Consider the following 45,300-nt stretch of genomic DNA (forward strand, 5'->3'; position numbering starts at 1 on the left):
CGCCATTCGCGGCGTCGCCGGGTTTGGCTTGTGGCGCAAGCCCGACGTCTGCTCTGTTCGACATCGTTCCATACGCCCGCGCGCCGCAGCCCACATTAGGAATTATATCCTATGAACGTTCGACCTGCCTTTTGTCGGACTTCCGAGACAAAGAAACAAAAATCGCGCAATACGATGGTGTTACTGGGAAATTCGAAGATTTCGGTATCCGCAAGATAATAGGCTTATATTCCTATAATCGGTGACCCGTGAGCTCAGCCCAACTCGCAGCGCTGAGAGAATAGGAACATATTCCTATGAAACTACGACACCTAGCCGACCGCTCGCCCGGGCTTAGCGAGGCCACGGGATATGGAGAGCTCAACGCGGCCGACGATCTTTACCGCGCCCAGGAACGCCTCCAAGAAGCGCCAGGTCGCCGCGTCGTGGTCCAGATGGTGTGTCAGCAGGCCTAGCGGCTCGTCCCACCGCCCCTGCTCGCGCTGAGCAGCCAGCAGACGCCGGGCGCGCAGGAGGAACTTCGCAGTCCCTCTAAAGCGCGGACTGGGCTTCCAGCGCATGACGTCCAGATGGGCGTCCAGCCGCGCCGGCGGGCCGTCCTGGCGCGTCCCGTCATAGCAGGACAGGCCCAGCCCCCTCAGCTCCAGGGCCTTGACCAGGGTCGGATGGGCGTTGTTCCAGGGCGGCACGAAGAGATCGGGCCTCGCGCCCGCGCGTCGGAACGCATCCAGCGCCGTCCCCAGTTCCGACAGGACATCGGCCAGACGGTCGTCGTCATTGACCTCGCCGGACGGACGCCCCTCGGGCGTCCGGTCTTCGTGGCGGAAGCCATGGATCGCCAGTTCGACGCCCTCGACGGTCTTGCAGGCCGAGACCAGGGCCGCAAGGTCGCCGTCCGGCACCGCCGCGATGGTGATCGGCGCCGCATGCCGGCGCGACAGGTCCAGCAGCCGGTCCAGGGCCTGTGACGGCGCGCGGGCGTCGTCGTCGCGCCACCAGAACACCGGCGCATGGCCGGCCGCCCGCCAGAGCCGCAGCTCGGGTCCCAGGACGACGGCGATCAGCAGGCGGTCCAGCGACACGCGGCGGTCTCCCTAGGCCGAGTGGCCCAGCCGGGCGTCCTCGGCGTCCAGGCCCAGCACGGCGGCGCGGCCCGCCCGCACGGTCTGTACGTTCTGGCCGTTCAAGGCGCGGATTTCGCGGGCCTTGAGGTTGGAGAGCAGCGGATAGAGCCCGGCCATGACGGCGATCAGGAAGCCCATGTCGCCTTCCTTGTAGCCCTTGCGCGAAACGTAGCACTTGTAGAAGCGCCGCACGCCCCGGAACAGGTCGTCCCACAGGCTCTTGATCTTGCCGTTGTCGGCCAGGTCCTGGCCGCGCAGGGCGGTGTAGCGGTTCAGGCGCTGGACCATGTCGGCGATGTCGTCGTCGACCTTGTGCAGGATCGCATTGTCCAGCCGGCCGCCATAGACGCCGGTGAAGGTGGTGCCGGGATGCACGCGCTCGCTCTTCCAGCTCTTGACGCCCTTGCGGAACAGACGCGCTACCGAGGACGCGCCGAACGAGCCGCCCCAGCCATGGCGCACCAGCTGTTCGCCCACAAAGTTATCCACAGGCACCTGGTACCAGTCGGCGGCGGCGGTGTTCACGGTTTCGCGGATTTCCTGGGCCAAGGCGGGCGGGATCGCCTCGTCGGCGTCCAGCTCGATGATCCATTCGCCGCGACAGGCCGCGACGCCGGCTTCCTTGCGCAGCCCCTCCACGGGGAACGTGCCCGAGACCACCCGCGCGCCCATCTTCCGGGCGATCGCCTCGGTGCGATCCGTGCAGCGGTCGGCCACGACCACGATCTCGTCGCAGAACGACAAACGCGCCAAGCATTCCGCGATCCGCGCTTCCTCGTTATGAGCGCAGACCAGTCCCGACAGCACAGACATGAAACTTCCCCGACTTGGGAGCCGCTCCGAAGAGCGACCCCATCAGGAAGGAGACGGCGCCGCCCCAGCGGCCCCTCAGGCGTTTTTGAAGCTCGACGCGGAAAAGCCGTCAGAAGGCGTGCGAGACGTCCAGGCTCCAGGTGCGCGGCCGCAACGGCGTGACCTGACGGACCTGACCGAAGCTGAAGGGGTTGCCGTAGGAGAAGGTGTCGCTGGAGGCGTTGGCGGGATTGGTGACCGCGAAGGCCAGGTTCCAGCGCGCGGTCGAGATCTCGGCCGACATCCGCCCGGTGACATAGCCGCCCATGGTCGGCGAAAGCCGGCGGTCGAAGGTCAGGCGCGAGCGGCCGACATATTCCAGCTCGGCCGTCAGGACCAGGCGCCGGTCGCCCGACAGGTCCCGCTGGTAGCGCGCCATGGCCCCGGCCGAGACGTCCGGCACGCCCGGCAGTTCGCTCTGGGCGGCGGAGGCGAAGTTGAGGTCCAGCTTGGTCAGGCGCGGCCGGTTGAACAGCGCATTGGCTTCCAGGGTCAACCGCGGCGTGGCCTGCAGCGTGCCCTCCAGCTCCAGCCCCGTGTTGCGGCCGTCGCCGACATTGGCCGTGTAGGACAGGCCCGAGGTCAGATACTGGTCGGTCTGGATGTCGGTCCACACGTCGTGGAACAGCGCCGAGCGCAGGATCAGCCGCCCGTCCAGCGGACGGATGCTGGCGCCGATCTCGTAGTTGCGCAGACGGTCCGGCTTGAACGAGCCGCGCAGGGCCGACGGCGCGACCAGCCCTCCGGAGTTGAAACCGCCGGACCGGTAGCCTTCCGAGGCCAGGAGGTAGAGCAGCCCCCCTGCCCCCCAGGTCCGCTGCAGCGAGGCCTTCGGCGAGAAGCCGGTAAACCGCGCCTGGCGGTCCAGCGTCCGCGACTGGCCGGGCGCCGGGGCCTCGACCATGGAGGTGGTGTGGATCTGGCTGCGGAAGCCGCGCCCGCCCAGACTGGCCACCCAGCCGCCGCCCAGGTCGTAGGAGACCTCGCCATAGAGGGCCATCTCCCGCCGCCGGTCGCGCCGGGCCTCCAGATAAATCAGGCGCGATGGATTGGTGGCTGTGCGGGCCCGAAGCTCGCCGTCGCTGTCTTCCAGGCTGGCCAGGCCGTAGAGGCCGACCAGCCAGCGCACGCGATCGCTGTCGGGCGAGGACAGCACCGCGTCCTCCACCAGCAGGCGCACCTTGCTGGCCTCGTCGAACAGGCCGACGTCCAGCGCCATGGCCCCTGCCCCGTTCAGCGCGGCGGTGGCGTCGAACCGGCTGGCGAAGCGGTGGCGGACATAGCCGGTGGAGGACTCGAAGCGGCCCCAGTCGCCGGTGCCCGTGACGGTCACCGCCGCTTCCTGCAGGACGTTGTCGTGGGTCTCGCGAACCTGGTTGGCGCGCTTCTGCCCGCCCAGGCCCGGCGTCGTGTACTGGCTGTCTGTGGCGTGCAGATCCTGGCGGGCGCCGGAGACCAGGACCGACCAGTTCTCGTTCATGACGAACGACAGCGCCGCGCGTCCGCCAGCCCGCGTGGTGCGGTCCACATTGGACAGGCGCAGGTTCACGTCGTCGACATAGCCCCCGTCCGCGTCGTCATAGGCCGCCAGCCGCAGCGCCGCGCGGTCGGAAACCAGGGGCAGGTTCAGGACGCCCTCGACCCGGCTGCTGGGCGAGCCGGATTCGGTGGCCGCCGCCCCCACCAGCACCGAGGCCGAGGTCTCGTCCAGCACCGGCTTGCGCGATACGATCCGGTAGACGCCGCTCAGCGAGCCGCCGCCATAGAGCGCGCCTTGCGGACCGCGCAGAATCTCGACCCGGTCGACGTCGATCAGCCGCAGGTCGGGATCGGGCGCGTTGTAGGTCAGGCGGATGTTGTCGAGATAGGTGCCGACGGTCTGCTGGGTGCGACCGGTGAAGGTGCCGTCCGACAGGCCGCGCAGCATGATCTTGTTGCGCGCCGCGCCCAGGTTGGTGGTGATGAAGCCGGCCGTCTGCTGCGAGATGCTGGTGGTGTCGATGACGCCGGTGTCGTCCAGGCGCTGAGCCCCGATCACGCTGACGCCGCCCGCCGCCGCGCCCAGCCGCATGGGGCGCTTGTTGGCGGTGATGACGACGCTCTCGAGCGGCGGGGCCGGCTCGGCCACCGCCGCGGCGGGCTGGGGCGAGACGAAGCGCGAGGCGGGCCGCACCGGATGGACGACGACGGTGGCGTTGTCGAGGATCTCGAACCGGCACGGCGCGCCCACGGTCAGGGCGTCCAGCGCCTGGCGTAGCGTGAGGTTGCCGACCACCGCCGGACTGCGTCCCGGACAGGCCGTGGCGCCGCCCAGGGTGACCCGGGCCTGAACGCCCAGGTCGATCAGGGCTTCGGAGCGCGGCTTGGCGGGGATCTTGAAGGCGAAGCGGGAAGCCGCCCGCCCCTCCCCGGCCAGGGTCAGTCCAGCGGCCAGGACCAGGGCGAAGACGGATATGGAAGTCGACGGACGCGCGATGGCGCGCGCTCCGGAGCGGGCCGAAGCGCTAGGTCGAAGGCGAAACGGAAAATCCGCGTCCGAGGTCATCGCGCTCCAGCTCTATCCGACTAGAGCTCAAGCTTCGCGCTTCGAACGATTCCAGGCCCTACATCAAGGCCTTAGCGCGCCCGGATAACGATGGCGTCGTCGGTCGTCGTCGTTCGGACGGGAAGCAGGTGGGACAGTCTGTCGACCATCGCATCCTGCCCATCGACGATCAACACGCCGGAAAGTCGCATATCCCCGGCCTTGGCGTCGCCCAACTTCACCGGACGGGGGAAAAGCCGGTTCATGTCGCCGACGATCTGGGACAGCGGCTGATCGCGATAGATCAGCCGTCCTTCGCGCCACCCGGCCACCTCGTCCAGGGCGACGCTGGCCACGGTGGCGTCGTCGTCCTGGCCCTCGTGATGCGACAGCCCCTCGCCCGGATGCAGGCGGTACGGCGACGCGCCGGCGCGGGAATGGGGACGCACCTCGACCAGGCCGCGCTGGACGTTCACCGCCACTAGGCCGTCGCGGCGGCGCACGTCGAACGCCGTGCCGACCACCCGCACCTGGGTGTCGCCGGCCTCGATCAGGAACGGCCGCGCCGGATCCTTGGCCACGTCGAAGAAGGCCTGGGCGTCGCCCAGCCGGACATGGCGGCCGTGGCGGTCGAACCGGACATCCAGCCGCGAGCTGGCGTTGAGCTCGATGCGCGTGCCGTCTTCCAGCGCGATGGTGCGGCGCTCGCCCACGCCGGTCGAATAGGTGGTCTCGCGCCCGCCCAGCAGATCGCTATTGGGCAGGATGACGGCGCCGGCCACGAAGGCGGCCGCCAGGGCCGCGCCGGCCGACCACAGCCAGGTCCGTCGGGCAGGACGCATCGGAATGACCCGGGCCACCACGGGCTCGGCTTCCGGCTGGCGCTCCGCCAGGCCGGCGTCCTGAGCCAGGCGCTGATCGAAGGCCAGGGCGGCGTCGTAGGCCTCGGCGTTGGCGGGCGAAGCCGACAGCCAGGCGTCGAACGCTCGCCAGTCGCCCTCGGTGACCTCATCGCCCTGCAGGCGAACCAGCCAGTCGACGGCGGCTTCGATGTTCATCTGGGACTGCGTCATTTCGCTCCGTCCTGACGCCAAGCCGCGTCCTCGCAAGGGTAAGACGTCGCCGAAGGTCCAGAACCTCCAAAACGCACTTTCGGGTGAAGAATCCGGTTCATGGCAGCTTCGCCATCAAAGCCTTGAGGGCGGCGCTGACATGTTTCTCGACCGAGCTGCGACTGACGCCCATGGCCTGGGCGGTTTCGGCATGGCTGAGCCCGTCCAGCTTGTGCAGCCGGAAGGCCCTGGCCACCTGCGGCGGCAGGGTCTCCAGCGTCGCCATCATCACGTTCAGGCGCTGGCGACCGGCCACGACGTCCTCGGCCGACGGGATGTCGGCCACCTGCTGGTCGCCCAGGTTGACGCCTTGCAGACTGCGCCAGCCCTCGTCGCGGGCGCTGGCGCGGTTCTGGCTGCGCAGGCGGTCCAGCATCAGGTTGTTGGCCATCCGGAACAGCAGGGCCGAGCCGTCGCCCTCGACCTCCAGGTCGCCCACGGCCTGGACCTTCAAGAACAGGTCCTGGATCAGGTCCTCGGCCTCGCTCACCGACCGCAGCCGGGCGGCGAAGACACGCACGAGGTTGGCCCGCTTCTCGCCGTACAGCCGGGTCATCGGCGTGATCGATCGAGGTGGGGCGGACAGAACGGCGACTCCAGGGACAGTAAGGATCACGGAGTCGGACGCTCCGTTTGGTCGCAACCTATGCCGCCCGTGCGCGCGGGTCCAGCGGCGGCGAAAACGGTCAGCGGCCGCGCGTTTCGGCGCTTAGTTGCGATTGACTCGCAACAATGATGAGGCCTAGATATTGAGAATGGATCGCAACAATGCGACTCCTCCTCCCATCCTCGAGGCGCCCATGACCCCCTCTTCCGACACCGCCGCCTGCTGGTCGTCCGGGCCGACCCTGGGCGAAAGGCTGCTGCTGGGCGCCATGCGGCAATGGGCGACGCTCAGGTCGGCGGGCGAGGCGCCCAACCGCCTGGTCGCCCAGGGCCTGACCTTCCGTGCGTCCAACCGCGTGGGCGGGCTGTTCGTCGCCTGGATGCAATCGGTGGAATCGATGCTTCGCCGGCCGATCCAGGTGCAGTGCCCCGTCTGCGGCGGCATCTCCACCGACGAGCAGCGCCTGGTGGTGTCGTGCGGTCTGGCCGGAACCGCGACCTCCGTCGGCGAGGACCTGCTGGCGCCGCTGCTGGTCGACCCGCAGCCGGTGATGGTGCTGGCCCGGGCGCTGAACGCAGCCTTGAGGGCCGACGGCTATCCCCTGCCCGTTCGGCTGGCCGAGGCCCCGAGCACGCCCCACGCGCCCGAGGTCCGCACGCTGCACTAGCCCGTCGGCGTCCCCACCTTGGCCAGGACGTCGATCAGCAGGGTCTTGCCCCTATTCGACGGCGAGGACGACGTTGGACGGCTCGATCATCGCCACGACGGCGTCGCCGACAGTGGGGACCGCGCCGGCGACCGTGGCGACCAGGGTCTTGCCGGCGACCAGGGCCAGGCGGACCTCGCTGGCGGCCGCGCCGTCCTCGCGGTCGACCACAACGCCGGCCAGGTGATTGACACCGTCGCGGGTCGAAGCCGCGTCGGCCAGGGTCACGAAGCTGGACTTGATCAGGGCGATGGCCGGCTTGCCGACCTCCAGGCCCAGTTCGTCGCGGCTGCGGCGGGTGACGACCGACACGATCTCGACCCCGTCGCCCAGGGCCAGGACCACCCGGGCAGTCACCTCGTCGTCCTCGATACGGGCCACCGTCCCGCGCAAGGCGTTGCGGGCGCTGGTGCGCAGGCCCAGGCTCCAGAACAGGTCGCCGAGGTCTTGGCCCGGAGAGGCCAGGCCGGCCTCCAGCCGTGACAGGGCCGCCCCGATCTCGCGCTCCACCTCGCGGAAGGCCTTGATCACCGCGTGGCCGCGCGCGGTGACGACGGCCGCCCCGCCCGTCTTGCCGCCCGGAGCGGCGACCACCAACGGCGCGTCGAACAGGTTGTTGAGCGCCTGCACGCCGTCCCAGGCGCCCTTGTAGCTGAGCCCCAGGCGCTTGGCGGCGGCGCTGATCGAGCCCAGCTCGCCCACCGCCTCCAGCAGGGCGATGCGCTCCAGCCCCACGCGGGCCAGGGCGCCGCGCTTGAGGATCAGGGAGCCGCTCAGATCGCCGTCGACCGACATGAAATTCTCCGGGCGGTCTCAGAAAAAGCTTCTGAACGAACGGCCAAACATCGTTATGTAGTCGCGCTACATATCCCCTTGCCGAGGACGTCGTCCATGTTGAACCGCCGCCCCCTTCTCGCCGCCGCCGTCGCCGGCGTGGTGTCGCTGCTGACGGGCGCCGCCGCTCTGGCGGCCGAGACCAAGGTCGCCGTGGCCGCCAACTTCACCGAGCCCGCCAAGGAGATCGCCGCCAAGTTCGAGGCCAAGACCGGCGACAAGGTCGTGCTCAGCTTCGGCTCGTCGGGCCAGTTCTACACCCAGATCGCCAACGGCGCGCCCTACGAAGTCTTCCTGTCGGCCGACAGCGAGCGCCCGACCAAGGCCGAGGCCGACGGCCTGGCGGTGGCCGGCACGCGCTTCACCTACGCCACCGGCCGGCTGGTGCTGTGGAGCAAGACCCCGGGTCTGGTCGACGCCAAGGGCGCGGTGCTGGCCAAGGGCGGCTTCGAAAAGCTGTCGATCGCCGATCCCAAGGCCGCCCCCTACGGCCTGGCGGCGGTCGAGACCCTGACCAAGCTGAAGCTCTACGACACCCTCAAGCCCAAGATCGTCCAGGGCTCGTCGATCACCCAGGCCTTCCAGTACGTCCAGACCGGCGCGGCCGAGCTGGGCTTCGTGGCCCTGTCCCAGGTGATCAACGAGCAAGGCGGCTCGCGCTGGGTCGTGCCGGCCGGCAACCACACCCCCATCGACCAGCAGGCGGTGCTGCTGAAGACCGGCGCCGGCAGCGCCACCGCCAAGGCCTTCCTGGCGTACCTCAAGAGCAAGGACGCCAAGGCGATCATCAAGCGCTACGGCTACGAGGTGAAATGACCATGGTCGAGGTGGCGTGGCTGACGATCAAGCTGGCTGGGATCACCACGATCCTGCTGCTGATCGTGTCCACGCCCCTGGCCTGGTGGCTGGCGCGGGGCCGCTCGCGCTGGAAGGCGCCGGTCGGGGCCCTGGTGGCCCTGCCCATCGTCCTGCCGCCCACCGTGCTGGGCTTCTACCTGCTGATCGCCCTGGGGCCGCACAGCCCGCTGATGGCGCTGCTGCATCCGTTCGGCGTGCGCACCCTGGCCTTCACCTTCGAGGGGCTGGTGATCGGCTCTCTGATCTATTCCCTGCCCTTCGCGGTGCAGCCGCTGCGCAACGCCTTCATCGCCGTGGGCGAAGAGCCCCTGGAAGCGGCCGCCACCCTGGGCGCTTCGGGCTGGAGCGCCTTCACCCGCGTGGCCCTGCCCCTGGCCCTCCCCGGCTACGCCGTGGCCGCCATCCTGGCCTTCGCCCATACGGTCGGCGAGTTCGGCGTGGTGATGATGCTGGGCGGCGGCATACCGGGCGAGACCGAGGTGCTGTCGATCGAGATCTACCGCCTGGTCGAGGCCCTGGAATGGGACAAGGCCCACCAGCTTTCGGCCGCCCTGCTGGCCTTCGCCTTCGTGGTGATGCTGACCCTGCTCCTGATGGAACGGCGGGTCTCGGCGAGGGACTCCCGCGCCTAGGTCAGAACGGCGCGTCGCCCTGGATGGTCACGCGCTCGACGATCCGCTCCTGCGGCCAGTAGTCGAGGATGGCGTAGTGCTGGGTGGCGCGGTTGTCCCAGAAGACGATGGCGTTGGGCGTCCAGCGGAAGCGCACCTGGTATTCGGGCGCCTTCACGCGGTCCAGCAGCTCGGCCAGCAGCTTGGCCGCCTCGTCCTCGGGCAGGCCCAGGATCCGCGTCGTGAAAACCTTGTTGACGAACAGGTGCTTGTCGCCGGTCTCCGGGTGGGTGCGGATCACCGGGTGGACCATCGGCGGATAGGCCGCCCGCAGTTCCTGTCGCTTGGCCTCGTCGACGCGATAGCCGTAGCTCTGGATGATGTCGTGCTCGGCGGTCAGGGTCGCCAGCTGATCCTTCAGCTTCTGCGGCAGGTCGTTGTAGATGGCGGACGTGTCGGCGAACAGGGTGTCGCCGCCCAGCGGCGGCATGTGCCGCATGCGCAGGACCCCGCCCATCGAGGGCGCGGCGCGGAAGGTGACGTCGGTGTGCCACTTGTTGGCCACGCGGACGATCGGCACGATCTCCTCGCGCAGCTTCATGCCGTCGGCGGCCTCGATGTGCAGGATCTCGGGAAATCCAGGCACGTGGGCGGTGACAGGATGGCCCTCCAAGTCCCCGAAATAGCGGCCGAAACGGACGTGATCCTCGTGGCTGATGTCCTGGTCACGGAAGAACACCACCTTGTGCCGCAACAGCGCCGCGCGGATCGCCGCGACGATCTCCGGCGCCAGCGGCTGGCCCAGGTCCACGCCCGAGATCTCGGCGCCCAGCACGGGGCCGGCGGGGGTGACGGTCAGGCCCGCATAGTCGGGCGCATCGGTGGCTTCGATGGGGGCAAAGGCGTTCATGGCGACCTCCCGGTCCGCCACCCATCCCTGTAGGCGGCTGATCTTATCCACACCTTAGACGTGGGATTTCATCGCTCAACGCAGTTTTTCTCACTTCAGGCGCAGGGTGAGCCCGGCCACGACCAGGGTCACCGCGTCGGCAGACCGGGCCAGGGCCTGGTGCAGCCGCCCGGCCTCGTCGCGGAACCGCCGGGCCAGGGCGTTGTCGGGCACGATGCCGGACCCGACCTCGTTGGAGACCAGCCACAGTTCGCCCTCGAACCGTTCGGCCGCCGCCGCCAGCTCCGCCGAGGCCGCCGCCAGGTCGCGCTCGGCCAGCATCAGGTTCGACAGCCACAGCGTCAGGCAATCGACCACCACGACATCGCCCGCTCCCAGGCCGCGCAACGCGCCAGCGATATCGAAGGGCGCTTCGAGCGTGATCCAGGCCCCGCCCCGGTCCGCGCGGTGGCGGGCGATGCGGTCGGCCATCTCGTCGTCGAAAGCCTGGGCGGTGGCGATCATCGCCAGTCGGCCGCCGGTTTCAGCCGCCTTGGCCTCCGCCGCGCCTTGCGCGAAGGCGCTCTTGCCGGAACGGGCTCCGCCCAGGACGAGGGTGAACGACAAGGCGGGCTCCAGATTGCCGGTCCGATTGACCGTGTGCGGCGCAACATATAGTGCAGCTCCCGCGACAGGTTCCTCGAAAGAGGATGAAAAGGGAACTCGGGTGCGAAACCCGGGCTGCCCCCGCAACTGTAAGCGGCGAGCCCGCGCGTCATACGCCACTGGAAGCTTCCCTCGGGAAGCGGCTGGGAAGGCGACGCGCACCGGCCTTGACCCGCGAGCCAGGAGACCTGCCCGTCGCGGTCGTCCTTCGTCCGGCCGGGGTGCGCCGTACGATGGGGTTCTACCCCCGAGGCGACATCGTCAGGCAGGTCCGAATCCTCGGATCCGCCTTCGTTGCTGCGCACGGAGGACTAGAACATGCGCTCGATTTCCGTCCTGGCCCTGATGGCCGCCCTTCCCGCTCTCGGCCTGCCGAGCCAAGTGCTCGCCGCCGAAACCCTGGACGCCGCCGACGCGGTCGACCAGGTGGTGATCACCGCCGGCCGCGCCGCCGACAAGCTGTCGGAAACCCCCGTCAGCACCACGGTCATCACCGCCGACGACCTGCGCCAGCGCCAGGTCGTGGTCGTCTCCGACATCCTGGCCCGCACTCCCGGCGTCAGCGTCACCCGCAACGGCGGCGTCGGCGCCTCGACCCAAGTGCGCATCCGCGGCGCCGAAAGCGACCAGACCGCCGTGCTGATCGACGGCGTCAAGCTGACCGACCCGTCCTCGACCGGCGGCGGCTACAACTTCGCCACCCTGCTTGCCGGCGACGTCAGCCGCATCGAGGTGCTGCGCGGCCCGCAATCCACCCTGTGGGGCAGTCAGGCCATCGGCGGCGTGGTCAGCATGATCACCACCACCCCGAACGGCCCGCTGGCCGGCGACGCCACCGTCGAAGGCGGCTCGCACGCCACGGCCTATGCCCGCGTGGGCGTGGGCGCCGGCGGCGACTGGGGCGGCTGGCGGCTGTCGGCGGGATCCTACACCACCGCCGGGGTCTCCAACTTCGACGAAGCCATGGGCGGCAAGGAGAAGGACGGCTACCGCAACACCGCCGTCAGCGGCCGCCTGGACCTGAACCTGGCCGACTGGGCCGCCCTGGACGCCCGCCTGTCCTACGCCGCCGGCCGCAACGAGTTCGACGGCTATTCCAACCCGACCTTCTCGTTCGGCGACGATCCGGAATACGGCAAGACCCGCGACCTGGTCGGCTATCTGGGCACGCGCCTGACCAGCTTCGGCGGCGCTCTGGAAAGCCGCATCGGCTACGCCTACACCCAGACCGACCGCGACAACTACGATCCCACCCTGGGCGCCGACACCAAGTCGTTCGACGCGCGCGGCACCGACAACAGCCTGGAATACCAGGGCACCTGGACCATCAATCCGGTCTGGCGCGCGGTGTTCGGGGCCGAGACCAAACGCAGCTGGTTCCGCACCGCCTCGTTCCCCTACGATCCCACCGGCAGCCGTCACGCGGTCGGCATGGACAGCGTCTACGGCCAGCTGCAGGCCAAGCCGGTCGAAGGCGTGACCCTGACCGGTGGCGTGCGCCACGACGACCACGACACCTTCGGCGGCGCCACCACCTATCAGGCCGGGGCCACCTGGACTCCGAACGGCGGCGCCACGGTGTTCCGCGCCAACTACGGCGAAGGCTTCAAGGCCCCGTCGCTGTACCAGGTCTACAGCCCCTACGGCGACATCAACCTCAAGCCGGAAGAGGCCAAGAGCTGGGACCTGAGCGTCGAGCACAGCCTGCTGGACGGCCGCCTGCGCGGGTCGATCACCTATTTCAACCGCGACACCAAGAACCAGATCGACTTCCTGTCCAACAACACCCCGCCCAACTACGGCGGCTACGCCAACACGGCCAAGACCAAGGCCGACGGCGTCGAGGTCGAGGCCAGCTACGAGGTCAGTTCGCTGCTGACCCTGTCGGCCAACTACACCAACATGGACGCGGTCAATAAGTCGCCTGGCGCCAACTACGGCAAGGACCTGGCCCGCCGGGCCGGCGAAAGCGCCTCGGCCGACGCCGAGCTGACCCTGCCGAACGGTCTGACCGGCGGCGTGACGATGCAGTATGTCGGTCACAGCTTCGACAACGTCACCAACACCCGTCGCCTGAAGAGCTACGTGCTGACCGACGTGCGGATCGCCTATCCGATCAACGACACGTTCGAGATCTACGGCCGGGTCGAGAACCTGTTCGACCAGCAGTACGAGACGATCTACCGCTATGGATCGCTGGGTCGGAGCGCCTACGCCGGCGTGCGGGCCAAGTTCTAGTCATGGCGACGCCGGCGGCCCTTCTGGGCCACGGCGGTCGCCTGGGCGCGGCGCGGACGGCCTGGCCGGACGCGCCGACGCCTTGGCTAGACCTGTCGACGGGCATCAATCCCTGTCCCTATCCGGCTCCGGTGCTCGCGCCGGAGATCTGGTCGCGCCTGCCCGATCCATCGGCCCTCCAGGCCCTGGAGCGGACGGCGGCCACGGCCTTCGGCGTCGAGGATCCGGCGCGGGTCGTCGCGGCGGCCGGCAGCGAGGCGCTGATCCGCCTGCTGCCGCGCCTGCTGGACGCCCGGCGGATCGCGGTCTCGACGCGGACTTATGGCGGCCACGCCGAGGCCTGGTCGCTCGCGGGCGCCCAGGTCGTGATCGCCAGCGACCGCGACGCAAACCTTCGGGTGCTGGTCAATCCCAACAACCCGACCGGCCGAGCGCTGTCGCCCGACCAGGTGCTGGACCTGACCGACGGACCCCTGCTGGTCGACGAGGCCTTCGTCGAGGTCGATCCGGCCTTGTCGGTCGCCCCGCTGGCCGGTGCGAAGGGACATGAGCGCCTGATCGTCCTGCGCTCGTTCGGCAAGTTCCACGGCCTGGCCGGGGCGCGTCTGGGCTTCCTGGTCGCCGAACCGAAACTGGCCGCTCGGGTCCGCGGCGCGCTGGGCGACTGGCCCGTCTCGGGTCCGGCCATCGCCGCCGGCCTGGCGGCCTATGCCGACACCGCCTGGGCCGACCAGACCCGCCGACGGCTGGCCGAGGACGCCGCCCGTCTGGACGCCCTGCTGCGCTCGGCCGGTTTCGACATCGCCGGCGGAACCTGCCTGTTCCGCCTGACCCGCGCGGCCGACGCGCCGCGCCGCTTCGAGGTCCTGGCCCGCGCCGGGATCCTGACACGCCCCTTTTCCTGGGACGAGACGCTGCTCCGCTTCGGGCTTTCAGGCCCCGAGCAGGACTGGCTCCGTCTCGCAGACGCCCTGGAGACAATGTGATGAGCGAAGATCTCAACGCCAAACACGCCGAAGCCATGCGCGCCCTCAAGGCCGAGCGCGACGCGATGATGGAGACCAAGACCCTCGAGAAGGGCCTGCTGCTGGTCCACACCGGCGACGGCAAGGGCAAGTCCTCGGCCGGCTTCGGCATGGTGGCCCGCCACCTGGGCTGGGGCCTGAAAGTCGGGGTCGTTCAATATATCAAGGGCAAGTGGAAGACCGGCGAGCGACTGTTCTTCAAGAAGTTTCCCGACCAGGTCCGCTACGAAGTCATGGGCGAGGGCTTCACCTGGGACACCCAGGACCGCGAGCGCGATATCGCCGCCGCCCGCGCCGCTTGGCTGGTCTCGCAGGAGATGATCGCCGATCCCAAGCTCGACTTCGTGCTGCTGGACGAGATCAACATCGCCCTGCGCTACGACTATCTCGACATCGACGAGGTGGTGGCGGTGCTGAAGGCCCGTCCCAATGACAAGCACGTCTGCCTGACCGGTCGCAACGCCAAGCCGCAATTGCTGGAGATCGCCGACCTGGTCACCGAGATGACCCTGGTCAAGCATCCCTTCGAACAGGGTTTCAAGGCCCAGCGCGGGGTCGAGTTTTGAGCGGCCTGACCCGACGGACGGCGGTCGGGACGGGGTTCGCGGCGGGTCTGGCCGGTGGTTCGGCGCACGCCCGCGCCCTGCCCCGCGTGATCTCGCTGAACCCGTGCCTCGACGCCGTGCTCGTCCACGTCGCCGACCGCTCACAGATCGTGGCCCTCAGCCACTATGCCCGCGATCCGCAGCAATCGAGCATCGCCAGGATCGCCCTCACCTATCCGATCACATACGAGAGCGCCGAGGAGGTGATCGCCCTGCGGCCCGACGTGGTGCTGACCGCCGCCCACTCCTCGCCCGCCACCCGCGCCGCGCTGAAGCGGCTGGGCATCCGCACCGAGCTCTTCAAGGTGCCCAACAGCTGGGAGGAGAACCAGGAGCAGATCCGGCGCATCGCCGAGGCCTGTGGCCATCCCGATCGCGGCGAGGCCCTGATCGCCCGGGTCGAGGCGGCGATGGCCAAGGGTGCGCCGCGCCCCGGAACGCGCCCGATCACCGCCCTGGTCTTCCAGCCCAACGGCTTCGCGGCCGGCAGCGGCACCCTGGTCGACGAGATGATGCGTCGGGCGGGCTTCGTGAACGTCGCCAAGCGCTATGGCCTGAAGAAGTGGGGCAATGTCTCGCTGGAGCGGCTGCTGGCCGATCCTCCCGAGGTGCTGCTGGCCGGACAGGCCTCGCCCGACGCCACCACCTTCGCCGAACGCATCCTCAACCACCCCGCCCTGGCCACCGTCTCGTCCCGCATGACCCGGGCGGTGTTCCCCGAGCGCCTGCTCTATTGCGGCGGCCCGGGCCTGATGGACACCGCCGCCGTGCTGGCCACCGCGCGCAAACAGATCCTGGGAGCCGCCGCATGACCGGTAAGCGCCTTCTCTTGCTGGGCGGGCTGGTCCTGCTCGTCCTGGTCCTGAGCGGACTGTCGCTGATGGCCGGACGGGTCTGGGCGCCCTGGAGCGCCTGGACAGATCCGACCGACCCGCGCTGGGCGATCATCTTCGAACTGCGCCTGCCCCGGACGGCCCTGGCCGTGGCCCTGGGCGCGGCTCTCGGCCTGTCGGGCGCGGCCATGCAGGGCTACACTCGCAATCCGCTGGCCGATCCGGGCGTGCTGGGCGTCTCGGCCATGGCCGCCCTCGGCGCGGTGATGACCATGTACCTGGGCATGGGCCTGGCCACGCCGTGGGTGCTGTTCGTGGCCGCCATGATCGGCGCGGTCGTCGGGGTGGCCGTGATGCTGGTGCTGGCCGGCGGGACCGGCGGCACCATCACCTTCATCCTGGCCGGGGTGATCCTGAACACCGTGGCCGGCGCCGGCGTGGCCTTGGCGCTCAGCCTGGCCCCCAGCCCCTGGGCGGCGCAGGAGATCATCAACTGGTTGCTGGGTTCGCTGGCCGACCGCAGCGCCGACGACGTCTGGCGCGCCGTGCCGTTCATCGCCGTGGGCTCGGGCCTGCTACTGTTCCTGGGCCGGGCGCTGGACGCCCTGACCCTGGGCGAGACCGGGGCCCAGGCCCTGGGCGTGGACCTGCGGCTGACCCGCGTGCTGCTGGCCGTCGGCGTCGGCCTGGCCTCGGGGGCCAGCGTGGCGGTGACCGGCATGATCGGCTTCGTCGGCCTGATCGTCCCGCACCTGATGCGTCCGCTGGTCGGCCACCGGCCCGGCGCCTTGCTGCTGCCCAGCGCCATCGCGGGCGCGGCCCTGGTCCTGGCCGCCGACATCCTGGTGCGGCTGACGCCCTCGGCGGCCGAGGTCCGCATGGGCGTGGCGACGTCCGCCGTGGGCGGGCCGTTCTTCCTGGCCCTTCTGATCTCGATGCGCCGGAGGCTGGCATGACCGCGACCCACACCTACGACCTGGTCGCCGAGACCCTGACCGTCGTGCTGGGCGGCCGGACCGTGCTGGACGGCGTCGACACCCGGTTCCGGCCGGGCGAGGTCACCGCCATCGTCGGTCCGAACGGCACGGGCAAGTCGACCCTGCTGGCCTGTCTGGCCGGACTGCGAAAGCCCGACACCGGCGAGGTCCGGCTGGGCGAGACGCCGATCCTGGCCCTGCCCCACCGCGACCGCGCCCGGCGCGTCGGCTTCCTGCCCCAGACGCCGGAGGTGGCCTGGGCGGTGGACGTCGAGACCCTGGTGGGCCTGGGCCGCACTCCGCACTGCGGCGCGCGGGGCCTGGGCGACACCGACCGCGCGGCGGTCCAGGAGGCCCTGATCCGCACCCGCCTGACCGGCCTGGCGCGGCGCGACGTCACCACCCTGTCCGGCGGCGAGCGCGCCCGCGCCCTGCTGGCCCGGGTTCTGGCCGGCGAGCCCTCGTGGCTGCTGGCCGACGAGCCGCTGGCGGGGCTGGATCCCGGCCACCAGCTGGACGCCGTCGAGCTGATGCGCGACTTCGCCGGCCAGCCCGGCCAGGGCGTTGTCATGACCCTGCACGACCTGGGCGTGGCTCTGCGCCTGGCCGACCGGGTGTTGGTTCTGCAAGGCGGCGGGGTGATCGCCGACGCTGCGCCCATGGAGGCCCTGACCCCCGAGGTGCTGGCCAAGGCCTATGGCGTGGAGGCGGCCATCGTTCCGGGACTGTCCGGCCCCTTGATCGAACTGATCGGCCAGGTTCTTGGTTGAGAACCCGCCCTGGGCATGGGTGGTGGTCCTGGCGCTGGTCCTTGAGGCGGCGCTGGGCTACCCGCCCATCCTGCTCCATCCAGTGGCTTGGCCGGCCGCCTTGATCGAGACCCTGGAGCGGCGGTGGAACGACCCGGCCCGCCCGGACGGCCGACGCCGCCTGCTAGGTGTAGTGCTGGTCCTGCTCCTGATCGCATGCGCCGCAGCGCTGGGCGTTCTTCTTCACTTTGCCTTGGGCCGCCATGTCGTGGGCCTGGCGGTGGTCGCCCTGATCGCGACCGTGGGCCTGGCGCAGCGCAGCCTGCACGACCACGTCGCCGCCGTGCTCGCGCCACTGGAGGCCGGCGACCTGCCGCAAGCCCGCGCGGCGGTAGCGATGATCGTCGGGCGCGACACCGAAAACCTCGACGCCGGGCAGGTCGCCGCCGCGGCCCTTGAGAGCTTGGCCGAAAGCTTCAACGACGGCGTCGTCGCCCCGGCCCTCTGGCTGCTGGTCGGCGGCCTGCCGGGCCTGTTCGCCTACAAGGCCGTCAACACCGCCGACAGCCTGGTGGGCCACAGGGAACCGCGCTGGCGGATGTTCGGCTGGGCTTCGGCGCGGACCGACGACCTGATGAACCTGATCCCCGCCCGCCTCGCCGGCGCCCTGATCGCCCTGGCTGGGGGGCGAGGCTGGAAGACCATGCTGCGCGACGCCCGCAAGCACGCCTCGCCCAACGCCGGCTGGCCCGAGGCCGCCATGGCCGGGGCGCTGGGGGTCCGTCTGGGCGGCGCGGCCGCCTATGACGGCGTGCCGACCGAGCGGCCGATCTTCGGCGACGGCCCCGTCCCCACGTCCGACGATCTGGCGCGCGGCCTGCGCCTCTACCGCCGGGCCTGCCTGCTGCTGTGGTCCATACCGGCCGCGATCGGCCTGATCGTCGCCCTCGCCCGATGACCTTCGCTCGTCTATCCAGGAGCCCGCCATGACCACCCTCTCCGCCATCGCGGCCGCCGTCCAGCCCGTCAACGCCGCGCTCGAGCCGCTGCTGCGCGCTCAGCTGGACGGCAAGGCCAAGCCGCCCGGCTCGCTGGGCCGGATGGAGGACCTGGCCGTGCGCATCGGCCTGATCCAGAACCGCCTGGACCCGCGCATCGCCCACACCGACCTCTATGTCTTCGCCGGCGACCACGGCCTGACGGGCGAAGGTGTCTCGGCCTATCCGTCCAGTGTCACCGCCGCCATGGTGAGCCTGTTCCTGTCCGGTCGCTCCAGCGTCGGAGCCTTCGCCCAGGCCACCGGCGTGCGGGTGCGCGTGGTGGACGCCGGGGTCGACGCCGACCTGCCGGCCCATCCCGACCTGATCGCCGCCAAGATTCGGCGCGGAACCCGCAACGCCGCCCGCGAGGCGGCCATGACCCAGGACGAGGCCCTGGCGGCCATCGCCCACGGCTTCGAGCTGGCCCGCGCGGCGGCCGCTGACGGCGCGGACGTCATCGCCCTGGGCGAGATGGGCATCGGCAACACCTCGTCCGCCGCCTTGATCATGCACCGCCTGGCCCCCGCGCCGCTGGAAGACTGCATCGGCCAGGGTACGGGCCACGGTGTCGAGGGCATGGCCCGCAAGCGCGCCGGCATCGCCCGCGCCGCCCAGCGTTCGGACGCGACCGAGCCCCTGGCCGTGCTGACCCAGTTCGGCGGCTACGAGATCGCCATGATGGCCGGGGCGGCCCTGGGCGCGGCGTCCATGAGGCGCGTGGTGCTGGTCGATGGCTTCATAAGCACGGCCGCTGTCCTGGCCGCCGTACGACTGGTCCCGGCCGCGCTCGACTACTGCGTCTTCGCCCACGGCTCGGCCGAACGCGGTCACGCCCTCATGCTCGAAAGCCTCGGCGCGCGCCCGCTGCTGGACCTGGACCTGCGGCTGGGCGAAGGCACCGGTGCGGCCCTGGCTGCTCCCCTGCTGGTCGCCGCCGCCAAGCTGCTGACCGACGTCGCCGACCTGGCCGAAGTCCTGGCCGGGCCCGGCTGATGCTTCGCCAGTTCAAGCTCTTGCTCTGCGCCGTGCAGTTCCTGACGCGCTTGCCGACACCGTCGTTCGCCGACTTCCAGCCCGACTGGATCACTCGCGCGGCCCGCTACTACTCCCTCGTCGGGATCCTGGTCGGCGCGGCCTGCGCCGGCGTGCTGCTGGCGGCCGGGCAGCTATGGAGCAGCGCCCTGCCCGCCCTGCTGGCGGTAGCGGCAGGCGTGCTGATCACGGGCGGCTTCCACGAGGACGGCCTAGCCGACACCGCCGACGGCCTGGGCGGCGGCCAGACGCCGGAGCGCCGCCTGGAGATCATGAAGGACAGCCGCGTCGGGACCTACGGCGTCCTGGCCCTGGGCCTGGTGCTGGCCATCAAGGTCGCGGCCCTGGCCGCCCTGCCCCTGGCGACCGCCGCCCTGGCCCTGGTCGCCGCCCATGGCGCCGGCCGCGTCGCCGCCGTGGTGGTGATGGTGCTGGAGCGCCATGTCAGCGACCGCGCCGACGCCAAGTACAAGCCCGCGCCCGAGGGCGTCCGTCCCTTCGAGCTGCTGATCGCGGCCGTGCTGGGCCTGTGGCCGCTGGCCTTCCTGGGCGCGGCGGGCCTGATGGGCGCGGCGGTCGGCGCGGTGCTGGCCGCCGCCCTGGCCCTGACGGCCCGCCGGCTGATCGGCGGCTATACCGGCGACGTGCTGGGCGGGATCGAGCAGGCCTGCGAGGTGGGCGTGCTGCTGGGCGTCTCGGCCATTTTGGCGGCGCCATGACCCTGTTGGTCTGCCCGCTCAGCCAGGTCGAGACGGCGCGAGCCCTGCACCGTCCGTCACACCTGGTTAGCCTGCTGTCGCCGACTTCCGCCGCCGAGACCTGGCCACGGTCGGAGGCGGAGGCTCACCTGCGGCTGGCCTATCACGACATCCCCGAGCCTCGCGAAGGCCTGATCGCGCCGGACGCCGCCCTGGTCGCCCGCCTCCTCGACTTCGCCGCCGGCTGGGACGCCGCGCGGCCGATGCTGGTCCACTGCTGGGCGGGCGTCAGCCGCTCGACGGCGGCGGCCTTCGTCATCGCCTGCCAACGCGCGCCGGAGCGGTCCGAGGACGAGATCGCCCAGGCCTTGCGCGCCGCCGCGCCCTCCGCCACGCCCAACCCGCTGATGGTCGCCCTGGCCGACGCCGCCCTAGGCCGCGACGGGCGGATGTCGGCGGCCGTCGCCGCCATCGGGCGCGGCGCTGACACATTCGAGGGCGCGCTGTTCGAGCTGCCGCTCCGCTGACGCCTTTTGTCAGCAGTCGGCAGCGCCGGCGTTGCCTCTTCACCCAAGGCCATGCTCTGTCAGGACGATGGTCGAGACCCTGTCGCACAAGCAAGCCCGCCGCATCGCCCTGGCCGCCCAGGGGTTCGCCGACAACCGGCCCGCCGCCCCGACCCGACGCCACCTACTCGCGACCATCGAGCGCCTGGCGCTGCTGCAGATCGACAGCGTCAACGTCGTCTCGCGCTCGCACTATCTGCCGCTGTTCTCGCGCCTGGGCGCTTATCCGCGTCCGTTGCTGGAGGATCTGGCTTGGGGCCGGAAGCCCGCCCTGTTCGAATATTGGGGCCACGAGGCCTCGCTGATGCCGCTGGACCTGCAGCCTCTGCTGCGCTGGCGGATGGAGGACGCGCGTCAGGGCGTCGGCGTGTGGAAGAACGTCGCCAAGTTCCTGGCCGAGCACCGCCCCTTCATCGACACCGCCCTGGCCGCGATCCACGCACGCGGCCCCCTGTCGGCCGGCGAGCTGGAACTGGGCGAACGCGGCCGGGCCGGTTGGTGGGAATGGAGCGAGGCCAAGCGGGCCACGGAATGCCTGTTCTGGGCCGGCGAGCTGACCACGGCCACCCGGCGCGGGACCTTCGAGCGGGTCTACGGTCTACCGGAAAAGGTGCTGCCCAAGGCGATCTGGTCGACGCCGACGCCGCCCCGCGACGAAGCCCACCGCATCCTGCTGCGCCGCGCGGCCCGCGCCATGGGCGTGGCCACCGAACGCGACCTGCGGGATTATTTCCGCATGGGCCTGGCCGACGCCCGGCGCGGGGTGGCCGAACTGGTCGAGGCCGGCGACCTGGTCCCCGTCGAGGTGCAGGGCTGGGACCAGCCGGCCTATCTGGCGCCGGACGCAAAACGACCGCGCTCGGTCAAGGCCAACGCCCTGCTCTCCCCGTTCGACAACCTGATCTGGTTCCGCGAGCGGGCCGAGCGCCTGTTCGACGTCCGCATCCGTCTGGAGATCTACACCCCGGCCCACAAGCGCACCCACGGCTACTATGTGCTGCCGTTCCTGCAAGGCGAGGCGATCACCGCCCGGGTCGACCTGAAGGCCGACCGCAAGGCGGGCGTGCTGCGGGTGCTGTCGGCCCATCGCGAACCCGCCGCGAACGCGGAGACCGCCCTCGCCCTGGCCGCCGAACTGCGGCTTATGGCCGCCTGGCTGGGCCTTGCCGGCGTTGCGGTTACGGCCAACGGAGACCTCGCCCAGAGCTTGGCCGCGCAAACCGCCGACGATTGACTTTGGCGGGCCAAAGCCTATTTATCCCCAGCTTCGGAGCAGGCTTGGCGAATCCGCGCCACCCGTTCGCCCAAACACGGGTGGCTCCGGACTTCAGACCAGCGTGACATGACAGAATTTTCCGAACTCGGGCTTTCGCCCACGACCCTCCAAGCGGTCGCCGATACCGGCTATACGACGGCCACCCCGATCCAGGCCCAGGCCATCCCGGTGGCCCTCGCCGGACAGGACGTGCTGGGCATCGCCCAGACGGGCACCGGCAAGACCGCCGCTTTCACCCTGCCCATGGTCGACAAGCTTGCCTCGGGCCGCGCCAAGGCCCGCATGCCGCGCGCCCTGGTCATCGCCCCGACCCGCGAACTGGCCGACCAGGTCGCCGCCAGCTTCGAGAAGTACGCCAAGGGCACCAAGCTCTCGTGGGCCCTGCTGATCGGCGGCGTGTCGTTCGGCGACCAGGAAAAGAAGCTGGATCGCGGCGTCGACGTGCTGATCGCCACCCCGGGCCGCCTGCTCGACCACTTCGAGCGCGGCAAGCTCTTGATGACCGGCGTGCAGATGATGGTGGTCGACGAAGCCGACCGCATGCTGGACATGGGCTTCATCCCCGACATCGAGCGCATCTTCAAGCTGACGCCGCCGAAGAAGCAGACTCTGTTCTTCTCGGCGACCATGCCGCCGGAAATCACGCGCCTCACCAAGCAGTTCCTGAAGGATCCGGTGCGGATCGAGGTGGCCAAGCCGGCCACCACCAACGCCAACATCACCCAGCTGCTGGTCAAGGTCCCCTCCTCCGATCCGAAGGCCAAGCGCCTGGCGCTGCGGGCCCTGATCGAAAAGGCCAACATCGAGACCGGCATCGTGTTCTGCAATCGCAAGACCGAAGTCGACATCGTCGCCAAGTCGCTGAAGAGCCACGGCTTCGACGCCGCCGCCATCCACGGCGACCTGGACCAGAGCCAGCGCATGAAGACCCTGGCGGCCTTCCGCGACGGTTCGCTGAAGATCCTGGTGGCTTCGGACGTCGCCGCGCGCGGCCTGGACATCCCGGCCGTCAGCCACGTCTTCAACTACGACGTCCCGCACCACGCCGACGACTACGTCCACCGCATCGGCCGTACCGGCCGGGCCGGGCGTTCGGGCATCACCTACATGTTGGTGACCCCCGCCGACGACAAGGGCTTCGACAAGGTGGTCAAGCTGATCGGTTCGACCCCGGACGAAGAGAAGCTGGACCTCGACTATTCCAACGCCGTGACCATCAAGCGCGAAGGCGACAAGCGCGGCGGCGGGCGTGACCGCGACCGCTCGCGCGGCGGGGAACGCGGCCGTGACCGTGATCGCAACCGCGCCCCGACCGTGCCGTCGGACGTCGCCTCCGCCAATCTGGAAGCCGCCATCGCCGGCGAGCCGATCCCCACCTCGGTGGGCGAAGAGCCGACCAAGCGTCCCGCGCGCAGCCGCAAGCGTGGCGAAAAGGCCGCCGTCGAAGCCGTCGAGACCGAAGTTCCCGCCATCGCCGCCGAAGAGGCTCCGGCCACCGAGCGCGGTCGTCGCGACCGTGGCGGTTCCTCGCGCGATCGTGGCCGCCAACCGCGCGTCGAACAGGACGTCGCCGCCGAGCAGCCCGCCGCCAAGACCGTCGAGCGCGGCGAGGACGAACGTCCCGCCCGTCGCGAGCGCGGCCGTGATCGTGATCGCCGCCCCGAGCGGACCGAACGCGCCGAGCAGCCTCGCGTCGAACAGCCCCGCGCCGAAGCCGAGCGTCCGTCGCGCGCCCCCATGCCGGTGCGCGGCGTCCAGCCCGTGCGCGGCCGCGAGGACGACGACGACCGCCGCGTGGTCGGCTTCGGTAACGACACCCCCGCGTTCCTGTTGCGCGCTCCGCCGCGCCTGGCCCCGGCCAGCGACAGCGAAGACTAGGATCTCGACTGGGGACATGCGCTTGCGCGTGTCCCCGTCGGTGGCTCACCCACTTGCCCCCACCTGACCGCTTCGCGGTCTGTCCGCCCCCATAGGGGGCGGAGGGCGAAAGCCTGCGTCCTCTTCCCCCTACGGGGGAAGGAGCGCCGAAGGCGCGAAGGGGGCAAGTACGCCCCGCGCCGGCGTCTACTTCTTGATCTGCCCCGCCAGGTACTTCCGGATCCCCTCCCCGTACGGCGGGCGCAGGGCCAGCATCGGGCCGATGTCCTTCTTCAGCTGGTGGAACACCGCCTTCTTGTGGCTGAACTCCAGGAAGCCGTCGCGACCGTGATAGCTGCCCATGCCGGCCGGGCCGACGCCGCCGAACGGCAGGTCTTCCTGGGCGACGTGGAAGATCACGTCGTTGACGGTCACCCCGCCGCTGGTCGTGCGGTTCAACACCATGTCGCGTTCGGCCATGTCGGTCCCGAACCAGTAGAGGCCCAGCGGACGGTCGCGGCCGTTGATATAGTCCACCGCCTCCTCGACCTTGCCGTAGGTCTTCACCGGCAGGACCGGACCGAAGATCTCGTCCTGCATCACCGTCATGTCGTCGGTGGGATTCAGGATCAGGGTCGGCGGGATCTTGCGGTGTTCCTGCTGGCTGAAGTCCTCGCCGGCCGGATTGATCTCGACGATGGTCGCGCCCTTGGCCCGGGCGTCCTCGACGTGGCCCTTGATCCGGTCGTAGTGGCGCTGGGCGACCACGGCCGTGTAGTCGGGATTGTCCTTGATGGTCGGGAAGGTTCGCGCCACGGCCGCCTTGGCCTCGGTTACGAACGCATCCAGCTGGTCGGCGGGGGCCAGGACGTAGTCCGGCGCCAGACAGATCTGACCGGCGTTCAGGGTCTTGCCGTTCATCACCCGCGCCGCGGCCGTGGCCATGTCGGCGCCGCGCGACAGGATCACCGGGCTCTTGCCGCCCAGTTCCAGGGTCAGGGGCACCAGGTTCTCGGCGGCGGCCCGCATCACGTGCCGGGCCACCGAAGTCGCCCCGGTAAAGATCAGGTGGTCGAACGGCAGGCCGGTGAACGCCTGCCCCACCTCGGGTCCGCCGGTGATCACGGCGATCTCCTCCTCGGAGAAGGCGCTGGCGAACATGGTCTTCATCAGCTCGGACGTCGCCGGCGTGAACTCCGACGGCTTGATCATCGCCCGATTGCCGGCCGCCAGCACCCCGGCCAGGGGCGCGAAGGTCAGGTTGACCGGGAAGTTCCAGGGACTGATCACCCCGACCACGCCCTTGGGCTGGTACTGGAGCTCGGCCTTGGCGCCGAACAGACCCAGGATCGCCGGCGCGGTCTTGCGCTTCTCAGGGCGCATCCATTTGGCGACATTCTCCTTGGCGAACTTCAGCGGGCCGATGGAGCCGGCGATGTCGGTCAGGCCCGTCGCGTCCTTGGAGCGGGCGCCGAAGTCGGCGTTAAGCGCGTCAGCGATTTCGGCCTGGTGGTCGACCAGAAGGCCGATGCAGCGGTCCAGCCAGTCGATGCGCCGTTCGGCCGTGGGGGCGCCTTGTCGCAGGTGAGCCGCCTTCTGGGCTTCCAGAATCCTCGACATCGAAGCCTGGGCCGATTGCAGGTTGAGGTTGGCGGGCGCGTTCACGGTCAGGTTCCTCCCAAGCGGCCTAGAGGCTCATCTTATCAGTGTTCACCATGGATCGCGCCCAAGCATCATGCAAGACGAACGTCGTTCGTTCTTAACGGCTCGTTTGAACTCTTCGGTCTAGATTGCCGCTCCAAGCGCGCATCCGGGGCGATGCCGCCGTTGGGGGAATAGAGATGTCGGACGTCGAGACCACGCTGCGCGGCCCTGAGGCCTACAAGATCGCCGGCCGGGCCCTGGGCTTGATGGAGCGCCATCAGGTCTGGCCGACCGCGCTGAACTTCGAGCTGTGGACTCACTTCGTCGCCGACCCCGAAGGCGCCCTGGCCCGCGAGCTGACCCGCCTGATCTCGCTGGGCGAGCCGCTGACCGAACTTCTCTCCGAAGAGCTGGCGGCGACCTACCTGCCCAAGGCCAAGCTGAACGAACAGATCCGCGACGCCGGCGACCTGCTGAGCAAGGAACTGGAATCGGTCTCCAAGGCCATCCAGGACGCCCAGAAGAGCAACGCCGCCTACGGCAAGACCCTGACGGGCGCGGCCAAGGAGCTGGACAGCTCCGAGGACGTCAGCAAGATCAAGTCGGTGGTCAGCGGCCTGGCCGAGGCCACCCGCCGCGTCCAGAAGGAAAACAAGTCGCTGGAGACCCGCCTGGCGGAATCCACCGCCGAGGTCGATCGCCTGCGCGAGCATCTGGAGCAGGTCCGCCGCGACGCCACCACCGACGGCCTGACGAACCTGGCCAACCGCAAGGCCTTCGACGAAGAGCTGGACCGCGCCTGCAGCGAGGCCGACGAGGCCGGCACCACCATCTGCCTGGCCGTGCTCGACATCGACCACTTCAAGGGCTTCAACGACACCTGGGGTCACCAGACCGGCGACCAGGTCATCCGCTACGTCGCCAGCGTCATCGGCCGCGTGGCCGCCCCGCCCCGCTTCGCCGCCCGCTACGGCGGCGAGGAGTTCGCCATGATCTTCCCGCGGGAATCGGCGTCGCTGGTGGCCGGCACCCTGGAAGAGATCCGCGTCGAGGTCTCCTCGCGCATGCTCAAGCGCCGCTCGACCAACGAGGACCTGGGCGCGATCACCATCTCGTCGGGCTTCGCCGAGCGTCGTCCGGGCGAGACCGGCCACTCGGTCATGGAGCGCGCCGATGCGGCGCTCTACACGTCCAAGCGCGGCGGCCGCAACCGCGTCACCGCCGCCGAGAGCAAGCCGGACTCGGCCAACGCGGCCTGAGTTTCCGGGGCTTTTCGGCCCCCAATTTCGCCTCGGGATAATTTCTCTGGCGTTCCCCAAGGTTAGTCGCGCCTAGCTTCAGGCAAGAGCGACAAAGCCTTGGGAGGACGCCATGACCTACGAGAAGATTAGGCTCGAGACCGCCGACGGGATCGCCGTCGTCACCCTCGCCGATCCCTCCACCCTTAACGCCGCCGGCCTGGACATGGCCAGGGAACTGATCCACGCCTTCGGCTCTCTCGCCCAAGGCAAGGTCGATGCGCGGGCCGTGATCCTGACCGGCGAAGGCCGGGGCTTCTGTTCCGGAGCCAACCTGGCGGTCGGCGGTCCCGACGCGCGGCCGGTCGATGTCGACGGCAAGCCGGACGCCGGCGCCGAACTGCAGAACACCTACAATCCGCTCGTCACCCTGATGCGCGACTTCCCGCTGCCGCTCGTGACCGCCGTCAACGGCCCGGCCGCCGGGATCGGCTGTTCGCTGGCCCTGCTGGGCGACATCGTGGTGGCGGGCGAGAGCGCCTATTTCCTGCAGGCCTTCCGGCGCATCGGCCTGGTGCCCGACGGCGGCTCGACCTATCTGCTGCCGCGCCTGATCGGCAAGGCGCGGGCCATGGAAATGATGCTGCTGGGCGACAAGATCCCGGCCGCCACGGCGTTGTCCTGGGGCCTGATCAATCGCTGCGTGCCCGACGCCGAGCTCCTGTCGACCGCCACCGGCATCGCCAAGAGCCTGGCCGACGGCCCCGCCGCCCTCTCGACGATCCGCAGGCTGGTGTGGGACAGCCTGGACGCCGACTGGGTGGGTCAGCTCCACGCCGAACGTCACGCCCAGAAGGCCGCCGGCAAGACCGAGGACTTCGTCGAGGGCGTCAGCGCCTTCCTTCAGAAGCGCCCGACGGCGTTCAAGGGGCGCTAGACTTGCCGTAGATCGCCTTCGCACGGTCCTCGAAGCAGCCGATCAAGGTGTTGGCCGCCCGGTCCAGATTGGCGGCCAGCATGGCGTCGAGCAGCTTGGACTTGAACGCGAAGTCGATAACGAATTCCACGGTGGTTCCAGCCTCATGCGGCGAGAACCGCCACTGGTTCGACAGCCGCTTGAAGGGGCCGTAGAGCAGGCTGACGTCCACCGTCAGGGCCGCCGCATCGCGGCGCACCCGGGTGGCGAACTTCTCGCGCAGGAACGAGAACCCGACCTGGGCCTCGGCGTCCACGGTCGAAACCTGGCCGTCGACGCGACCGTTCCAGGTGCGCATGGCCGTGATCCACGGCACGAACGACGGATAGGCCTCGACGTCGCCGACGAGCGTGAAGAGCTGTTCGGGCGCATAGGGCAGCACCCGGGTGACGACATGACGGTGCAAGCGCCCTAGCCCGCCGCTTTCGCGTCCAGGGCCCGGCGCGCGGCCTGCAGCTTGGCGAAGTCCTCGCCGGCATGGTGCGACGAGCGGGTCAGCGGGCTGGACGAGACCATCAGGAAGCCCTTGGCGCGGGCGATGGCCTCGTAGGCCTTGAACTCTTCCGGCGTCACGAACCGGTCGATCGGCGCGTGCTTGCGGGTGGGCTGCAGGTACTGGCCGATGGTGATGAAGTCGACGCCGGCCGAACGCATGTCGTCCATCACCTGCATGACCTCCTCCTTGGTCTCGCCGAGGCCGACCATGATGCCGGACTTGGTGAACTGGGTGGGGTCGCGCTCCTTGACCCGCTCCAGCAGGCGCAGGGAATTGTAGTAACGGGCGCCGGGGCGGATCTTCAGATAGAGCCGCGGCACGGTTTCCAGATTGTGATTGAAGACGTCGGGCTTGGCGTCGATCACCACGTTCTCGGCCCGGTCCTTGCGCAGGAAGTCGGGGGTCAGGATCTCGATGGTCGTGCTCGGCGCGGCGGCGCGGATGGCGGTGACCACCTCGGCGAAGTGGCGGGCGCCACCGTCGATCAGGTCGTCGCGGTCGACCGAGGTGATGACCACATGCTTGAGGCCCATCTTGGCGACGGCCTCGGCCACGCGGCGCGGCTCGTCGGGGTCCAACTGGGTGGGCATCCCGGTGGTGACATTGCAGAAGGCGCAGGCCCGGGTGCAGATCTCGCCCATGATCATCATGGTCGCGTGCTTCTGGCTCCAGCACTCGCCGATGTTCGGGCAGGCGGCTTCCTCGCAGACCGTGGTCAGCTTGTGCTCGCGTACGATGCCTTGCGTCTCGTTATAGCCGGCCGAGCCCGGGGCGCGGACGCGCAACCACTCGGGCTTGCGCAGGACCGGCGTGTCGGGACGGTTCTGCTTTTCGGGGTGACGCAGGCGCTCGGTGGAGGCGCGGGCGTTCAGCGTGTCGATCAGAGTGACCATAACGGCCTAGATCGGCCTTCTTGGCCTCCGGATCAAGCATGCGTTCTTGCATGTGACGCAAAGGCGCGAAATGAGTGCCTGGAATGCGTCGCCGTCTTCCTGTTATCGCCCTGGCGTGCCTCCTGGCCCCGCTCCTCGTCTCCTGCGGCGACGAGGGCGCCCGCGCGCCCTTCGCCGAGAGCCGCACCCCGCCGTCCCTGGCCCAGCGCTTCCAGCCGCCGCCGGGCTGGGCCTGGGGCTATGTGACGGTCGGCGACGACCTGGTGCAGCGCTACGGCGTCTCCGCGCCCCAGGGCGTGCCGCGCGGCCAGATCCTGATCCTGCCGGGCTATGGCGAGTCCGCCGAGGGCTGGTTCGAGACGGCCCGCGACCTGAACGACCGGGGCTACACGGTCTGGATCCTGGAGCGTCAGGGCCAGGGCGGCTCCGAACGGGCCACGCCCTGGCGCGATCTTGGCCACGTGAGCAGCTTCGCCCCCGACGTCACGGCCACCAAGGCCATGGTCAAGGCGGTGATCCGTCCGAAAGGCCGCGATCCGTTCGTGATCCTGGGCGCAGGCGACGGCGGTCTGGTGGCCTTGCGCGCCCTGGAGGAAGGCCTGCGGGCCGACGCCGCGATCCTGTCCTCGCCCAATTTCGACCTGGCCGTCCCGCCTCGCGCCAAGACCGATCTGATCCGCATCGCCCGCTGGGTCCGCGGACTGAAGCTGGGCTTCCTGCGCTATCCCGGCCAGTCCGGCTGGAAGCGCGAGGGGCCGGACGGCGTCGCGGCCAAGCTGACCAATGATCCGACGCGCGGCGCGGTCCAGCAGGCCTGGCGGCTGGCCAATCCGGACCTGCGGATGGGTGCGCCGAGCTTGGGCTGGTACGCGGCCTTCTACGACGCCGTGGACGCCACGGGCCGCGACCTGAAGCGCGTCGATACCGCCGTGACGATGCTCGACGCCGGCCAGGACACGGCGGCCCTGCCCGCGCCCCAACGCGCCGTCTGCACGGCCCTGCCCCGCTGCGTCGAGACTCGCTGGCCCCAAGCGCGCCACGCCCTGCACCTGGAGACAGATTCGGTGCGCACGCCCTGGCTCGACAAGATCGACGAGACCCTACGCTCCCGCACGGCCTATCCGCACCCCAAGCCTTGAACGACAAGGGTTTGAGCGCATTTTAGAAGGACCGGTGCGCTTACGTGCGCGTAACGGGTGTTTGCAAAGCGACCCGCCATCGCTAGGGTCCCGCTTCAATTAGACGAGGGCGCGATGTCGCCTCCGGGAGGTTTCGCCGGCATGCCGGTTGTTTTCGATGCGCAAGACGGCCAGAAGGCCCTCTTCGACGCCCTGCTCGACGCCCGCGACAAGTACGGGCCCAAGAAGCTGATCCTGGAAGACCAGGACCGCAATCCGATGAGCTACACCGACCTGGTGCGGGCGAGCTTCGCGCTCGGCCGTAAGGTCGCGGCCATGACCAAGCCCGGCGAGCATGTCGGCGTTCTGCTGCCGTCCGGCGCCGGCGCGGTGGTGACGTTCTTCGCCCTGCACGCCTTCGGCCGCGTGCCGACCATGCTCAACTTCACGGCCGGCCTGCGCAACCTGCGCGCCGCCTGCGAGCTGGCCGGGGTCAAGCTCGTGCTGACCGCCCACAAATTCATCGAGCTGGGCAAGCTGCACGACGTGATCGACGCTCTCGAGGAGAAGGCGACGATCACCTATCTGGAGGACGTGCGCGCCACCATCGGCGTGGCCGACAAGCTGTTCGCCGCCGCCGCCGGCCTGTTCCCCCGCCAGTTCCGCGCCCATGCCAAGCCGTCCGACCCCGGCGTGGTGCTGTTCACCTCGGGCAGCTTTGGCGCCCCGCGCGGCGTGGTGCTGAGCCAGGCCAACCTGGTGTCCAACGCCAAGCAGGTGGCCGCCCATATCGCGCTGGATCCCGACTGGGTGTTCTTCAACCCGCTGCCGGTGTTCCACTGCTTCGGCCTGACGGGCGGGGTGATCCTGCCGCTGCTGGAAGGCATGAAGGCGTTCCAGTACCCCTCGCCCCTGCACACCAAGCAGATCCCGGCGCTGGTCAAGGACACCAAGGCCTCGGTGCTGTTCGCCACCGACACCTTCGTCAACCACTACGCCCGCGCCTCGGAGAGCGACGAGCTGTCGGGTCTGAGGTTCATCGTCTGCGGCGCTGAAAAGGTTCGCGAAGAGACCCACAACCTTATCGCCGAGAAATTTGGCCCGGTGCCGGTTCTCGAAGGCTACGGCGCCACCGAGGCCTCGCCGGTCATCGCGGTCAACAAGCCCGAAGACAACCGCCGTGGCACGGTTGGCGCCCTGCTGCCCGGCCAGGAATGGAAGGTCGAGCCGGTCGAGGGCATCCCCGAAGGCGGCCGCCTGCTGGTGCGCGGACCCAACATCATGTCGGGCTATCTGCGCGAGGACGGGGGCGTCGACGCTCCCGAGGGCGGCTGGCACGACACCGGCGACGTGGTCACCGTCACCGACGACCTGTGGATCACCATCAAGGGCCGCGTGAAGCGCTTCGCCAAGATCGGCGGCGAAATGGTCTCCCTGACCGCCGCCGAGGATCTGGCCAGCGCCGTCTGGCCCGACGGCCGCCACGCAGTCATCTCGATGCCCGACAAGAAGAAGGGCGAGAAGCTGGTGCTGGTCACCGACCGCCAGGACGCCGCCGTCACCTCGCTGGTGGCCCATGCCCAGAGCATCGGCGCGCCGGAACTGGCCGTGCCGCGCAAGATCCTCAAGGTCCAGGAAGTGCCGGTGCTGGGCAGCGGCAAGACCGACTATGTCGCCATCCAGCGGATGGCCGACCAGGACGCCAAAGCGGCCTGATGCTCGGCGCCGTCCCGGCCACCTTCGAAACCCCGGCGGATCGTTCTGGTCCGCCGGGGTTTTTCGTTTCCACCATCGACTTGAGAGGGAAAACGACATGGAACGACTGTACGTCTGGGCGCCCCGCGTCCTCAGCCTGCTGCGGATCATCACGGCCCTGCTGTTCATGGAACACGGCCTGATGAAGCTGTTCCACTTCCCGGCGGCCCAGCCCGGCGCGCCCGATCCGCTGCCGCCGATGCTGCTGGCGGCGGCCTGGCTGGAGGTGGTGGGCGGCGCCCTGCTGGTGCTGGGCCTGTTCACCCGGCCGGTGGCCTTCGTCCTGTCGGGCCAGATGGCCGTGGCCTATTTCATCGCCCACTTCGCGCAAGGCTTCTGGCCGGCGCTGAACGGCGGCGAGGCCGCGATCCTGTTCAGCTTCATCTTCCTGTACCTGGTGTTCGCCGGACCGGGCGAATGGAGCCTCGACGCCCAGGCGCGCAAGCGGCCGTAGACGCCAGCTCAGACCAAACAAAAAGGGCGGCGCTACTAGCGCCGCCCTTCTCTTTTGCCGCTAGGCGGAAGCCTAGATGTGCAGCACGCGCCCATAAGCGTCGAGCGCGGCCTCGTGCATGGCTTCCGACATGGTCGGGTGGGCGTAGACGATGCCGTGCAGGTCTTCTTCGGTGGCTTCCAGGGTGATGGCCGTGACGAAGCCCTGGATCATCTCGGTGACCTCATGGCCGATCATGTGGGCGCCGATCAGGGCGCCGGTCTTGCCGTCGAACACCGTCTTGACGAAGCCTTCGGTCTCGCCCGCGGCCACGGCCTTGCCGTTGACCTTGAACGGGAAGCGGCCGGCCTTGACGTCGATGCCGGCGGCCTTGGCGGCGGCTTCGGTCAGGCCCACCGAGGCGACCTGCGGGTTGGCGTAGGTGCAGCCGGGGATCGGCGAATTGACGGTCGGGGTCTTGTAGCCGGCGATGTGCTCGGCGGCATGGATGCCCTCGTGGCTGGCCTTGTGGGCGAGCCAGGGCGGGCCGGCGGCGTCGCCGATGGCGTAGAGGCCGGGCACGTTGGTCTCGCCGTGCTTGCCGGTGACGACGTGGCCGCGATCCATGTTCAGGCCGATGGCGTCCAGGCCCTCGGTATTGGGCGCGATGCCGACGGCGACGATGCACTTCTCGGCGGTCAGGACCTCGGCCTTACCGCCGGCCTCGATGGCCACCGAGACGCCGCTGGCGGTCTTCTCGACCTTGGTCACCTTGGCGCCGACCCGGAAGGTGATGCCGCGCTTCTCGAAGGCCTTCTGGGCGGCCTTGGAGACCTCGGCGTCCTCGACCGGCATGATGCGATCAACGGCTTCCACGACGGTCACCTCGGCGCCCAGGGCGCGGTAGAAGCTGGCGAACTCGATGCCGATGGCGCCCGAGCCGATGACGACCAGCGACTTGGGCATGGCCTTGGGAGCCAGGGCGTCGCGATAGGTCCAGATCTTGTCGCCGTCCGAGACCGCGCCGATGGCCGGGATGTCGCGAGCCCGCGCGCCGCTGGCCAGGATGACGTTCTTGGCCTGGATCGTACGGCTGCCGCCGGCCTTCAGGGCCACGACGACCTTGGGCGAAGGCGCGCCCTTCTCGAGCTTGGCCTCGCCCTCGACGACCTCGATCTTGTGCTTCTTCATCAGGAACGCGATGCCCGAGGACATCTGCTTGGCCACGCCGCGCGAGCGCTCGATGATCTTGCCGAAGTCGAACGAAGCCTTCTCGACCGACAGGCCGTAGCCGCCCAGGTGCGACAGCTGCTCGTAGATCTCGCCGGACTTCAGCAGCGCCTTGGTGGGGATGCAGCCCCAGTTCAGGCAGATGCCGCCCAGGTTCTCGCGCTCGATGATCGCCGTCTTCAGGCCCAACTGGCTGGCGCGGATCGCGGCCACATAACCGCCGGGACCGGCTCCGATGACGACGACGTCGAATTCCGTGGACATGTCTTTCTTACCCTAGCTTTGTCGCCAGGACGGGGGAGCGTCGGCGACGACGACCGGCCCGAAGGCCGATCCGGGAATTACAGCAGCGCCTCGACGGCGAGCTTCAGGTCTTCAGGCTTGGTGGTCGGGGCGAACCGTTCGACGACCTGGCCGTCGCGACCGATCAGGAACTTGGTGAAGTTCCACTTGATGCCTTCGGTGCCCAGCAGGCCCTTCTGCTCGTGCTTCAGATAGGCGTAGAGCGGATGGGTCTGGGGACCGTTGACGTCGATCTTGGCCAGGACCGGGAAGGTCACGTCGTAGGTCAGCGAGCAGAAGTTCGCGATCTCCTCGGCGTTCCCGGGCTCCTGGGCCCCGAACTGGTTGCAGGGGAAGGCCAGGATGGTCAGGCCCTTGTCCTTGTACTGCCGGTACAGCGCCTCCAGCCCCTCGTACTGCGGGGTGAAGCCGCACTTGCTGGCCGTGTTGACGATCAGCAGCACCTGGCCGCGATAGTCGGCCAGGCTCACGTCCTGGCCGTCCAGCGTCTTGGCCGAGTAGTCGTAGACGGACATCCCTGCCCCTCCCCGGTTCGAGTTAGACGATCAGGGTCAGCGGTTCTTCGATCAGCGGCTTGAAGGCGGCCAGGAACTTGGCCCCCACCGCGCCGTCGACCACGCGGTGGTCGCAGGTCAGGGTGACGGTCATCACCGTGGCCACGGCCAGCTCGCCGTTCTTGACCACCGGACGCTGCTCGCCGGCTCCGACGCTCATGATCGCGCCCTGCGGCTGGTTGATGATCGAGGCGAAGGCCTTGATGCCGAACATGCCCAGGTTGCTGATCGAGAAGGTGCCACCCTGGAATTCCTCGGGCTTCAGCTTCTTGGACTTGGCGCGGGCCGCCAGGTCCTTCATCTCGGCCGAAATCTGGGCCAGGCCCTTGGTCTCGGCGGCGCGGATGATCGGGGTGATCAGGCCGCCGTCGATGGCCACGGCCACCGCGATGTCGGCATGCTTGTGCAGGGCGATGCCTTCCGGCGAGTACGAGGCGTTGGCCTCCGGCACGCGCTTGAGGGCCACGGCCACGGCCTTGATGATGATATCGTTGACCGACACCTTCACGCCCTGGCCTTCCAGCAGGTGGTTGATCTTGGCGCGGGCGGCCAGCAGCGAGTCGATCTCCAGATCGATCGTCAGCGGGAAGTGCGGCACGTCGCGGAAACTTTCCGTCAGACGACGCGCGATGGTCTTGCGCATCATGTCCAGCGGCGTCAGCTCGTAGGAGCCCGGCGGGATGCCCATCTGCTCCAGGGTCGGGCTGGTGCGACCGCCGGCGGCTGCGGCCGGAGCAGCGGCGGGAGCCGGAGCGGCTGCGGCGGGCTTCGGCGCGGCGGCCGGAGCAGCCGGAGCGCCCTTGCCGGCGGCTTCGACGTCGGCCTTGACCACGCGGCCATGCGGACCAGAGCCCGGGATGGCCTTCAGGTCCAGGTTGGCGGCCGAAGCCAAACGACGGGCCAGGGGCGAAGCGAACACGCGGTCGCCGGCCGGAGCGGCGGCCGGAGCCGCCTTGGCCGGAGCGGCGGTTTCGCCGGCGGCCTGGACGGGCGCGGCGGGCGTCGGAGCAGCCTTCGGGGTTTCGGCGGCGGGCGCGAGCTTGGCCGGCGGCGGAGCCGGGCTCTCGCCCTCGCCGGTCAGCTTGGCGATCTGGGCGTTGACCTTGACGTTCTCGGTGCCGGCGGGAACCAGGATGGCTTCCACCACGCCTTCGTCGACGGCTTCGACTTCCATCGTCGCCTTGTCGGTCTCGATCTCGGCGATCACGTCGCCGGCCTTGACGGTGTCACCCACCTTGACGTGCCACTTGGCGAGGGTCCCCTCCTCCATGGTGGGCGACAGGGCGGGCATCAGGATGTCGATCGACATTGAGCTTCTTCCTCAAGCGTTCGGGACGGCTTCGACCAGAACGGTCGGCGTCCATTTGGCCTTGCGACGGGCAAGGCGTTGTTCGTCCGTTTCGTCGTGGCTGTCCAGCCGTTCGGGCACGCGGTCGGCGAAACCCGGCAGGTCGGTCCCTACGACGTTGAGCGTGGCGTAGGCCAGCCCGTCGTCCTCAATCATCGCCGCCACGTAGACGGCGCATTCGCGGCAGATCAGGAAATCCACCCCGCGCCGCGCGAACCGGTAGCGCATCAGCGATCCCGGCGCGGCGGTGATGTGCAGCCGGCTGCCCGGATCGCTGGTCGTCCGCGCGCCCTGCCGACGGCAGAACGAGCACTGGCAGGCCCGCAGGGCCAGCTCGGCCACCGGCTTGCCGGGATCGAGCTGCACGTGCACCGCGCCGCAATGGCAGGAGCCGTTGAGGGTCTGGGTCATGGAGTCCTCCGCGCCCGTCCACACAGGCCGGGGCCTAGGTGAACGGGCCGGATGATCACCGGTAGCAGACCGTCTTGGCCGCCTTGACGATCTTGGGGACCGACGGCAGCGACAGGGCTTCCAGATTGGCCGCATAGGGCAGCGGCACGTCTTCCTGGTGGACCCGCAGCGGCGGGGCGTCCAGGTAGTCGAAGCCGAACTCGGTGATCCGGGCCACGATCTCGGCGCCGACGCCCATCGGGCCCCAGCCTTCCTCGACCGTCACCAGACGGTTGGTCTTCTTGACGCTTTCCAGGATCGTGGCGTGGTCCATCGGGCGGATCGTGCGCAGGTCGATGACCTCGGCCGAGATACCTTCCTTGGCCAGTTCCTCGGCCGCCTGCAGGGCGAAGCCCACCATGCGGCTGTAGGCCACCAGGGTGACGTCCGAACCTTCGCGGCGAACCTTGGCCTTGCCGATCGGCACGACCCAGTCCTCGACATCGGGAATGTCGAACTCGTGGCCGTACATCATCTCGTGTTCGAGGAAGACGATCGGGTTCGGGTCGCGGATGGCGGCCTTCATCAGGCCCTTGGCGTCGGCCGCGTCATAGGGCGCGACGACCTTCAGGCCGGGGACATTGCCGTACCAGGCCGCGTAGTCCTGGCTGTGTTGGGCGCCGACCCGCGAGGCCGCGCCGTTGGGGCCGCGGAACACGATCGACGACTTGATCTGGCCGCCCGACATGTAGAGCGTCTTGGCGGCCGAGTTGATGATCTGGTCGATCGCCTGCATGGCGAAGTTCCAGGTCATGAACTCGACGATGGGCTTGAGGCCCGCCATGGCGGCGCCGACGCCGAGGCCGGCGAAGCCGTGCTCGGTGATCGGGGTGTCGATGACGCGCTTGTCGCCGAACTCCTGCAGGAGGTCGCGGCTGACCTTGTAGGCGCCCTGGTACTGAGCGACTTCCTCGCCCATCAGGAACACGTTGGGGTCGCGGCGCATCTCTTCGGCCATGGCGTCGCGCAGGGCGTCGCGGACCGTGATCTTCTTCAGCGGCGTGCCTTCCGGGATTTCCGGATCGGCGAAGGTCGAGGCGGCCGAGATCGGCGCGGCGGCGGGCGCGGCGACGACGACCGGAGCCGGAGCGGCTTCAGCGACGGGCGCGGCGGCCGGAGCAGCGGCGGGAGCCGGCGAAGCGGCTTCGCCCTCGCCCTTCAGCTTGGCGATCGGGGTGTTGACCTTCACGTTCTCGGACCCGGCGGGCACGAGGATGGCTTCGATCACGCCTTCATCGACGGCTTCCACTTCCATGGTCGCCTTGTCGGTCTCGATCTCGGCGATCACGTCGCCGGCCTTGACGGTGTCGCCTTCCTTGACCAGCCACTTGGCCAGGGTCCCCTCTTCCATCGTCGGGGACAGGGCGGGCATCAGGATGTCCGTCACTGGGCGGCCTCCAGGTATACGTCGGTGTACAATTCGGAAGGATCGGGCTCGGGGCTGGTGCGGGCGAACTCGGCCGCTTCGGCCACGATGCGCTTCACTTCGCCGTCGATGACCTTCAGGTCGTCTTCGGTGACGCCGGCCTTGGCCAGACGTTCCTTCAGATGGTCGATCGGGTCGCGGGTCTGCTTGACGTTGTCGACCTCGTCCTTGGTCCGGTACTTGGCCGGGTCCGACATCGAGTGGCCGCGATAGCGATAGGTCTTCATCTCGAGGATGTAGGGACCCTGGCCGCTGCGGGCGTGCTCGGCGGCGCGAGCGCCGGCCTCGGCCACCGCCGTCACGTCCATGCCGTCGACTTCCTCGCCCGGGATCCGGAACGAGACGCCGCGCTTGTGGAACGCGGTCTCCGACGCCGAACGCTCGACGCTGGTGCCCATGGCGTACTGGTTGTTCTCGATCACGTACACGACCGGCAGCTTCCAGAGCTGGGCCATGTTGAAGCTTTCGTAGACCTGGCCCTGGTTGGCCGCGCCGTCGCCGAAATAGGCGAAGGCGACATTGCCGTTGCCGCGATAGTGGTTGTTCAGCGCCAGGCCGGTGCCGAGCGACACCTGGGCGCCGACGATGCCGTGGCCGCCGTAGAAGCCGGTCTCGATGTCGAACATGTGCATCGAGCCGCCCTTGCCGTGCGAGGACCCGCCCGCGCGGCCGGTCAGCTCGGCCATGACTTCCTTGGGATCCATGCCGGCGGCCAGCATGTGGCCGTGGTCACGATAGCCGGTGATGATCTGGTCGCCCTTGACCTTGATCGACTCCATGCCGACCGCGATGGCTTCCTGGCCGATGTAGAGGTGGCAGAAGCCGCCGATCAGGCCCATGCCGTACAGCTGGCCGGCGCGCTCTTCGAAGCGGCGGATCAGCAGCATGTCTTGGTAGAATTTCAGAAGCTCGTCCTTGCTGACGAAGGTATTGACACCGGTGGCATCAGCCTTCCCCGCGGGGGCTTCACCCTTGCGCGTACGCGCCATTCAACTCTCCCTGGCCAATCTTCATCGCGGCCTACTCCTGGGCGCCCATCGACCGAATGAACCTTCGGTTCCGCGTAGATGGGGACCCTGTGTCGAACCCGAAACGGCCCAGGCTGGCCTGTTCCGTCGGCAGAACCGAGAACCGGTTTTCCGCTCGGCGCCCTAACGCCGGGTACGGATCACGTAGTCCTTCGGGTCGGTGTATCCCAGGAGAGAACGCGCACGTTCTTCCAGGAGGTCCGCCGACAAACTGCCGCTGCGTAATAGACGAGCACGGGCCTCCAGGTCCATCCTTTCGGCGCGGATCTTCTTCAGCTCCAAGGTCTTGGCGGCGAGATCTGCGTTGCGCTGCGACGTCGAAAGAAGGCCGCGCTCGCCCGTCAGAGCGTGAAACACGAAGTAAGTGATCAGCAGAAGGAGCGCCGCGGTCGGCAGGAAGGGTTGCAGTCGGGCGAACATCAGCGATTCCCAGGAGGGGAAGTTTACCCTGCCCGATCATGCTTAACGCCTTACTAAACGGGCGGTTTGACGGGGTCGGGGCAAGATGTCGAAAGCAGCTTCCTAACGCTTTCATTTGAGATGGTTTCAACGGCATCTAGATACCGCGTCGCAGCATCTAAACGGCCGTTTCCGGCGTTTTTTCGCGGCGATGCAGCGCGGCGGCCAAATCGCTTTTAGAAAAATTGTTGGTGAACTCGGGCGCCCGGCGCCTCGAAAATGGGCCATCGCGGTGGCGATCCCCAGAATCGGAACATCCGAAACGAAAAAAGGCGGCGCCGAAGCGCCGCCTTTCGTCGTCGTTCCGGGGCGCCTTAGCGGCCCTTCAACGCCGCGCGAGCCGCGTAGACGCCCTGGTCGTCCAGGGCTTCCTCGATGCGCAGCAGTTGGTTGTACTTGGCGGTGCGGTCCGAGCGGGCCAGCGAGCCGGTCTTGATCTGACCGCAGTTCAGGGCCACCGCCAGGTCGGCGATGGTGCTGTCCTCGGTTTCGCCCGAGCGGTGGCTCATGACGCTGGTGTAGCCGTGGCGATGGGCCAGTTCGACGGCGTCGATGGTTTCCGACAGCGTGCCGATCTGGTTGACCTTGACCAGGATCGAGTTGGCCAGCCCCTTGTCCAGGCCCATCTGCAGGCGCTTGGGATTGGTCACGAACAGGTCGTCGCCGACCAGTTGGACCTTCTTGCCCAGGGTGTCGGTCAGCAGCTTCCAGCCGTCGAAGTCGTCCTCGGCCATGCCGTCCTCGATCGTCAGGATCGGGAACTTGCCGGCCAGGTCCTCCAGGTACTTGACCATCTGGTCGGGGCTCAGCGACTTGCCCTCGCCTTCCAGCTCGTACTTGCCGTTCTTGAAGAACTCGGTCGAGGCCACGTCCAGGCCCAGGACGAAGTCCTCGCCGGCCTTGTAGCCGGCCTTCTCGCCGGCCTTGACGATGAAGTCGAGCGCGGCTTCGGCCGACGCCAGGTTCGGGGCGAAGCCGCCCTCGTCGCCGACGTTGGTGTTGTGGCCGGCGTCCTTCAGGGCCTTCTTCAGGCTGTGGAAGATCTCGGCGCCCATGCGCAGACCTTCACGGAACTCCTTCGCGCCGGTCGGCAGGATCATGAATTCCTGGATGTCGATCGGATTGTCGGCGTGGGCGCCGCCGTTGATGATGTTCATCATCGGGGTCGGCAGCACGCGGGCGTTCACGCCGCCGACATACTTGTAGAGCGGCAGGCCGGCCGACTCGGCGGCGGCCTTGGCGGTGGCCAGCGAGACGCCCAGGATGGCGTTGGCGCCCAGGCGGCTCTTGTTGGGGGTGCCGTCCAGCTGGATCATCAGGTTGTCGACGCGACGCTGGTCCTCGGCGTCCACGCCCGACAGGGCGTCGAACAGCTCGCCGTTGACCGCGTCCACCGCCGCCTTCACGCCCTTGCCGCCGTAGCGGCCCTTGTCGCCATCGCGCTTTTCGACCGCTTCGTGAGCGCCGGTCGAGGCGCCCGAGGGCACGGCGGCGCGGCCGAAGGCGCCGTCTTCGAGGACGACGTCGACCTCGACCGTCGGATTGCCGCGGCTATCGAGGATTTCGCGGGCGATGATGTCGACGATCTCGGTCATGGGAGCTCCCTTTCAAAAGGCGCTTCCCCTTAGCGGCGCCGCCCTCGAACCGCAACCGGCGCGACCGCTCATCGCCCGAACGAACGTGCGTTCGAGGTCCTCGCAAGCGAAGGTTCAGGCCTCAAGGACCGGCGGCGCCCAGCCCTTGCCCAGGCGGAACTTCACCCGATCCGACCCGAAATCCAGCTCGACCCGGGCGAACATCTTCAGCACGTCCACGCCCAGCAGCACGGCGGGGCGGTTGTTGAGGTTCCAGACGTCGAAGATATGCAGGTCGGCCATGACCAACGGCAGGTTGGTCATGCGCAGCGCCCCCATCTCGATCGACCGCACCACCCGCAGTTCGCCGACCGTCGCCTCGCCCGCCGCGCCGATCAGCCGAAGGGCCATGGACGGCTCGGGCTTTCGGCGCACCCGCAGCTTGATCGCCTCGGCCAGGGCCATGTTGCCCATGCTGGCGCCCGAGCCGCTGTCGATGAAAGCCACGCAGCGCACGCCGCTGACCCGGGCGTTGGCGACCGCCAGCCGCCCGAAGCGGTCGTCGGCCACGACCGAGACCTCGCGCACGCCGGGAAAGGCCGGGGCGAACTGGGTGCTGCGGCGGATTTCCAGCCGCCTGCGGCGGAAATCCATGACCACATTGGCCCGCTCCAGCATGTCGACGCCCAGCAGGCCGTCGACGCCCAGGCGCTCGGACGGCAGGACCGGCAGCTCGGCGTCCTTGATGCGGGAATCGCCGGCCGTCATCAGCGGCACCTTGGCCGTGGGGGTCAGGGCCGAGCCGCCGACGCCGTGCAGCATCACGTCGCGACCGGGCTGCAGGCCCAGCCGGGTGGCCAGCGGGATCGACAGGGCGCTGCGGTCGGCCCCCGTGTCGACGACGAAGGCGAAAGGCCCCTGCCCGTTGATGAACACCTCGACCGTCATGCGGTCGATCTCGTCCAGGGCGGTGTCGAGGAAGACGGTCGGCGGCTCGGCGGCCGCAGGGGGCGCGAGCGGCGGCGGCGTGGTGACGGACGGCGTCTGCAGCGACGTCTTCAGCAGAGGTTCGGGCGTCGTGGATCGAGCCCAGGCCTGGCCGGCCGTCAGCGACAATCCCAGTCCCGCCGTTAGGTTTCGGCGTGTGAGCATGGGTGAATCTCCCTGCCGTCAAGATAACACGGTTTTTCGACAGCGGCGTCGATAACCGGTCATTGCAAGCACGGGAGCGGCCACGCCGCTTGGGGAATAGTGCCAAACAGCGAAAAGGCGGCGGTCCGGAGACCGCCGCCTTTCAGGCTTCGTCCTGTGGCCCGCCGAAACGGGCCGGAAAGACCTTAGTCTTCCTTCGGCGTCAGGATCTGCTTGCCGTTGTACAGACCGGTCTTCAGGTCGACGTGGTGCGGACGGCGCAGTTCGCCCGAGTCCTTGTCTTCCACGAAGGAATTGGCGCCCAGGGCGTGGTGCGACCGGCGCATGTTCCGGCGAGAAGGCGAAGTTTTTCTTTTGGGAACGGCCATCGAAGTGACTCTGCTCGCTGAGCGTGAAAATCGGAAGCGGCGACTCGGGGAATGCCCAGGCCGCCGCGTGAGGGCGCGCTTATGCCCGAATCTCTTCGGAGATGCAACCGCGCTTGTTAGACCAGTCGTCCTTGCTCCTTGGCCGCCGCGATGAAGCTGGCGAACAGGGGGTGCGGGGCGAACGGACGGCTCTTCAGCTCGGGGTGATACTGCACCCCGATGAACCATGGATGGTCCTCGCGCTCGACGATCTCGGGCAGCACGCCGTTGGGCGAGCGGCCGGTCAGTTTCAGGCCGGCGTCCTCCATCAGGTGGGCGTAGCCGATATTGACCTCGTAGCGGTGGCGGTGACGCTCGCTGATGTCGGTGGAGCCGTAGATCTGGGCCACCTTCGAACCGGCGGTCAGGACGGCCTCGTAGGCCCCCAGGCGCATGGTGCCGCCCAGGTCGTCGCCGGAGCGACGCTGGACGGTCTCGTTGCCCTTGATCCACTCGGTCATGACGCCGACCACCGGACGCTCGGTCGGGCCGAACTCGCTGGACGAGGCGTCCGTGATGCCGGCCACGTTCCGCAGGGTCTCGATGACCGCCATCTGCATGCCGAAGCAGATGCCGAAGTACGGCACCTTGCGTTCGCGGGCGAACTGGGCGGCGCGGATCTTGCCCTCGGCCCCCCGCTCGCCGAAGCCGCCGGGCACCATGATGGCGTGGGCGTTCTCGAGCCGCGCGGCGGCCGCGCCCGGATCGCCCTCGAAGGTCTCGCTCTCGACCCAGTCCAGGTTGACCTTGACCTTGTTGGCCAGGCCGCCGTGGTGCAGGGCCTCGATCAGGGACTTATAGGCGTCCTTCAGGACGGTGTACTTGCCGACCACGGCGATGGTCACTTCGCCGTCGGGATGCTGGACGGTCTGGTCGATGGCTTCCCAGCGCGACAGGTCGGGCTTGGGCGCGTCGCTCATGCCGAACACGTCCAGCACCTCGGCGTCCAGACCTTCCTTGTGATAGTCGATCGGCACCGCGTAGATCGAGGCGCTGTCCATGGCCTGGATCACGGCGCTGGGGCGCACGTTGCAGAACTGGGCGATCTTGCGTTTTTCCTCGACCGGGATGTCCTGCTCGCAGCGGCACAGCAGGATGTCGGGCTGAATGCCGATCGAGCGCAGCTCCTTGACCGAGTGCTGGGTCGGCTTGGTCTTCATCTCGCCGGCCGTCTTGATGAACGGCAGCAGGGTCAGGTGCACGTAGCAGCTCTGGCCGCGCGGCAGGTCCTGGCGCAGCTGGCGGATGGCCTCGAAGAACGGCAGGCCTTCGATGTCGCCCACCGTGCCGCCGATCTCGACCAGCACGAAGTCGACCGATTTCTCGCCCGTCTCGTCCAGCGCCGGCGACAGGACGAAGTCCTTGATCTCGTTGGTCACGTGCGGAATCACCTGGACGGTCGCGCCCAGATAGTCGCCGCGGCGCTCCTTCTCGATGATCGTCTTGTAGATCTGGCCGGTGGTGATGTTGTCGGCCTTGGTGGCCGACACGCCGGTGAAGCGCTCGTAGTGGCCCAGGTCCAGGTCCGTCTCGGCCCCGTCGTCGGTCACGAAGACCTCGCCGTGCTGATACGGGGACATCGTGCCCGGATCGACGTTGAGATAGGGGTCGAGCTTACGAAGGCGAACCTTGTAGCCGCGAGCCTGCAGGAGAGCGCCCAGCGCTGCGGAGGCGAGGCCTTTTCCCAAGGAGGAAACCACGCCGCCGGTGATGAAGATGTACCGCGTCATGGGCGCTCAGATTAGCCGTGATTCGCCATCGCCGGTGAAAAGACCGAGGTTCATTCACAGAAAGAATGCGCCGTCCCCCGGCGGGGACGGCTCGGCATCGACAGAAACTCGCAGCCAGCCCTTACTGGGCCGGCTTTTCCGAGGTCGCGGCCGGGGCGCTGACCACCGGAACCGAGGCCGGGGCCTTGGCGGCGGCCGGAGCCTTGGCGGCGGGGGCGACCGGCTTGGGGGCCGAGATGGTCGGGGCCGGGGCGTTCAGTTGCGGCGCGGGAGCGTCCAGCGAGGCCGGGGCGCTGGTCGAGGGCGCGGGAGCGGCCGGCAGGGTCGTCGGGGCCGGAGCCGTCGGCGCGGCCGGCAGCGGCGCGGCGTTCAGGGTCTTGCTGTCCAGGCCGTCCAGCTTCAGGCGTTCGACCACCGAGGCGCCCGAGCCCATGCGGCCGGTCAGGATCGTCAGGGCCAGGCTGATGATCAGGAAGATCGAGAACAGGATCCAGGTCGTGCGGGTCAGAAGGTCGCCGGCGCCGCGGGCGGTCATGAAACCGCCGCCGCCACCGCCCATGCCGAGCGCGCCGCCTTCGGAGCGCTGCATCAGCACCACGCAGATCAGGGCGATGCAAACGAGGATGTTGATGGTCAGCAGTGCGCCGATGAGCATGTCTAAATCGATCTCGATCCGGGCGACGGACACTTCCGTCGCGAAAAACGAAGCGGCCCCTCTATCACTTGAGACGGCCCCGCGCCATAGCTGGGGACGAACCGCCCCCACTCAAGTCCGTACTCGGGTCCTTTCTCGCGCATGATCCTCGAGACCGAACGCCTTAGCCTGACGCCGTTGACCGTCGAGGACGCCCCTTTCGTCTATCCGTTCATGAGCGATCCGGAGGTGATGGCCCACTGGGACCGCGCCGCCATCGAGAATCCCGACGAGGTCCAGGCCGCCGTCGAGGCCCAGGTGGCCGAGATGGCCGAGCGCAAGGCGCTGTACTGGGCCATCCGCCTGACCGCGACGAACGCCTTCCTGGGCTATTGCGAACTGGTCGACCTGGACTGGCGCCACCATCGCGGCGAGCTGGGCTTCATCGTCGCCCGCGAGGGCTGGGGCCAAGGCTACGCCACCGAAGCCGTCACCGCCCTCCTCTCCCACTGCGCCTCGTCCCTGGGGCTGAAGCGCATGATCGCCCGCACCCATGTGGGCGACAATCGCTCGGAGAAGGTGCTGGAGAAGCTGGGTTTCGAGCAGGAAGGCTATCTGAAGGGCCATGTGGACCGTGACGGCGAACGCCGGGACTGCCGGCTGTTTGGGTTGTTGTTTTAAGGCGCTCGGCGCGATGCACTTGCCCCCTACGGACCGCTTCGCGGTCGTCTTCCCCCATAGGGGGAAGAGCTGCGTGCGTGCGGCGTCCTCCG

General features: G+C 68.9%; 44 protein-coding genes, 2 pseudogenes and 1 riboswitch. Of the genes and pseudogenes, 22 read left to right on the plus strand and 24 right to left on the minus strand.

Going from position 1 to position 45,300, the window contains the following annotated elements:
* On the plus strand, positions 1 to 245 hold a 245-nt coding region (locus AC07OA_RS10275; RefSeq protein ID WP_494663695.1), incomplete at its 5' end, for a hypothetical protein.
* Positions 246 to 311: 66 nt separating this feature from the next.
* Here the strand turns inward: AC07OA_RS10275 and AC07OA_RS10280 are convergent.
* From AC07OA_RS10280 to AC07OA_RS10300, 5 genes are all read right to left on the minus strand, one after another.
* Positions 312 to 1,082, minus strand: a complete 771-nt coding sequence (locus AC07OA_RS10280) for a polysaccharide deacetylase family protein (RefSeq protein ID WP_494663696.1) — start codon at positions 1,080 to 1,082, stop codon at positions 312 to 314.
* 12 nt (positions 1,083 to 1,094) lie between these two features.
* Entirely contained in the window at positions 1,095 to 1,937 is an 843-nt protein-coding gene (locus tag AC07OA_RS10285; protein WP_494663697.1) for a glycosyltransferase family 2 protein, read from the minus strand.
* Between the two features lie 109 nt (positions 1,938 to 2,046).
* Positions 2,047 to 4,521: a TonB-dependent receptor gene (locus AC07OA_RS10290; protein ID WP_494663698.1), complete on the minus strand. Its 2,475-nt coding sequence runs from the start codon at positions 4,519 to 4,521 to the stop codon at positions 2,047 to 2,049.
* Between the two features lie 71 nt (positions 4,522 to 4,592).
* A complete protein-coding gene (locus AC07OA_RS10295) occupies positions 4,593 to 5,573 on the minus strand; it encodes a FecR family protein (protein ID WP_494663699.1) in 981 nt (326 codons plus the stop codon).
* Between the two features lie 97 nt (positions 5,574 to 5,670).
* Complete coding sequence (locus AC07OA_RS10300; protein WP_494663700.1) at positions 5,671 to 6,168, minus strand: RNA polymerase sigma factor; 498 nt, start codon at positions 6,166 to 6,168, stop codon at positions 5,671 to 5,673.
* Positions 6,169 to 6,412: 244 nt separating this feature from the next.
* Between AC07OA_RS10300 and AC07OA_RS10305 the strand changes: the two genes are divergently transcribed.
* Positions 6,413 to 6,886: a hypothetical protein gene (locus AC07OA_RS10305; protein WP_494663701.1), complete on the plus strand. Its 474-nt coding sequence runs from the start codon at positions 6,413 to 6,415 to the stop codon at positions 6,884 to 6,886.
* Positions 6,887 to 6,937: 51 nt separating this feature from the next.
* Here AC07OA_RS10305 and AC07OA_RS10310 read toward each other — a convergent pair whose 3' ends face one another.
* A complete protein-coding gene (locus AC07OA_RS10310) occupies positions 6,938 to 7,720 on the minus strand; it encodes a TOBE domain-containing protein (protein WP_494663702.1) in 783 nt (260 codons plus the stop codon).
* 96 nt (positions 7,721 to 7,816) lie between these two features.
* Between AC07OA_RS10310 and modA the strand changes: the two genes are divergently transcribed.
* Both modA and modB read left to right on the plus strand, forming a co-directional pair.
* A complete protein-coding gene (modA, locus tag AC07OA_RS10315; protein ID WP_494663703.1) occupies positions 7,817 to 8,575 on the plus strand; it encodes a molybdate ABC transporter substrate-binding protein in 759 nt (252 codons plus the stop codon).
* A gap of 2 nt (positions 8,576 to 8,577) precedes the next feature.
* Entirely contained in the window at positions 8,578 to 9,249 is a 672-nt protein-coding gene (gene modB, locus AC07OA_RS10320; RefSeq protein WP_494663752.1) for a molybdate ABC transporter permease subunit, read from the plus strand.
* A gap of 1 nt (position 9,250) precedes the next feature.
* On the opposite strand, the gene AC07OA_RS10325 is transcribed toward modB, so the two are convergent.
* A complete protein-coding gene (locus AC07OA_RS10325) occupies positions 9,251 to 10,138 on the minus strand; it encodes a TauD/TfdA dioxygenase family protein (protein WP_494663704.1) in 888 nt (295 codons plus the stop codon).
* Positions 10,139 to 10,228: 90 nt separating this feature from the next.
* Positions 10,229 to 10,744, minus strand: coding sequence for a bifunctional adenosylcobinamide kinase/adenosylcobinamide-phosphate guanylyltransferase (cobU, locus tag AC07OA_RS10330; RefSeq protein ID WP_494663705.1), 516 nt, complete (start codon positions 10,742 to 10,744; stop codon positions 10,229 to 10,231).
* A 49-nt stretch (positions 10,745 to 10,793) separates the two neighbouring features.
* A riboswitch (cobalamin riboswitch) is annotated at positions 10,794 to 10,993 on the plus strand.
* A gap of 108 nt (positions 10,994 to 11,101) precedes the next feature.
* Here cobU and AC07OA_RS10335 point away from each other — a divergent pair.
* The 12 genes from AC07OA_RS10335 (at position 11,102) to AC07OA_RS10390 (ending at position 23,700) form a co-directional block, all read left to right on the plus strand.
* Positions 11,102 to 13,021: a TonB-dependent receptor plug domain-containing protein gene (locus AC07OA_RS10335; protein ID WP_494663706.1), complete on the plus strand. Its 1,920-nt coding sequence runs from the start codon at positions 11,102 to 11,104 to the stop codon at positions 13,019 to 13,021.
* 2 nt (positions 13,022 to 13,023) lie between these two features.
* On the plus strand, positions 13,024 to 14,007 hold the full coding sequence (gene cobD / locus AC07OA_RS10340; RefSeq protein WP_494663707.1) for a threonine-phosphate decarboxylase CobD: 984 nt from the start codon (positions 13,024 to 13,026) through the stop codon (positions 14,005 to 14,007).
* Entirely contained in the window at positions 14,007 to 14,612 is a 606-nt protein-coding gene (gene cobO / locus AC07OA_RS10345) for a cob(I)yrinic acid a,c-diamide adenosyltransferase (protein ID WP_494663708.1), read from the plus strand. Before cobD ends, cobO begins: the two co-directional genes overlap by 1 nt.
* The gene (locus AC07OA_RS10350; RefSeq protein WP_494663709.1) at positions 14,609 to 15,463 is read left to right on the plus strand and encodes an ABC transporter substrate-binding protein; all 855 of its coding nucleotides are present in this window, start codon (positions 14,609 to 14,611) and stop codon (positions 15,461 to 15,463) included. The genes cobO and AC07OA_RS10350 overlap by 4 nt, the downstream gene beginning before the upstream one ends.
* Positions 15,460 to 16,440 carry a FecCD family ABC transporter permease gene (locus AC07OA_RS10355; RefSeq protein WP_494663710.1) on the plus strand — a complete coding sequence of 327 codons (981 nt, stop codon included), beginning with the start codon at positions 15,460 to 15,462 and terminating at the stop codon, positions 16,438 to 16,440. Before AC07OA_RS10350 ends, AC07OA_RS10355 begins: the two co-directional genes overlap by 4 nt.
* Positions 16,437 to 17,231 carry an ABC transporter ATP-binding protein gene (locus AC07OA_RS10360; RefSeq protein ID WP_494663711.1) on the plus strand — a complete coding sequence of 265 codons (795 nt, stop codon included), beginning with the start codon at positions 16,437 to 16,439 and terminating at the stop codon, positions 17,229 to 17,231. The genes AC07OA_RS10355 and AC07OA_RS10360 overlap by 4 nt, the downstream gene beginning before the upstream one ends.
* Positions 17,224 to 18,168: an adenosylcobinamide-phosphate synthase CbiB gene (gene cbiB / locus AC07OA_RS10365; protein WP_494663712.1), complete on the plus strand. Its 945-nt coding sequence runs from the start codon at positions 17,224 to 17,226 to the stop codon at positions 18,166 to 18,168. Before AC07OA_RS10360 ends, cbiB begins: the two co-directional genes overlap by 8 nt.
* A 28-nt stretch (positions 18,169 to 18,196) precedes the next feature.
* Entirely contained in the window at positions 18,197 to 19,243 is a 1,047-nt protein-coding gene (gene cobT, locus AC07OA_RS10370) for a nicotinate-nucleotide--dimethylbenzimidazole phosphoribosyltransferase (protein WP_494663713.1), read from the plus strand.
* On the plus strand, positions 19,243 to 20,001 hold the full coding sequence (gene cobS, locus AC07OA_RS10375) for an adenosylcobinamide-GDP ribazoletransferase (protein WP_494663714.1): 759 nt from the start codon (positions 19,243 to 19,245) through the stop codon (positions 19,999 to 20,001). Before cobT ends, cobS begins: the two co-directional genes overlap by 1 nt.
* On the plus strand, positions 19,998 to 20,507 hold the full coding sequence (locus tag AC07OA_RS10380) for a tyrosine phosphatase family protein (RefSeq protein ID WP_494663715.1): 510 nt from the start codon (positions 19,998 to 20,000) through the stop codon (positions 20,505 to 20,507). Before cobS ends, AC07OA_RS10380 begins: the two co-directional genes overlap by 4 nt.
* Positions 20,508 to 20,574: 67 nt before the next feature.
* Positions 20,575 to 21,780, plus strand: coding sequence for a winged helix-turn-helix domain-containing protein (locus AC07OA_RS10385; protein ID WP_494663716.1), 1,206 nt, complete (start codon positions 20,575 to 20,577; stop codon positions 21,778 to 21,780).
* A gap of 108 nt (positions 21,781 to 21,888) precedes the next feature.
* Positions 21,889 to 23,700, plus strand: a complete 1,812-nt coding sequence (locus AC07OA_RS10390) for a DEAD/DEAH box helicase (RefSeq protein WP_494663717.1) — start codon at positions 21,889 to 21,891, stop codon at positions 23,698 to 23,700.
* Between the two features lie 186 nt (positions 23,701 to 23,886).
* On the opposite strand, the gene AC07OA_RS10395 is transcribed toward AC07OA_RS10390, so the two are convergent.
* Entirely contained in the window at positions 23,887 to 25,344 is a 1,458-nt protein-coding gene (locus AC07OA_RS10395; RefSeq protein ID WP_494663718.1) for a coniferyl aldehyde dehydrogenase, read from the minus strand.
* A 176-nt stretch (positions 25,345 to 25,520) separates the two neighbouring features.
* On the opposite strand from AC07OA_RS10395, the gene AC07OA_RS10400 reads away from it, so the two are divergent.
* Positions 25,521 to 26,582, plus strand: a complete 1,062-nt coding sequence (locus AC07OA_RS10400; RefSeq protein ID WP_494663719.1) for a GGDEF domain-containing protein — start codon at positions 25,521 to 25,523, stop codon at positions 26,580 to 26,582.
* A 112-nt stretch (positions 26,583 to 26,694) separates the two neighbouring features.
* Complete coding sequence (locus tag AC07OA_RS10405; protein WP_494663720.1) at positions 26,695 to 27,498, plus strand: enoyl-CoA hydratase/isomerase; 804 nt, start codon at positions 26,695 to 26,697, stop codon at positions 27,496 to 27,498.
* On the opposite strand, the gene AC07OA_RS10410 is transcribed toward AC07OA_RS10405, so the two are convergent.
* Positions 27,485 to 27,943, minus strand: a complete 459-nt coding sequence (locus tag AC07OA_RS10410; RefSeq protein ID WP_494663721.1) for a type II toxin-antitoxin system RatA family toxin — start codon at positions 27,941 to 27,943, stop codon at positions 27,485 to 27,487. The two genes, AC07OA_RS10405 and AC07OA_RS10410, sit on opposite strands and share 14 nt — an antisense overlap.
* 5 nt (positions 27,944 to 27,948) lie before the next feature.
* A complete protein-coding gene (lipA, locus tag AC07OA_RS10415; protein WP_494663722.1) occupies positions 27,949 to 28,926 on the minus strand; it encodes a lipoyl synthase in 978 nt (325 codons plus the stop codon).
* An 83-nt stretch (positions 28,927 to 29,009) separates the two neighbouring features.
* On the opposite strand from lipA, the gene AC07OA_RS10420 reads away from it, so the two are divergent.
* The 3 genes from AC07OA_RS10420 to AC07OA_RS10430 all read left to right on the plus strand — a co-directional run bounded on the left by AC07OA_RS10420 (position 29,010) and on the right by AC07OA_RS10430 (position 32,253).
* A complete protein-coding gene (locus AC07OA_RS10420) occupies positions 29,010 to 30,065 on the plus strand; it encodes an alpha/beta fold hydrolase (RefSeq protein ID WP_494663723.1) in 1,056 nt (351 codons plus the stop codon).
* 141 nt (positions 30,066 to 30,206) lie between these two features.
* Entirely contained in the window at positions 30,207 to 31,760 is a 1,554-nt protein-coding gene (locus tag AC07OA_RS10425; RefSeq protein WP_494663724.1) for an AMP-binding protein, read from the plus strand.
* A 97-nt stretch (positions 31,761 to 31,857) separates the two neighbouring features.
* On the plus strand, positions 31,858 to 32,253 hold the full coding sequence (locus tag AC07OA_RS10430; RefSeq protein WP_494663725.1) for a DoxX family protein: 396 nt from the start codon (positions 31,858 to 31,860) through the stop codon (positions 32,251 to 32,253).
* Between the two features lie 72 nt (positions 32,254 to 32,325).
* Here the strand turns inward: AC07OA_RS10430 and lpdA are convergent, their stop codons facing one another.
* The 13 genes and pseudogenes from lpdA to secG all read right to left on the minus strand — a co-directional run bounded on the left by lpdA (position 32,326) and on the right by secG (position 44,548).
* The gene (gene lpdA, locus AC07OA_RS10435) at positions 32,326 to 33,726 is read right to left on the minus strand and encodes a dihydrolipoyl dehydrogenase (protein WP_494663726.1); all 1,401 of its coding nucleotides are present in this window, start codon (positions 33,724 to 33,726) and stop codon (positions 32,326 to 32,328) included.
* A gap of 77 nt (positions 33,727 to 33,803) precedes the next feature.
* The gene (locus tag AC07OA_RS10440) at positions 33,804 to 34,280 is read right to left on the minus strand and encodes a glutathione peroxidase (RefSeq protein WP_494663727.1); all 477 of its coding nucleotides are present in this window, start codon (positions 34,278 to 34,280) and stop codon (positions 33,804 to 33,806) included.
* 22 nt (positions 34,281 to 34,302) lie between these two features.
* Positions 34,303 to 35,628, minus strand: coding sequence for a pyruvate dehydrogenase complex dihydrolipoamide acetyltransferase (locus AC07OA_RS10445; protein WP_494663728.1), 1,326 nt, complete (start codon positions 35,626 to 35,628; stop codon positions 34,303 to 34,305).
* Between the two features lie 12 nt (positions 35,629 to 35,640).
* A pseudogene (locus AC07OA_RS10450) lies at positions 35,641 to 35,724 on the minus strand (aldehyde-activating protein); the annotation flags it as partial.
* Between the two features lie 96 nt (positions 35,725 to 35,820).
* Positions 35,821 to 36,213 (minus strand): annotated as a pseudogene (locus AC07OA_RS10455) (GFA family protein); the annotation flags it as partial.
* Positions 36,134 to 37,504 carry a pyruvate dehydrogenase complex E1 component subunit beta gene (locus tag AC07OA_RS10460; protein ID WP_494663729.1) on the minus strand — a complete coding sequence of 457 codons (1,371 nt, stop codon included), beginning with the start codon at positions 37,502 to 37,504 and terminating at the stop codon, positions 36,134 to 36,136. The pseudogene AC07OA_RS10455 and the gene AC07OA_RS10460, both read right to left, overlap by 80 nt.
* Positions 37,501 to 38,532 (minus strand): pyruvate dehydrogenase (acetyl-transferring) E1 component subunit alpha, encoded by a 1,032-nt coding sequence (gene pdhA, locus AC07OA_RS10465; RefSeq protein ID WP_494663730.1) that lies wholly within the window; start codon positions 38,530 to 38,532, stop codon positions 37,501 to 37,503. Before pdhA ends, AC07OA_RS10460 begins: the two co-directional genes overlap by 4 nt.
* A gap of 162 nt (positions 38,533 to 38,694) precedes the next feature.
* Positions 38,695 to 38,991: an FtsB family cell division protein gene (locus tag AC07OA_RS10470; protein ID WP_494663731.1), complete on the minus strand. Its 297-nt coding sequence runs from the start codon at positions 38,989 to 38,991 to the stop codon at positions 38,695 to 38,697.
* A gap of 353 nt (positions 38,992 to 39,344) precedes the next feature.
* Positions 39,345 to 40,625: a phosphopyruvate hydratase gene (gene eno, locus AC07OA_RS10475; protein ID WP_494663732.1), complete on the minus strand. Its 1,281-nt coding sequence runs from the start codon at positions 40,623 to 40,625 to the stop codon at positions 39,345 to 39,347.
* 114 nt (positions 40,626 to 40,739) lie between these two features.
* Entirely contained in the window at positions 40,740 to 41,756 is a 1,017-nt protein-coding gene (locus AC07OA_RS10480; RefSeq protein WP_494663733.1) for a retroviral-like aspartic protease family protein, read from the minus strand.
* 185 nt (positions 41,757 to 41,941) lie between these two features.
* Positions 41,942 to 42,124: a 50S ribosomal protein L32 gene (gene rpmF / locus AC07OA_RS10485; protein ID WP_007671126.1), complete on the minus strand. Its 183-nt coding sequence runs from the start codon at positions 42,122 to 42,124 to the stop codon at positions 41,942 to 41,944.
* A 116-nt stretch (positions 42,125 to 42,240) separates the two neighbouring features.
* Entirely contained in the window at positions 42,241 to 43,893 is a 1,653-nt protein-coding gene (gene pyrG, locus AC07OA_RS10490) for a CTP synthase (protein ID WP_494663734.1), read from the minus strand.
* A 121-nt stretch (positions 43,894 to 44,014) separates the two neighbouring features.
* Positions 44,015 to 44,548 (minus strand): preprotein translocase subunit SecG, encoded by a 534-nt coding sequence (secG, locus tag AC07OA_RS10495; RefSeq protein ID WP_494663735.1) that lies wholly within the window; start codon positions 44,546 to 44,548, stop codon positions 44,015 to 44,017.
* A 141-nt stretch (positions 44,549 to 44,689) separates the two neighbouring features.
* On the opposite strand from secG, the gene AC07OA_RS10500 reads away from it, so the two are divergent.
* Entirely contained in the window at positions 44,690 to 45,208 is a 519-nt protein-coding gene (locus AC07OA_RS10500; RefSeq protein WP_494663736.1) for a GNAT family N-acetyltransferase, read from the plus strand.
* Positions 45,209 to 45,300: the final 92 nt, after the last annotated feature.

This window comes from Caulobacter sp. GW821-FHT09B08 (assembly GCF_059418225.1).

Coding starts and splice junctions, on each gene's coding strand:
- AC07OA_RS10285 (WP_494663697.1), bottom strand. CDS start 1,937: ATGTCTGTGCTGTCGGGACTGGTCTGCGCTCATAACGAGGAAGCGCGG.
- AC07OA_RS10290 (WP_494663698.1), bottom strand. CDS start 4,521: ATGACCTCGGACGCGGATTTTCCGTTTCGCCTTCGACCTAGCGCTTCG.
- AC07OA_RS10295 (WP_494663699.1), bottom strand. CDS start 5,573: ATGACGCAGTCCCAGATGAACATCGAAGCCGCCGTCGACTGGCTGGTT.
- AC07OA_RS10300 (WP_494663700.1), bottom strand. CDS start 6,168: ATGACCCGGCTGTACGGCGAGAAGCGGGCCAACCTCGTGCGTGTCTTC.
- AC07OA_RS10305 (WP_494663701.1), top strand. CDS start 6,413: ATGACCCCCTCTTCCGACACCGCCGCCTGCTGGTCGTCCGGGCCGACC.
- AC07OA_RS10310 (WP_494663702.1), bottom strand. CDS start 7,720: ATGTCGGTCGACGGCGATCTGAGCGGCTCCCTGATCCTCAAGCGCGGC.
- modA (WP_494663703.1), top strand. CDS start 7,817: ATGTTGAACCGCCGCCCCCTTCTCGCCGCCGCCGTCGCCGGCGTGGTG.
- modB (WP_494663752.1), top strand. CDS start 8,578: ATGGTCGAGGTGGCGTGGCTGACGATCAAGCTGGCTGGGATCACCACG.
- AC07OA_RS10325 (WP_494663704.1), bottom strand. CDS start 10,138: ATGAACGCCTTTGCCCCCATCGAAGCCACCGATGCGCCCGACTATGCG.
- AC07OA_RS10335 (WP_494663706.1), top strand. CDS start 11,102: ATGCGCTCGATTTCCGTCCTGGCCCTGATGGCCGCCCTTCCCGCTCTC.
- cobD (WP_494663707.1), top strand. CDS start 13,024: ATGGCGACGCCGGCGGCCCTTCTGGGCCACGGCGGTCGCCTGGGCGCG.
- cobO (WP_494663708.1), top strand. CDS start 14,007: ATGAGCGAAGATCTCAACGCCAAACACGCCGAAGCCATGCGCGCCCTC.
- AC07OA_RS10355 (WP_494663710.1), top strand. CDS start 15,460: ATGACCGGTAAGCGCCTTCTCTTGCTGGGCGGGCTGGTCCTGCTCGTC.
- AC07OA_RS10360 (WP_494663711.1), top strand. CDS start 16,437: ATGACCGCGACCCACACCTACGACCTGGTCGCCGAGACCCTGACCGTC.
- cobT (WP_494663713.1), top strand. CDS start 18,197: ATGACCACCCTCTCCGCCATCGCGGCCGCCGTCCAGCCCGTCAACGCC.
- cobS (WP_494663714.1), top strand. CDS start 19,243: ATGCTTCGCCAGTTCAAGCTCTTGCTCTGCGCCGTGCAGTTCCTGACG.
- AC07OA_RS10380 (WP_494663715.1), top strand. CDS start 19,998: ATGACCCTGTTGGTCTGCCCGCTCAGCCAGGTCGAGACGGCGCGAGCC.
- AC07OA_RS10385 (WP_494663716.1), top strand. CDS start 20,575: ATGGTCGAGACCCTGTCGCACAAGCAAGCCCGCCGCATCGCCCTGGCC.
- AC07OA_RS10390 (WP_494663717.1), top strand. CDS start 21,889: ATGACAGAATTTTCCGAACTCGGGCTTTCGCCCACGACCCTCCAAGCG.
- AC07OA_RS10400 (WP_494663719.1), top strand. CDS start 25,521: ATGTCGGACGTCGAGACCACGCTGCGCGGCCCTGAGGCCTACAAGATC.
- AC07OA_RS10405 (WP_494663720.1), top strand. CDS start 26,695: ATGACCTACGAGAAGATTAGGCTCGAGACCGCCGACGGGATCGCCGTC.
- lipA (WP_494663722.1), bottom strand. CDS start 28,926: ATGGTCACTCTGATCGACACGCTGAACGCCCGCGCCTCCACCGAGCGC.
- AC07OA_RS10420 (WP_494663723.1), top strand. CDS start 29,010: ATGCGTCGCCGTCTTCCTGTTATCGCCCTGGCGTGCCTCCTGGCCCCG.
- AC07OA_RS10425 (WP_494663724.1), top strand. CDS start 30,207: ATGCCGGTTGTTTTCGATGCGCAAGACGGCCAGAAGGCCCTCTTCGAC.
- AC07OA_RS10430 (WP_494663725.1), top strand. CDS start 31,858: ATGGAACGACTGTACGTCTGGGCGCCCCGCGTCCTCAGCCTGCTGCGG.
- lpdA (WP_494663726.1), bottom strand. CDS start 33,726: ATGTCCACGGAATTCGACGTCGTCGTCATCGGAGCCGGTCCCGGCGGT.
- AC07OA_RS10440 (WP_494663727.1), bottom strand. CDS start 34,280: ATGTCCGTCTACGACTACTCGGCCAAGACGCTGGACGGCCAGGACGTG.
- AC07OA_RS10445 (WP_494663728.1), bottom strand. CDS start 35,628: ATGTCGATCGACATCCTGATGCCCGCCCTGTCGCCCACCATGGAGGAG.
- pdhA (WP_494663730.1), bottom strand. CDS start 38,532: ATGGCGCGTACGCGCAAGGGTGAAGCCCCCGCGGGGAAGGCTGATGCC.
- AC07OA_RS10470 (WP_494663731.1), bottom strand. CDS start 38,991: ATGTTCGCCCGACTGCAACCCTTCCTGCCGACCGCGGCGCTCCTTCTG.
- eno (WP_494663732.1), bottom strand. CDS start 40,625: ATGACCGAGATCGTCGACATCATCGCCCGCGAAATCCTCGATAGCCGC.
- AC07OA_RS10480 (WP_494663733.1), bottom strand. CDS start 41,756: ATGCTCACACGCCGAAACCTAACGGCGGGACTGGGATTGTCGCTGACG.
- rpmF (WP_007671126.1), bottom strand. CDS start 42,124: ATGGCCGTTCCCAAAAGAAAAACTTCGCCTTCTCGCCGGAACATGCGC.
- pyrG (WP_494663734.1), bottom strand. CDS start 43,893: ATGACGCGGTACATCTTCATCACCGGCGGCGTGGTTTCCTCCTTGGGA.
- secG (WP_494663735.1), bottom strand. CDS start 44,548: ATGCTCATCGGCGCACTGCTGACCATCAACATCCTCGTTTGCATCGCC.
- AC07OA_RS10500 (WP_494663736.1), top strand. CDS start 44,690: ATGATCCTCGAGACCGAACGCCTTAGCCTGACGCCGTTGACCGTCGAG.